Here is a 50712-nt window from a genome sequence, read left to right as displayed (position 1 = left end):
GCTTCCCCATAGGGCAGTGCATTTGTATCACTGCTTAATTTCAGTGTCTGAAGAATGGTTCTGGTTGACCAATATGCCCCGGTTGTATGAATGGCATCTACCCTAACCGATTCCCCAATTACCAGATGGTATCCCTCATCTCCCATCATCGTGTCTTCACTGCCCAGCCGGAAATAGAAATCCCCTGCTTCCGGCTGTCCGCCTGTGACAATCTCCAGTTTTTTACCGGTGATATCTTCCAGATCTTTCTGGAACTCCATGGCTGTGGATGCCAGATCTTCGGTCCCAATGACAATTCTTGCATGATCAGAGAGAACAAAATTTTCTGTACTGTCGCTGTACCATTCGGATATCTCCGGAATGACCTGCGGCTTATTGTTTCCGGTACTGTTGTCATGAATTCCCGGGATACTGATGGTATATTCTTCGGTCAGTGTTTCGCTTCCGGTCAGATTATTTTTCATCTTCAGGGCAAGTTTTACATCTTTTGTGGTCAGCGGCTTATGTACAGTCAGGTCATCTGCCACAATCTGTTCCAAATCTGCTCCGTTACTGGTAATAGTAAATCCTTCTTTGTCCGGAATTTCAACAAGGTTTGTATCGGGATTATACACAGGAACAACCGGTGTTTCATCCGGAAGAGGCTCAGCATATGCTTCAAATTCCATTACGGATACATTATTCCAGGTAATAACCTGGCCATCTCTGTTAGCTCCTTCTGCATTATACTGCTCAATTAAAAGACGCAGGTGTCTTGTCTGCACTTTTGTATCCAGATTAATGACATCCCGGAATTTGCCGGGCAGTTTTGTGAACTCTTTAATATTCGTCCAGTCTGTTCCGTTGTCTGATTTCTGGATGCTGTATCTGGTTGCATTTAACCGCTCCCATTCCACTACAACAGAACCAATTGTTTTAACCTCCCCCAGGTCAAAACTTAACCATTTCTGCCCATTTGTGGTGGTACTTGACCAACGTGTACTGAGGCTGCCGTCATTTGCTTTATTTGCCGGAAAATCTGCCGTTTCGTTTCCGCTGGAAGCGGCTTTTGCATTCAGTGCCAGATTCTGAAGTCCGGCTTTTTTATTGGCTGCCTGGCCGGTCGTTTCTCCTTCTGAAAGTGTTTTATCTTCTGTTTTTGTTTTATCTTCTGTTTTTGTTTCACCTTCTGTTTTTGTTTCACCTTCTGTTTTTGTTTCACCTTCTGTTGTTATTTCACCTTCTGTTTTTGTTTCTCCTTCTGTTTGGAATTCCCCTTCTGTTAATGCTTCACTCTCTGTCCGGGGTATTAATTCTGTCTCCGGCAGATTTACATTTGCTTCCGTCTCCAGAAGGTTTTCCCGGGTACTCTCCCCGTTTTCTCCTGCACCCTCTTTTGCCAGCCCGGATGTATCTGAATTCCGTGCTGTATTGTGGGATTCTACTGCAGCATCTTCGGAAACCGGACCATCCTGATTAGCCGCTAAGGCATTCACCGGCGGGGCTGCCATTAACATTCCCGCTAAAAACATTGACATTCCTCTGTGTACTAATTTCTTTTTCCACATCTTTATACCTCCTGCATATCGCAGGTCCCACCTGCGATACTACTTTAATAAGTAGTTTGAAAGTTCCTTTCGAACTTTCTCCCTTTCTACATTGATACATGCTCTCACCCTTATATTTAAGTGTTACAAATTGGCCATAGAACAAAAAAACCAAACCTTAAGCATAAAATATATATTTTACATACTTAAGATTTGGTTTTGCCTGCATTACCAGTAACAATCCACTGTTTATGCAATTGTAAAATCCGTATTGATAAAGCGCATTAACGAATCAGTTATTTACACATTTTCTTAAATTCATCTGCCACAAACTGTACCTTAGGTCCTATAATAACCTGAACACTTGTTTTCCCTGGCCGGATGACCCCTGCAACCCCTGCAGATTTAATTTTCTTTTCATTTACTAAAGTATAATCTTTGATTTCCAGCCTTAACCTTGTAATACAGTTATCGATACCGGTAATATTGTCTTTTCCCCCAAGACCTTCCAGAACAATTGCCGCTACCTGGGTAAAATCATTATTGGAAAGTGTCACTTCTGCTTCTTCCACGTCATCATCCTCACGACCCGGAGTTTTTAAGTTAAATTTCTTAATTACGAAACGGAAGATTACGTAATAGATCACACCTACCACTAAACCAATCGGAATGATCAGCCATGGGTTTTCAGCCATCGGCGCTTTGATACTTAATAACCAGTCTACAAATCCTCCGCTGAACCAGAATCCGGAACGTACGGGAAGCATAGCTACAACCAGCATACAAATACCTGCTAAAATAGCATGAACAAGATATAACCCTGGTGCCAGGAACATAAATGCAAATTCCAGAGGTTCTGTTACACCGGTAAAGAATGCACAAAGTGCTGCTGCAAACAGCAAACCGTATGCAGTTTTCTTTTTGCTTGGTTTCGCTGTATGATACATCGCCAATGCTGCTGCCGGAAGACCAAACATCATGAATGGGAAGAAACCTGACATATACATACCGGTCTGCCCATATACAGCTCCGTCAACGGTTCCCCAAAACTTAAACAAATCATTGATTCCAGCAACGTCAAACCAGAATACGGAATTCAACGCATGGTGAAGTCCAAACGGAATTAAAAGCCTGTTAAAGAATCCATAAATACCTGCGCCTATCGGTCCCAGTCCCAGGATTGATTCGCCAAATGCTACTAATCCGGAGTATACGATCGGCCATATAAAGAACAGGACTAAACATGCAACCAGTGAGATTACTGCCGTGACAATGGATACACACCGTTTTCCACTGAAGAAAGCCAATGCATCCGGTAACTTTGTATTCTTAAATCTATTGTAGCAGGAAGCTCCAATTAAACCGCACAGAATACCAATTGCCTGGTTATTGATCTTGCCAAACGCCGGATTTACGGCTGCAACGTCTATGCTGCTTAATACTGCAACAACTCCCGGCGACAGAATCATCTGAACCATCAGCCAAGATACGATGCCGGCAAGCGCTGCCGTACCATCATTATCATCAGCCATACCAAGCGCAACACCAATGGCAAATAAGATTGCCATATTGTCAATCAGTGCACCTCCTGCTTTAACCAGAAAGAATGCAATTACATTTGGATCCCCCTGTCCTGACATAACAGCCGGACTGATCCAATAACCGATACCCATCAGGATACCAGCTGCCGGTAAACAGGCTACCGGCAGCATTAATGATTTGCCTAACCTTTGCAAATACTTCATCATAACTATGAATCTCCTTTCTCTCGCCTTTTCAGACATTTTTTATCTGATCTTGCTCTCCCGCAAGTTCAAATCCACACTATAACAATAATTTCTGAAGACCCGCAAATGCGGCTTCTTCATCCGCCCCGTCAAAACGAAACAGAATCTGACTTCCATATTTTGCTCCCAGTCCCATCAGTTCCAGGAGACTTTTGCAGTCTGCCTTTTTATTCCCACACAATGCCTCAATCTTACATTCATATTTTCTCGCTTCCATATAAACCCGGGATGCAGGTCTCGCATGTAATCCCAGTAAATCATTTATTTCATATCCAAACTCCCTCATAGGCATTTTCCTATAACTCAATAATCGGATCCAGCTCATTGACATGCATATCCGTGTGGCATTCCATATTGGGATATTCAGATGCATTGCAGATAATTACAGGAGTAATCACTTCATAACCATCTTCAATAATAGCCTCCATGTCAAATTCCAAAAGCAGATCCCCGGCCTTTACCCGATCGCCCTGTTTTGCATATGCTTTGTAATGTACCCCTTTTAAATTTACTGTATCCAGTCCTACATGTACAATAAGCTCCACCCCTGAGTCAGTTGTGATGCTGACTGCATGAAGCGTCTGGAACAGCACGGTAAGTTCTCCGCTTGCCGGCGCCACAACCCGTCCTCTCTCCGGGATAATGGCAACCCCTTTTCCCAGAATTTCCTGGCTGAAGGTTGGGTCATTTACTTCACTTAACGGTACAACCTTCCCTTCTACAGGTGCCAGGATCTTCTCTTTGGAACCAAACATTTTTTTTATTGATCCAAACATATGTATTCTCCTCTCTTCTCACATTCTCATTCTCTTAATATGTACAGCCAGATAAGCGGTTTCTTCATCCGTTACATCGTGGCGGTATATCTCTTTGATGTAATCCTTAATCTTCAAACTGCATGCATATTCTTCCGGATACAGCTGCAGAATCAAACGGTTAAATTCACTGTTTTCGCTGTTTAACAATTCTTTTGCTATAATTCTTTGTGCCAGAAATCTCAGATGGGTAACAAAACGCTGATAATTCAGGGACATTTCATCCAGATTCATTCCAAAAAATTCTTTTACGATTTTTACAACATTTTGTATCAGATTCGTAATATCGATGGTATCACGCATACCAGTGTTGAATTCCGCATTTACAATGTGCAGGGCAATAAATCCCGCTTCATCCACCGGAAGGGTTACACCGATCCATCGCTCAATTAATGCAATGGCATATTCCCCGATAAGGTATTCCTCTTTATAAAAAGCCTTTACCTCGTGCAATAACGGATTTGTAAATGTCATATTCTCATTCAGACGCTCTATAGCGAAATTAATATGGTCGGTAAGGGTAATGTAGATATTCTGGTTCAGCCTTCTGTTCAGGACACTTTTTGCATAAGTGATAATCTCCATAGATGCCTGAATGTGTTTAAGCGGCATGTTTTCCAGGAGCTGTTTGAACTTATCCACTGTATTCTGACTGTCCATCCTGAATATTTTTTCAATTTTCTTCTCCTGAATCTCCTTGCCGGGCTTTGTATTGAATCCAATCCCCCGTCCCATCACAATAATCTCTTTCCCATCGTCTTCCAGAGCGCTGACAATATTATTGTTAATAATTTTATCTATCTTCATAATTCACTTCACCCCAGAAATAAAAAAAACCAATTTTGTAGTAAGAAAACATAAATTTTTCTTACGTTCAAAATTGGTTTTGCCTGCCTGCCAGTAACAATCCATATGTATTTAATTCGTTTTAAATATAACAAATCTACCAAAAATTGTCAACAATAATTTTAGACATTTTTTATAAGTTTAGAATTACGTAATATTTACTATATCTTTTTACCATAAATTTGTTTTATTCGACGGAATGAAACAGGCAAATTGCATGTGTGTTTGCAATTTGCCTAATTTCAAATTCAGCACTATTTTATTTCCCCTGTTTTCTGATGACCAATACATCCCTTCCCCCGATATTACAGGTTCCGGATAATACTTCATCATTCAGCAGATTTTTATATTTCTGTGTTCCCAGATTAATCCATCCGGTATCCACACCATGGTTAATTACAAACGTAACATCTCCGTCTTTTCCTGCTCTTGTTGATAGTTCTACTTCCCCGCCGGTCTCAAACAGCGGCGCCAATCCCTGGTCTTCACAAATCCTGCCTATAAAGTCTGACAGAAATGCATCCTCCGGTTCACAGCCCAGATAATATGCTTTTCCATTTCCCAGTTCATTCACCGTAATGCAAGGAACTCCTTTGTAGAAATCTTTTCCATATACCGCCAGGGTTTTTGCGGTAGTTGGACGGATGACATCACATAAAAATCCGGATTTGTATTTCTCCTTTAGCGGAAGACTTTTTACGTTTACCAGAATGGAATTCTGCTCATCCGGGAACATGGCATCAGTTTCTTCCACCCAAAGCCCCAATGTCCCGGACAGCTCTCCCGGTGCGGCACCAAAGATACACCGGTCATTTTCATCTGCCACACCGGTCATATAAGTAGCCAGGAAAGTACCTCCGTCTGCCGTAAACTTTTCAATTTTTTCAGCCACACCAGGCTTCATCATATACAGCAAAGGTGCCACTACAATCTTGTATTTACTAAGATCCGCAGTTACCTTAATGATATCCACCGGTATATTTTTCTCATAAAATGCTTTGTAATATTTATGCACCTGAGCCAGATAATCCATGTCCTGTGTAGGACCGCTAGTCAGTTCCAGTGCCCACCAGCTGTCCCAGTCAAACAGGAATGCTGCTTTCGCCTCTATTTTTCCTTCCAGAAATGAATCGCCCAGCTTCTGTAATTCCTGTCCCAGTCCGGCTATTTCCCGGTAAATTCTGGTGTCATCGGTCCCTGCATGGGAAATAACCGCTCCATGGAACTTTTCCTGTCCGCCCACAGACTGGCGCATCTGGAAGAATAGGCAGGCATCCGCCCCTCTGGCAAGACCCTGATATGCGATAGTACGCACTTCTCCCGGTCTTTTCAGTTTGTTATATGGCTGCCAGTTCTGCTGATTGGGAGACTGCTCCGCTATAATATAGGACTCTCCGTCCTTTAAAGCTCGCATAATATCGTGTTTTAGCGCCGGCAGGCTTCTTTCGTCCCTGGGTCCCGGATAATTATCCCATCCAGCCGCATCCATATTCTCTACCATCTTAAACTGATTTAACTTTTTAATGAAGCCTGAAATATTACTGAATACAGGGAGATCCGGGGTATATTTTTTCAATATGTCTGCTTCGTTCAGATAGCATTCTACCGTAGAATCCGTAACAAATCTCATATAGTCCAGCTGGATCGCCGGGTTAAAGCGATAATCGTCGTTTAACTCCGTAGGCAGCATAATTTCATCAAAATCATAGACAATACGCCCCCAGAAAGCCGTATTCCATTTATCGTTTAAATTTTCAATGGTTCCGTATCGTTTTTCTAACCAGATCCGAAACTTCCGCTGACAATTTTCGCAATAACAATATGTACCATATTCATTTGCCACATGCCATGCCACAAGTCCCGGATAAGCAGAATAGCGCTTTGCCATCTCGTCTGCAATTGCCGCTGCCCTCTCACGGTACTTTTCGCTGTTCACGCAAAAGAATACACGCATTCCATGAGTTCTTTTCCGCCCTGCGATATCCACAGGCAGCACTTCCGGATAATTTTTAGACAGCCACGCCGGCTGTGCCGTAGTTGGCGTCGCCATAATGACATATATTTTGTTTTCCCACAGCTTCTGTAAAATCTTATCTAACCATTCGAAATGGTATTCACCTTCCCTGGGCTCTATTTTTGCCCATGCAAACACCGGTAATGTCACAAGATTAATTCCAGCTTTTTTAAACAATTGCATATCTTGTTCTATGGTGGCATCATCCCACTGCTCCGGATTATAATCACCGCCATACAATACAAATGGTGTTTTTTTACTATGCATAATTAATACTTCTCCTTTATTCTCTTTGAACATTTCCATCAACTGCCTGCTAGAGTGTGTTTTAAAAATGCTCTAACCGCCGAACAAATAGTAGTTCTTGCTGTAACTGGAATTCAAAATAGAAAAGGATTACTCGCTGATACGTTTTACGCTGCTGCGGGCCACCAGTCTGGTACCCACTTCCATTTTCACAACGCCTTCCGTATTTTCACTGATCTTCTCCACAATCAGATTTACTGCCGATACCCCGATTTTATGTTTGCGTATCTGAATCGTCGTAAGCGGAGGATCTAACATTTCCGAAAGTGTCATATTATCAAACCCTACAATCGAAATGTCTTCTGGAATCTTATAGCCTAATTCACGGAATACACGCATGGCGCATATGGCAACGATATCATTGTCTGCAAAAAATGCCCCGGGCAGATCTTTCTGTTCCTCCAGCTTATGCTTTAACTCACCGTAAACGGCTTCTCCGCCGTCTGTGGCAATCCAGATGATATCCCGGTCATTTAGCGGCAGGCCGCATTTTTCCACAGCTCTTTTGAATCCATAATAGCGTTCCGTGAAATTATTGGCATTTTGGCTTACATGCAAGTAACCTATCCTTTTATGACCCATTTTTGCAAGATGCTCTACTACCTGATAAACACCCTGCTCATTATTTATAGTTACACAATCAAATTTGCGGTGCTCCATATAGTTATCAACCATAACTACCGGTACCTTCAAATCTGTAAAAATCTTAATCTGTTCTTCTGCCATCTCCGTTGCCAGAACAAGCACACCTTCTACATCCTGTTTCTTGATTTTCTCAGCTTCTTCCAGTATGGTTTCTTTATCCGTATAGGATATCATCAGATTGTAGCCTTTGATTTTAATCTGGCTTTCCACTCCTTCAATGATTTCCGAAAAGAGCTGGGAAAAATAAGGGGTGCTGGCCGGAGCTACACCATGTTTGCGGTAAACCAGGAAAAGAATATTCTTTTTCTCCTGAGATTCCGACACAAGCAGCTCCTCATATCCCATATCTTTTACTGCCTTACGTACTTTATTTCTTGTCGCCTCGCTGATTCCAGGTCTGTTGTTTAACACCAGTGATACCGTAGAGGGCGACAAATTCAACAAACTTGCCAAGTCCTTCACTTTAATCCCCATCATATACCATCCTTTTTTTTGGATTATAAATTTTTCTAAATATTTATTAAATCTTTATTTAGTTTTATATTATCACTGGTGTTTACTACTTGTCAATGTAAATAACACAAGGTTATTTTACAGAGCCGACCATACCTTCCACAAATGCATTCTGCAGCAGGAAAAATACTAAAATCGTAGGAACCGTTGAAATAATAATTCCCACCATGACCATACCGTAATCCGGTGTAAATCCTGCTGCCAGGTTAGAAACCGTAAGGGGCAGGGTGAACTTGGAGTTGCTCTGCAGCGCAATCAGCGGCCACATGTAATTATTCCAGCTTGCCATGAATGAAAAGATTCCTGCTGCCGCATAGGTTGACTTCATCATGGGCATAAAAATTCTTATAAATATTTGTAATTCATTTAATCCGTCTACTCTGGCAGCCTGTATTGTTTCCTGGGGAAAAGCATGGGTATTCTGCTTAAAAAAGAAAATTAAAAACGGTGCTCCTATGGCAGGCAGAATAATCGCCCAGTAACTGTTTAACAGCTTCATTTCCGAAAACATACGAAACATAGGAATGATTTTTGCTGCAAAAGGTACCATCATGGAAGCTATCAGTACCATAAATAAAATATCTTTTCCTTTGCTTGGATAGATTACAAATGCATATCCGGCAAGAGAACAGATCACCAGGGATATGACTACAATAATTACCGCCAGTATCGTCGAATTTAAAAACGCCCCCCACAGATCTGCTGTCTCAAATGCATTTTTTACATTTTTCATCAGGGAAGATCCAAAGGTAAGTTTTCCCATCGTAATATCCTTGGAATCATTTGTGGCACTGACAAGCATCCAGTAAAAAGGAAAAATGGAAACCAGTGACACAATGATTAAAAACAGATGTTTGAAAATCCCGCTTACTTTATTCATCCTTACTACCCGTTATTCCTTTCTGCACAATCGTCAATATGATCACTAACACTAAAACTACATAAGAGATTGCCGCTGAATATCCATAACTCGGAACATAATTAAACGAAAGGTCGTAAATATACTGTGAAATCGTTCTGGTTGCATTACCCGGACCGCCTCCGGTCAGGTTTACTACCTCATCAAAGAGCTGCAGGGTAGTATTTAACGCCATAATACTGGTCAGAAATACGATAGGCTTCAGCAAAGGCACTGTAATTTTGAAAAAGGACTGAAAAAAGTTGCATCCATCCATTTTCGCCGCTTCATATACGGATTTATCAATATTTTGAAGGGCTGATAAGTAAAAAATCATATAGTATCCTGTATATCTCCAGATAAGCGCTATGACAATTACTGCTTTCGCCCATCCGGCATCCAGGACAAAGGGGATTGCTTTGTCCACAATATTCAGTTTAAGCAGGACCTGATTTACAATCCCGTCTACTGCAAATAAATTCTTAAATAAAATTGAATAAGATACCAGAGATGTTACACATGGAAGAAAAATACAGGTCCTGTAAACGCCTCTCATTTTCATCTTCGGGTCATTCAGCAACACGGCGATCACCAGCGCTGCCAGCAGCATAACAGGAAGCTGTACTACTGCATAGAGCAGCGTATTTCCCATAGTCGTCCAAAAAGTAGCATCCTTAAACATTCTGATATAATTTGCAAATCCTGCAAAATGCAGTGCAGCCCCCTTTCCCGTTTTCAGGGAAAGGATAAACGCCTGGATCATCGGTACATAACTGAAAATCAAAACCAGAGCGGCTGCTATCGCTACCATGGACCACCCTGTCAGGCGGTATTTTTTCTTTCCTTTAGTTTCCATTTTTATATCCTCCCGCATATCGCAGGCCCTGTCTGCGATATGCATTAATATGTAGTTTGAAAGGAACTTTCAAACTTTCTCCTCTTAGCAACTCTCCAGAGCATGTTTTAATTGCTTTATCCAGTGCTCTATCCAGTTATTTTACTGTTAATTGCACAATGATTTACCAGATGCAGCACTTACTGTATCGACTGATTAAACTGCTCTGCCGCATTTTTCAAACAGTCATCCAGAGTTCCTCCCGCAAGGTATTCCGGTGTTACGGCTAAGAGTGCCGCCTGTGCTTCTGCTGAAAATGCTCCTGTATCAACAGCCGGAATATCTTTTAACCATGCTGCCAGATCTGCATTTAATTTCTGTCCGCCATAAAACTCAGATGGTTCCGAGTAAGCTTCTACGCTTTCTGCCGGAAGATAAGTTCCCATAATGTTGTTGGATTTTAACAGTGTATTATATAAGTCTGTGCTTCCCGCAAATGTCTTAGCCAGGAAATCTGCTGCTTTTTGTGCATTCTTTGCATTATTCAGTACATACCAGCTGGAACCGCCCTGATTGGATTTATTTGTTGCACCTTCTACACTTAATTTTGGAACCGGTGCTACTGCCCATTTTCCGCTCTGATCTTCTGCTGCCATGATCGTGGAAGAAATCCAGGATCCACGAAGTACACAAGCTACATCTCCACCATTAATTGCTCCGGCGAATTCTGTCCAGTCGCTGACTACCTTACAGTAATCAGATTCATTTAAAGTCTTAAAAATCTCAAAGCTTTCTTTTAATGCCGCATTGTCTGTAAAATCAGCATTTCCATCTGCATCTGTAAACCATTTCCCTGCAGACTGCATCATGATTTGGAATTCAGCAATATCATTTGGATTGTAGGTCTGCAGCATATGGCCTTTCTCTTTTAACTTTTCGCCCATAGCCAGATATTCATCCCAGGTCAGGTCCTGCATGTCTTCCTGGGTATATCCTGCTTCTTCTATATAATCGGTACGATAAAAGAGTCCTGCCACGCCTGTGTCAAATGGAACTCCGTATCCTACACCGTCATAAGATACTGCTGCTTTTTTATAACTGGCAAAATCATCATAATTGATGACATCATCCATCGGCATAAATGCATCCGGGTAAGACATCAGATATCCCTGTGCTGCAAGGTCACTGATGATCACAATATCAGGAAGATCATCTGTCACACCGGAAGCTAACACGGTATGAATCTTCTGGAGGCAATCAGCCTTTGACATTTCTACGAAATTAATTTTCGCCCCGTCATAAAGCTTATCCGCTTCTTCCAGTGCCTTGCCGTTAAATGCCTTGTCCCATGCCCAGACCGTAAGTTCCGCTTCCGAATCGGAGCCTGCATCCTCTGCTTTTCCACCTGTTTCTTTTGCATCCGCTGCTGTCTGGGCTGACTCTGCCCCCTTATCTGCGGAAGTTTCTGCCGGCTTATCTGAACTGCCACAACCAGCGATCATCGATGCCGTTAAAGTAACTGCTAATAATGTTGCTGCTAAACGCTTTTTCATTTTAAAATCCTCCTTTAATAAATGTCTCTAATGTTCTATTAAAGATTTTATATTTATTTATAAATTCTTTAATAGAATAGTAGTACTATTTTTATAAAAAGTCAATATTAATTTTCATTTTTTTATGTTCATTTATCCACTTTGGTTTATTTGCACTATTATACAGCTCCAATTTTGGATACTTTTCACATCATACATCCATTATTTCTTTCTGTGAAGCTTATAAATTTTATATAAATATTTACATTAACTTTACAAATACTCATAAATAAATTTAGTTTTTTTATATTCTCATGATTTTTTATTTTTTCTATTAAGTTCGATGGATTCACAGAGTAAGAAGATACTCACAATACACAAAAAATACAGATATGCCTATATATCTAATAGGCTTATCTGTATTCTTCCCTGATTTGGATTTTTTGAAACAAATTTTATATCTCTGAAAGATCATAGACATCATTCCTTCTATTTTCCAGAGTGAATACCTGATTGCGCACAGACCGAAGATACTCCAGATCAATCTCTGCTGTAATCACGGTGGTTTTGTCTGATGCCATTGCGATTACATTTCCCCAGGGATCAATAATCATCGTTTTCCCATATGCCTGATACTTCGGCTTCACTCCAATCTGTCCAGGGGCAATTACATAACAGCCATTTTCAATTGCCCTGGCTCTTAAAAGTACTTCCCAATGATCCTTTCCGGTATTTACCGTAAAGTTTGCAGGAGTGATAAAAATCTGCGCTCCCTTAAGTGCCATTATCCGAAACAGTTCACAGAATCTCATATCATAGCAGACAGACAGCCCAAGATGACCAACTTCCCGGGTGTCTACCGTCAGTATATTATTCCCGGGACAATTCACGTCGGATTCCCGAACGTCTGGTCCATCCTCTATCGATACATCAAATGGATGGAGCTTACGGTATTTGGCCGCTAACTCTCCCTTAGGATTTAAAATCATCGTTGTATTATAGGGGCGTCTGTCATTTGTATCTTCATTTTTTTCATAGATACTTCCGCAGTGCAGCCACACCCGGTACTTTTTCGCCTGTTCTGCAAATACTTTGAATGTATGCCCTTCCGGTATGGACTCTGCAAATTTCTCACATTCCGATCCGATATAATTAACCGTCTCCGGCATAGCAATTAACCGGGCACCCCGCTCTGCTGCTTCTCTTATCAATTCAACTGCGTTGTTAAGATTTTCCTCAACGTTGCTCTTGGAATCTAATTGGATTGCTGCTGCTGTGAATTTGTTCATATTATCGCTGTACCTCCTTTTTATTATCTAATTTATTGCCAGTTCAAAAATCTGCTTACAAAATCCCCATTTCCTTCCCCCTGTTCACAGCTGCCAGCCTGCTGTTCACCTGCATCTTGGAATAAATATTAATTACATGGGTCTTCACGGTTGCCAGGGAAATGCAAAGCGCATCTGCAATCTGTTTATTGCTTTTTCCTGTACTGAGTTCTCTCAGAACTTCCAATTCCCTTTCAGAAAGAATATGCTCTTTATTGCTGCTGCTCTCCTCCGAAATCATTTCATGAAGGAATTCCCGTTCCTTTTCTTCCAGCTTTTCCTCTAATTCCAGGCGATACCTGGCTGTCATCTCCTGCATCAGCCCCCGTTCGAAGAAAAAGGGCTGCCGCAGTCCGCTGTCTGCGGCGTAAGTAATTACTTCGATCAGCAAATTTTTTAATTCGCGCCGGCTTTCTTTGCTCTGCTCTTCTTCCTTCTCTTTACTCAATATTCTCATCTTCAGCAAATCTGCCTCAATAATTCTATTCTTATTACGATTCTTCCTTGCAGATTTCAATATCTCATTTATTGTCTTTATCCCAGTATCCACATGGCCTCTGTCCGCAGACAGCTTTGCATAAACCAGCAAAGTATCCATTTCATTCCCCCGTTCTGCACCACGGTGAAAATCATGTAAAAAACGTTCCTCACATTCCGGATCACTATGGTTCCAGACTACGTATTTAATCAGTGCAGACCCAATCAGGCAATTATCCGGAAGACAGCTTCTTAGAAATGCTTTCACTTTTGCGCTGCTTTTCGTGTAATCTTCCGTCAGGCATTCATATTCGACCACATTGTATTGAAAGCTCAGATCCATCATCAGTGCCTCCCGGGATGTCACCTGTTTTGCCTGTTCGATTGCTTCTTTTGCCTCTTTTAGCTGCATTTTCTTCAAATAAACGCCGATCAGCCCTACATAGTAGGGCAGCTTTAACATTTTGTAATCATTCAGTAACGGGCTGCAGCTCTCATAAAGTTCCATGCACAGATCCAGTTCCCCAAGTTCTTCATAGATCTGGGTGCGTACAAAGGTTACAAAAAACCCCAGATAATGGTTCCCTGTCTTTTTCCATATACTGTCTGCCTTTTCCAGATAATCAAAGGCAGTCTGAATATTCCATTTGTAATATTGTAAAAATGTTTCCTTTACCAGCAGGAACGCCTTTGTTGTATCATTAATTGGAAAACTATCTATTTCTTCCATGGTAAGGAGGCGGATATCGGAATAGGAAAAAGATTCATTAACAAATAAATCAGCACATTGGATTGCTTTTCCCAGATTTCCCAGATCTCCCAGATCTCCGGAACTGCTTTCCCGGCTTAATTTTTCATAAACTTTTTTACAGATTTCAAATTCAAAATTAGCATAGTGATAAAAGAAATACTGTATGGCAAAATCTGAATTACTATATATTTCTTCAATCGGAACTTTACAAAAGTAGGAAAAGAAGATGGAATTTTGTGGTATTTGCACCAGGATATCCATTGCTTCTTCATAAGCTTCTATAAGAAACAGCTGATTCAGGCTCTCTTCATAATCCCCTGATTCGTATAGAATTTCAGATGCATGCTTATGTACTTTCCTCTGAAGATCAATATCTTCTTTTGCAAAGTGCTTCCTTAAATATTCCAGCAGGATCCCATGATAACGATACATGCCTTCCATTTCATCCACACATATCACGAATAAGTTCCGGTCAATGATACTGTCAAATGCCTCTTTTGCATCTTCTCCTGTCAGCTCCACACACATTTCTTTATTAAAATATTGAAAGACAGAAGAAAACAGCAAAAAATGCTGTTCCTGTTCCGGCAATACCTGAAAAATCTCTCTGGAAATGTATTCGTCAGAAAACCTGTTTTGAAAATTCAGTGTAAGTATCTCTTCTTCCGTCTTTCCTTTCAGGGAAAGAGAAAGAAGCTGAAGCCCTCCAATCCACCCCTCTGCGATCCGGCACATATATTCCAGCACTTGATCCGAATAAGAAAGCCCCAGTGTATTTGTAAGAAAATCCATACTGTCCCGGTATCCGCATTTCAACTGCCCCTCATCAATTACCAGAAGTTCTCCTTCCATGCCAAGCGCTCCCAGATAGACCTTTGGCTGCTCTCTGGTTACCAGCAGGATATGCAGCTGCTCGGGCATATTTTTAAATATCAGGTCGATTGTGTTTATCAGTTCCGAATCCTGGATCACCTGAAAATCATCCAGGATCAGCCAGCAGTCACCGGCAAAAGTTATTTCACCAAATAAAACCGGTAAAAACCGCTCCATATTATCCATCTGCATATTTTCGTCAAACAGATGAATCAGTTCCTCACCCTTTTCTCCCAGCTGGTCTCTGACCGCTTCCAGAAAATAACGCCAGAAGACAAATATATGGTTACTGTTTTCATCCAAGGAAATCCAGCGAACAAGTTCTAATTTTCTGTCGGAAATATAAGAACTCAGCAGCGTTGTCTTCCCGCTTCCCGCCTCTCCCTGAATCAGTATTACTTTATAATCCGGCACTTGATCCAGGATCTGATATAACTCACGCCGCACCACATAATTTTTCCGTGGTTTCGGTATTTTAAATTTTGATTGTAATATGGATGTATTAAACATAATTGAACCTTTCCGGACTGAAGCCTCTCCAGCGTGTGATTAAAAATTCATTTCCGCCATCTGCACGCCCCAGGCAATTCTTTATTTTACAGCAGGCCGGTACTTTCTGCAGTTTCGTACAATTGAGATTCCCGTCAATACCAATATGATTACCAGACAGTAACCCAGCTGCTGATAATGATGTATATTCAGACTTCCCTTTTCTACCCCATTCACAAATGAGATAAAATTCTTCTGAGGCAGCACATTTATCAGCCCATTCATGATTTGGCTGCTGTGCGCATAAGAATAAAAGGTTCCCCCTAAGACAGATGTCAGTACAATCAGTGGGGATGCAGTCATATTGGCACTGTCCATGCTCTTACAAAAAGTATGCATAAAGATCCCAAATGAAACAGAAAGCATACACAAAATTCCAAGCAGCGCTGCATATTCCCACAGGGATAAACCAATGTTCAGCCCGATTATCCGGGCAGCAGCCACCACACCCATACTGGGTAGAAAAAGCATCAGGAAAGCATATAAAAAGTGTGCTGCCAGATATTTGACAAAACTGATTGGCGAAACAGCGATCCGTTCCACTAAATGTTTCTCCTTATCTTCACCATAATATTCCATGTGCAGAACCCCCTGCATCAGCAGAATCATCACCAGGTATCCGATAATATTTGTTCCAACTCCCCGAATCCGGTCTGTTTCGGGAACAAATCCTGCCGGGTCTTTTAACGCCTGCATCACCATATTTTTAAAAGTATCGCCTTTGAGCGTCTGTATCCCATATCCCTCTGCTGTTGGTTTTATCACGGCATCATACCGCCCGCTTACTAACTCACTCTCTTTTGGTTCCTGCAAAACATAACTGATATTAAAATAATGCTCCAGCCCAATCTCTTCCCGGACATTTCCAACTACTGCAAGATTTCCAATCACCTGTATCTTATTCGTAAAGTAAATAGCAAACCCTACCATACAAATGGTAAGCACTAACGTCATTATAGCATTTTTTTTATTGCACAGCACCCTATCCAGATCATTTTTTAATATTTGTATCATACATAATCCTCCTTGTGGAAAAACACTCCGCACAGCACCACTATGATCACCGTCCCTGCTGCCAGCATAAATATAGTGGGTAATACCTGACCCAGATCCCTGTCATATATAATTGCAAACAGCGTATTCATAATCCATTTCACCGGAGACAGCAGGCATATCTTCCGAACAGTCTCTCCGAATCCATCCAGTGAAAAAAACACTCCGCCCAGCAGACATAATATGGTAAGCAGCGTACTTAGAATCTGATTCGTAATATTCTCACTTTTTAAAATACAGCAGCACATAACTCCCAGTGCTGACGAAAAAAGAATTGCCATAGTAAGTACCGCCAGCACATATCCCGTATACATTCCACCAATATTGACACCAAACAAATAATGCAGTATACCAAAATCAATGAAATACGCAATCTCCGTAAATAGAAATGCTGCGATAATCTTAGAAAAATACAGATAGGAATCCGGCTGTGGTGAGAAAATAATTCTCATATTTCCTGCCTTAATACGCTCCTCCATAAAGGAATTTGCACCGATAGTAGCTGCATTTAATGCACCGTAGATCATCAGGCTGATGCCATAGTAATCATAAGAAGTGATCTCTGTGCCATAACTACCCTCCATAAAAAATCCCATCACTCCCACCAGCAAAATTGGAAATGCTAAAACATAAAAAAGCCACATTGGATTTTTAGCCAGATTCATAAAATCCTGTTTACATATATTATAAAATCCCCGCATATAAAGCTCCTTTCTTAATCCGTTTATTCATCCCGAAGGCTTTTTCCCGTGAGGCTTAAAAAAACTGTTTCCAAGTTGGCAGTCCGGCACATTACATTGTTGATTTTGATATTCTGGGATAGCGCCAGTGATATAATTTTATCCAGGTTTTCCACATTTTTTAAAGTTGTGATTTCAATAATTCCTTCTTCTGACCTGATTTCCATAACACCTTCAATGCGGTAAAATTCATCAATACTCAATTCTTCTTCGGATTCTACTGTCAGAATAAATTTTCTTTTATCGGAAATACTTTCCTTTAGTTCTTCCTTCGTTCCCTCGGCTATAAGCAATCCATCATCCATTATGATAATACGTGTAGAAATCTCTTCCACTTCTTCCATATAATGTGTGGTGTATAATACGGTCATACCATGGCTGCGCAGTTCCCGTATGGATTCTAAAATGTGATTGCGTGACTGGGGATCAATTCCCACTGTTGGTTCATCCATAATAACCAATTCCGGCTCATGGGCAATGGCACACGCTATATTTAACCTGCGCTTCATACCACCGGAAAATGTTTTCACTTTCTGATTTTTACGATCCTTTAATCCGACAAAGGAAAGTGCTCGTTCTGCCTTTTCACTTAAATCTCTCCCTCTCAGCCCATAAAGAGATGCAAAGAAACGCACATTCTGGATAGCGGTTAGATCTTCATACAAAGCCAGATCCTGCGGTACAACTCCAAGATGATACCGGTACTCCTTTTTTGTATCCCGGATACACTTTCCCTTATATTGAATTTCTCCCCCGTCTGCCCCCAGCACTCCTGCAAGGATATTGATTGTCGTACTTTTCCCCGCACCGTTTGGTCCAAGGAAGCAGAGAATTTCACCCCGCTTAATCTCAAACGATATTTTCTTTACCACTTCTTTATCTCCATAACATTTTTCCAGGTTCATTACCTTTATTAATTGATCCATAGGGATACCTCTCATTCTCTCTGTGATTTGTTCCTGCCATTACTTTAACATCCGGGACAAAAAAAGAAATCAACCGAAAGGTTGATTTCTAAGGTTGAACTCTCTATTTTTACGTTATTCAAACATATGCTATCTAAGCAGCCCCATACTCCCCGTAAGTTTATTTACCAGCTTCTTATTGCCGCATATCGCAATACCAAAGTACTGCAGTTTTTGTTCATCTATGCTGCTTAACTTTTTTGTAAAATCTTCATAATCATTACAGCTCTGCGCCACATCTGAAAAATCTGCAACCGTAAGCTGCTTGAATTCTTCTGTATAAAGTCTGCTCCGCAAATCCTTTATGATTTGAACATTTCCCTTCAGGATGGGAACCGGAAATGCTGTAATTCCCAGATGTTCATTCTTAGTTCCATCCGATACATCCGCCCCTACTATCTCCGGATGTTGTCTTCCCAGTGTGATTCCCAGGACTGCTGCCGTATTAGCAATAATTCCCAGCGGAAGATTCTCATCAATTACCATGACACATTTATCATTTTGACTGTCCATTTTTGTTCTCCTTTGCATCTGATCTATCTTTGCAAAGTATAACACACACTAAAATAGTTCTCTTGTATGATATTGACAATCTCTTCTGCTTTTCAAATATTATGGTTCCAAACTTTACTCAGAACTATCGCTCATCCTTCACCATTTGAAGAAAATATTCATGGACTCGGGTATCCGCTGTAACTTCAGGATGAAAGGCAGCTCCAAGCTGATTTTTATATCTTACTGCTACTATTTTGTCATCAACCCTTGCCAGTATCTTCACCGCCGGATCAGCGATTTCAATGTATGGTGCTCTGATAAATGTCATTGGAATCATGCCGACTCCATCCATATGTCCCTCTGTATGAAAGCTGCCTAGCTGTCTGCCATATCCATTTCTTTTTACAGTAACCGGCAGTGTTCCGAAGTGGACCTGTTTATCGTTGGATAACTTTTCCGCCAGTAGGATCAGTCCTGCACAGGTTCCAAGCACCGGCATCCCGTTTTTGATCTTTGTTTTTAAGATATGGAATAAATCCAGCTCTTTTAAAAGCTTCCCCATTACTGTGCTTTCCCCGCCCGGCAGGATAAGACCGTCAAACGCTTCCTCTGCATCCTTTTTCTGCCGTATTTCGATGCAGTCTGCGCCCAGTTTTTCAAGCATCTTCTCATGTTCTATAAAAGCCCCCTGAACTGCCAACACTGCAATTTTCACTTTATTTTCCCCTTTCTGCCATTAAAAGTCCGATTTCCTGCTCATTGATTCCCACCATTGCTTCCCCCAGGTCTTCCGACAATTCAGCCAGCATTTTAGCATCCTGATAATTGGTTACGGCTTTCACAATTGCCTGTGCCCTCTTTGCCGGGTCGCCTGATTTAAAAATGCCCGATCCTACAAAGACTCCTTCCGCTCCAAGCTGCATCATTAATGCTGCATCTGCCGGAGTTGCAACTCCGCCTGCTGCGAAATTAACAACCGGAAGTTTACTGTTCTGATGCACATATTCTACCAGTTCATAGGGTACCTGAAGCTCTTTCGCTGCCTGAAATAGTTCATCCTCCCGCATGGAAACCAATCTTGCTATTTCCTGATTCATCATTCTCATGTGACGGACTGCCTGCACAATGTCACCGGTTCCCGGCTCCCCTTTCGTACGTATCATGGAAGCTCCTTCCGTAATTCTCCGAAGCGCTTCTCCCAGATCTTTCGCACCACATACGAAGGGAACCTTAAATTTAGTTTTATCAATATGGTACACATCATCCGCCGGAGACAGCACTTCACTTTCATCGATATAATCTATCTCAACTGCTTCCAGAATCTGCGCTTCCGCAAAATGTCCAATCCTGCATTTTGCCATAACCGGAATCGTCACTGCCTCCTGAATTCCACGAATCATCTTTGGATCGCTCATTCTGGATACCCCGCCGGCCGCTCTGATATCTGCCGGAATCCGCTCAAGTGCCATAACCGCACACGCTCCGGCATCCTGTGCTATCTTTGCCTGCTCCGGTGTAGTTACGTCCATGATAACCCCGCCCTTTAACATCTGTGCCAGTTCCTTATTTAACTCATATCTGTACTGTTTCATTTAAACACTCTCCTTGTTATCTATCTTGTTGTAATGGTTGTCAACGGCAAGTAAATATTTGTATGGCTCATACATTTTCCAAATTAAGATCATAAGAATTCTTATCATTCATTGCAAATGAGCAATTTTTATGGTCTTACTATATCCGAAATGTGTCCTTGTTTCAAATGCCAGTTTTAATTTTTTAAACCATGCCAGTTCACCAATAACGAACAAACTTAATAACCGGAACCCAAAATTGAATTTCACTTTTTCCATCCTCATCTATTACTTCACCATAACTATTTTGCATTCCCCATCATTAAAATAACGGCAATGGATTCCTGCTTTATAGTCTTCGTATCCTCCGTCTCAACAAAATTAACTGCCTTTTATCTTTAAACACGGGTGTTTACGCGTAGTTTAAAAAGTGATAAAAACATATAAGGTTTACCCTGTATATGTTTTTACCACTTTTGACTCTCATACTATTTATATTAATCATAAAGATTTGCAAACAGCTTAGCTGCTAATCTCTGTCTAACACAATCAGCCTGGATATAATTTCCTCACAAATCTCTACAACATTCTTACCATCTGTCTCCACGACAACGTCAGCAGTGGCAAGATATTTTTCACGCCGTTTTTCCATTAGCTCTTCTATGAATGCTACATTCATATTATTGTTCAGGATCGGACGTTCCCGGCTGTCCTTCACGCGCTCGAAAATTGTCTTTGGTGAAGCGGTCAGCAATACCACTCTTCCATGCTTCTTCATATGTTCCGCATTGTCCGGACGCATTACAACGCCGCCTCCGCAGGATACAATTGCCTGGCTTTTTTTCTGAAGTTCAATCAGCATATTACTTTCCAGATTACGGAAATATACTTCTCCATACTCCTCGAAGATTTCCGGTATTGACATTCCCTGCTTCTTAGCAATCATTGCATCCATCTCAATACGCTCCATCTCAAGCATTTTCTCAAGACCGTCTGCAACCGTACTCTTTCCAGCCCCCATGAATCCGATTAAAAAGATATTATAGTCGAACAAACTCTTTGCCTGTATCTTCCGGCTGTTTTTTACAATATATTTAAAAATATGTAAAATCTCTTCTTCGAATTCATTATTCCCAACTTTCTTCTTCAGGGCATCTTCCTGTTTCTTCTCCTGTTCGGGCTGGATAATCGGCGTACCTGTTTCTTTTTTGTATTCGATAATATCCTTTATATAATTCATGCGTATTACAAGTTCCTCAATGATGCGGTCGTCACATTGGCTTATCTTCTCTCTGATTTCTTCTAATCTATCCATCTGGGCTGTTCCTTTCTTATATTTCTATGCTGTATTATAACAGTAGGATGAAAATTTTTCAACATTTTAATACTTTAAAGCGAAAAAACTTCTTATTTCTTTTACTATATGTAGTATTCGCCTATTTCATATGATATAATTTAATATAATTGCAATTAATAGAAAGGTGAGGATGCTCCATGAACTTAAACCAGCTATACTATTTTCAGACGGTCGCAAGGCTGCAGCATTTTTCCAAGGCTGCTGATGAACTTCATATCTCCCAGCCCAGTTTAAGCTACGCCATGTCCAGCCTGGAAAAAGAACTTGAAACCTGCCTGTTTGAGAAACAGGGCCGGAATGTTGCACTTACGAAATATGGAAAATTTTTTCTGGAGCATGTTGACCGCTCCCTGGAAGAACTGGAAGCAGGTATCCGACAATTAAAAAAATACACCAGCAATACAAAAGGGCAGATTGATATCGGATATGTATATCCTCTCGCCCCCAGGTATATACCAAAAATGGCACGCAGCTTTCTGGATCTCCCTGAAAATAAAGATGTAAACTTTACTTTTTATCAGGGTATTACATCTGCTTTAGTTTCCGGTCTGAAAAGCGAAAAGTATGATCTTATCTTTGCATCCCAGGTTCCCGCCGAAACAGATCTTGAATTTGTTTCCCTGATCGAACACGCACTTTCTGTCATCGTACCACTTAATCATCCGCTGGCGAATTTTGACCGGATTCATTTTCATGAAATATCCAACTATCCACTTGTTGTCTACAATAAAGAAACCGGACTTGGGCAGCTAACACTAAAGCTTTTTAATATATCCAACATAGAACCGCAAATCATATGTGAGGCAGAAAATGAACAGGCTTTATATGGACTTGTGTCCGAAGGGTTCGGTATCTCTCTTGCAGCCGTAATCCCTGAAATAAACCTGTATCAGGTAAAGGCAATTCCTGTCATTGAAGGCTACTGTAAACGTCATATCCATATGGCATATCTGAGAAATCATTATCAGACTCCAGCCATGAAACGCTTTATTGAATATGTCAAGTCACATGAATTTGAAATATAATTCAGAAAGGATCAAAATCATGCAAAAAAGGAAATTGGGTAATACCGGTTATCAGATCAGCCCCGTTGTCTATGGGGGAATTGTATCTATGGATGATGGTCAGGATGCTTCTGACCGCTATGTGGAATATGCTATTCAAAAAGGAATCAACTATTTTGATGTGGCCCCCTCCTATGGCGATGCCCAGGAAAAGCTGGGTAATTCCCTGAAACCTTATCGTAATCATATTTATCTTGCATGTAAAACCAACTGCAGGCTGGCTGAAGATGCAAAAAAGGAATTGGATGAATCCTTTGATCTGCTGCATACAGACTATTTTGATGTTTATCAGATGCACGGACTTGCAACTATGGAAGAACTGAACACCGCTTTTTCCAAAGGCGGGGTTATGGAAACCATGTGCAAAGCGCAAGAAGAAGGAATCTTAAAAAAGCTGGGCATCACCTGCCACAGTGAAGAGGTGGCTTTAGAGGCACTTAAACGCTATAACTTTGACACTGTGCTCTTTCCTTTAAACTGGGGAGTAAATCTTGGAAAAGACTTCGGTACCCGCATTGCAAAAGCAGCCAAAGAAAAAGACATCGGTTTGCTTGGCATGAAAACCCTGATTCACCGCGCATGGATAAATGAAGAAGAACGTACGGAATCTTCTTTTCCAAAATCCTGGTGTAAGCCCATTTCCGGCAATGAAGCCCTGGGGATTGCTGCCATTAAATATACACTTTCCATGGGTGCAGATGCTGTTGTACCGCCTGGAAATTTCGAAAGTTTTTCTTTCGTTGTGGATCATATCGACGAATGCCTGAACCATCCTTTGTCTGATAAAGAAAAAGCCCTTCTGGATGATGAACTAAGAAAGATAGATGGGCTGTATTTCTTCTAATTAAAGGTCTTTCCACCCAAAATGGATGCCGGTATCATAGCTGCCGGCATCCATTTAATACGTTATTCTTCTATATATAAATCTACTAATTGATCACCTGCCTGCTCTCTGATATCATCATAGACATTCTGTGCCAGCTTTTGCATTTCATCGTGTACTTCATTCGAAAGTTCGATTCTTTCCACGCCTGCTGCTTCCATTATTTCAATCCTGTCTTCCACCCGGATATTAGCCTGTTCTCTGGCATACTCTGTTGCCGATTTTGCTGCTTCCTGAATAATCTTCTGTTGCTCCCGGCTTAATTTATCCATAAAATCTTCACTGGCAATCAAGGTAATCAAATGAGGCACATGATTCGTCTCTACCATATATTTTTGCTGTTCATACAGTTTTCCGGATACAATGACTTCATATGGATTTTCTTCTGCATCAATCGTGTGCTGCTGCAAACCAATATATACTTCACTGAATGCCATCGGGGAAGGGTTTGCTCCCAGATCCTGCCAGAATTTTAAATGATTTGCATTTTCCATGGTCCTTATTTTCTGTCCCTTAAATCCGCTTATATCCTGGATATTCTTATTTGTTGTCATAACCCGGAAGCCCTGATCTGCAATCCCCAGCAATTGATAACTGCTTTTTTCATATACTTCCTGAATTGCCGCATAAAATTCCGGATTATCGATCTTCTCCCGTACTTCCTCAATGGTAGTACTTGCACATGGAAGATCAAAAACAGCCGTTTCCGGCATAAAGCTTACCTGTGGAGCCGTATTTTGCACTACAAAGGGGATATCCCCATCCGCACAGCTTTCTAAAAGTTCTCTGTCACCGCCAATTACCCCATTTGGATACACGGCTATTTCCATAGATCCGTTACTGCGCTCCATTACTTCCTGGGCAAACTTTTCACTATACACCTGCGTCACAGTATCTTCCGGACTGCTGGTACCCAGTGCCCATGCATAATGGTTTTCTGTTTTGCTGCAGCCACATAATACACTAATCATACTGATCACTAAAACGGTAATGCCTGCTTTCGATAACTTTTTCATTATGATGCCCTCCTTATAATGACAGGCTGATAGCCGGAATGAATGTAATCAGCAGCAATGCGATCAGGAAGATTAGAATCATCGGCAATGCTTTTTTAGCAATCTGCATTACCGGCACTTCTGTCATGGAACTTGCCACAAATAAATTCACGCCGATTGGCGGAGTAACAAAACCAATCGCCAGGTTAATTACCATAATAATACCGAACTGAATCGGGTCTACACCAATTCCCGTAATGATGGGAAGCATGATCGGCGTTACAATCAAAATCGCAGGGCTGGTATCCATAATCATTCCCACAATCAGTAAGAACACATTGATAACCAGTAAAACTGCCACCTTTCCCGAGAAGGAATCTAAAATCCATCCGCTCACAAGCTGCGGAATCTGCATAAGAGTCAGTACTCTTGAAAAAGCGCTGGACGCTACCAATATAAATAATAAGGGTCCATAGGTTCTGCAGGATTCCACACAAATTGCATAGATATCTCTCACATGAATTGATTTATAAATTACAATACTGACAAACAAGGCATAGAAAACAGAGATTACCGCCGCTTCTGTCGGAGATGCAATTCCACCATATATACATCCTAATATAATGACCGGAGTCAGAAGTGCCCAGACTCCATCTTTTAAAAGGTGTAATAATCCTTTCTGACGTAATTCTCCAACAACAAATTCAATCTTTTCCCGATCCTCTCCATATCTTCTGCAATAGTAATATGCATACCCCATAAGCAAAAGGGCAATTAAGATACCGGGAATAATTCCAGCCTTGAACATAGCTCCTACCGATTCCCCTGAAGCCATTCCAAATAAAATATAAGGTATACTCGGAGGAATAATAACTCCCAGTCCCCCTGCTACTGCTACGATTGCAGTTGCAAAGACTTTATCATATCCAAGATTTATCAAAATAGGAATTGTCATGCTTCCCACAGCTGCAACAGTCGCAGGGGCAGAACCTGATATCGCCCCGTAAAAGAGGCAGGTTATAATTACTGCACAGGGAATTCCAGCCTTTCTTTTTCCAATAAAGAAAGCAAATACATCAAATAATTTGCGGGATACACCACCTCTTGCCATAATAATACCGGATAATACAAACATGGGGATAGCCAGGAGCGGGAAACTGTCAATTCCTCCCAGCATGGAACGAATCACATAAGTCGCACTGGCGGTGAAGCTGGAATCTGCCATTCCCGGCAAAACCGAAACAATTCCTAAAGATGTTGCAATTGGTATGGATAAAAATAAACATGCAATAAATATAATAAATACAACTACACTGCTCATGCTTCCTTCCCCCTTATCATTTGAATTTCTCCCCATATCTGCTGTACGGCCCGTAAACATACAAGCACGAAACATACAAACGGTGCCGCCTGAACAATATACATTGGCATCTCACAAGCTGTACTGAGCTGTCCGCTCTCTACCGCTTTCATCATATACGACCAGGAAAAAGGAATCAGGTAAGCAAAAAAGATCAATTCTGACATATGTACAATAATATTAGCAGCCGCATGCATTTTAGGTTTTAATTTACTGGTAACCTGTTCCAGGCGGATTGCAATTCCTTTTGTCATACAAAAACTAATGCTTAAAAATCCTGACCACACAAACAAATATCTGGTAATTTCTTCTGTCCATGCCATCGAATTATTGAATAAATATCTGGCGCAGATCTGAATCCCCATAATCAAAGTCATTATCATCAAAAATGACACCATGATAAACTCTTCAAAATTCTTATTTAACCATTTTAAAGCTTTCATACCTTCTCCTTTCGGTTCCATGATCTTTTAAATTCGAAAAAGCAAAGCCCCCACTATAACCTTTTCGGTTCCAAACACGATTAAACTATGCAGCACTGGAAATCATTTTTTTATACCTTACATTTACAAAAAGTGCCAGGGCAACCCCTATAACCGTTACAACAATATTTAAAACCATTACCGCTTCCGGTCCGCTGTTTGTGCTCAACTGCCCTGCAAATGAAAGAATTGTATAATTAGACAAGCTGGATGCAATCATAATGATACTTGTAATCGTTCCCTTGATGGAAGGAAAAAGATCATTTACTGTTGCAGTTGCCAGCTGCAATACCCCTCCTGCTGCAGAATACCCGATAACAAATGCACCAACCAGACATATCAACGGTGTTTTTATAACAAGTACGATGATCAGCATCAACGTTGCAATTGCAGGATAAATTACCAGAAAACGAACCTGTTTAAACTTGTTCACCAGAACCGCTGTTACAAACAGCGCTGCAATAGTTCCAGCCGAATACCAGGTCTGCATCATGCCCGCATCTTCCATACCTGCTATCTGAGTTCCGAACTTTTGCGAACAATTCATCCACAACTGAAAGGTTGCCGTACAGGTAAATCCAATTGCAATTAACGCAGCACTTTCCGCTGTAAATTTTGCCTTTTTCAGATTTGCAAAAAAGGAATCCGGCTTACCATCGGCTTTCTTCTGATTTTCAATCATTGGCACCTTTATAACTAAGATACCGATTACAGCAATTACTGCTGCAGCCGCAATCATAATGACATTATACGACATATTGCTTGCAGCTACAAATCCCAGCATAAATGGCAGTAACAACTGTGAAGCAGAAATAAATAATTTTGTCAGCATTGCTGCCAGTCCGGAACGCGGTTCCAATATTTCTACACATGCCGGTATAACTCCTGTATCTAAAAATGAATTTGCCGCTCCACCAAGGATTGCTGCAATATACGCAACTGCCAGATTCGGTGAAAATGCCATACCAAGGAAGAATATTGCATATGAAGCCACACCGATCAGCGTTGATATTCTTCTCCCAAGCTTATCCGAAATTGGTCCGGAAAAAGGCAGCGTAATCAATCTCCCAAGTCCCAATGCCGCAGCTACCATCGTTACCTTGTCATCTCCTGTTCCCCACTGGGCCGCAAGTGCCTCTTTCATAACCTGCTGTCCTAATATAGAGGCCCCGATTCCGTGGATAAAATAATTCAGATACAAAATAAATGCACTAGGATAATACTTTGATTTTCTCACCGCTTCACTCATTACTTCCTCTCCTTTTACCTGAATTCCATCACTTTTTGGATATTTCTCCCTGATGTTTGTAACATTTATTGAGATTATTATATCAATTAGATTCAATAAATACCAATCGTTTATTTACTGTTATTCATAGATATTATCTATAATTATACGCTCTGTTTTCTCATTTTCCATTCACTTGAATACATTAATGCACTAAAGAAATAATTGACTTTTTCTGTCAAATAGTTTACTATTAAAAAATCATATATCACAGAATTTTACTGATAAACAATGAGCTAATGAAAGGGGATTATAAAAATGGCAAGAAAAATAACCGGACATACACGTCTTGCATGTCTTTTAGGAAGTCCAGTAGAACATAGTATTTCACCCGCAATGCATAACGAAGCATTTAAGCAGCTGGGTCTTGACTGTGCATATCTGGCATTTGATGCCGGTGTGGATAAAATGCCTCAGGTAGCAGAGGGGCTTCGTGCAATGAATGTTTTAGGTTTTAATATTACAATGCCTGATAAAAACATCATGTGTGAACTTTGCGATGAACTTTCACCCGCTGCAAGGATTGGCGGCGCTGTGAATACCGTTTTAAATGATAATGGAAAATTTGTTGGTTATACAACAGATGGCACCGGATTTATGATGGCATGTAAAGATTCCGGATTTGACATTATAGGCAAAAAGATGACCCTGTTAGGGGCTGGCGGCGCTGCCAGCGCTATTCTAATTCAGGCAGCTTTGGACGGTGTAAAAGAAATTTCTGTATTCAGCATTCACGACGCATTCTGGGATCGTGCTGAAAAAATCGTCGATACGTTAAATGCAGAAACAAAATGCAAGGTAACTCTATTTGATTTTGATGATCCTTCCGTCCTGAAATCTGAAATTGCCGGAAGTGATATTCTGACCAATGGAACAAGCGTTGGTATGGCTCCAAATACAGATGGCTGTCTGATTACCGATACCAGTGTTTTCCATGAAAATCTGATGGTTTTTGATGTAATTTATAATCCAAAAGAAACAAAGCTACTAAAGCTTGCAAAAGAATGCGGATGCCGTACCGCCAACGGTATGTATATGCTTCTATACCAGGGTGCAGCATCTTTTAAGATCTGGACCGGGCAGGATATGCCGGTTGATATTATTAAAGATAAATATTTCAAATAATAAATTTCCATGTGTAAAAGGACAGGAGGCATATCATTTCAGATTGAGCTCTCCTGTCCTTTTCTTGTATATTACTTTAATCGTTTTTCTTTTTTTCTGTATTTTATTCCTGTGTTTCTTTATTCCCTAATTCCACAGCCTTTTTTTCCTGATCTGTTTTTAACTTTTGAACTATCTCAACAGACAGACCTGTCTTTCTGGCAATGGTTTCTACATCCAGGATATCGATCAGATTCTTTGCAATATCTATCGCTTTCTTTTGTTCACCCTGCTCTATTCCTTCCTCCCTAATCATGATTTTTTCTTCCCATTGCTGCAAATACCTTACCCCCACTTCTTCATTGCGCTTTATGCTTGAGACGCGCTTATGTATCTTGTGAATACGCGAACTTTCGCATTTGCGGCAGACTTCATCCGTAGAGCTTTCAACGTAATGCAAAAAATCAATTAATTCCTGGCTTACCCCTTGCCGGTCTATCCCCTTTGTATTTAAAAAGATCCTAACTGCACCATCTTCTAAAACAGTGCCAGGCAATTCCTCACACTCCATCCTGCAAGTATAACGATACTTTCCAAATCCAAAAAGATCAAAACAAGCGATCATAATCATATAGGAATCATTTAGCTCATTAAAATCTATGACACCCGGTTCCAACAGGGATACATCCAGATGCGCCTGATAAAACCTGCCTCTCCTTGCCAAATTTCCTGCATTTTTCTGCTGCATTTCCATATTGTAGATTTTATCATCTGCATCAGCTGCAAAAACGTCCAATTTTATAGATCTTTGTGAGGTTGTAGTTCGAAATTCCTTTTCAGTTTCATTTTTCTTCAAAATTGTAATTTCTTTATCCAGTATGATTTCCAACATCGCTTGACAGCATTCCGGATCTTCTGCTACTTCATCAAATAAAAATCTGTCTTTCAGATCCAGTTTCTCTAACGGTTTCATCTTCTTTAATATTTTTTCCATGTTTGTCTCCTTTATTATAACATCAAAAATAAATTACAGCAACATCGGACTTTGCACTGTATCTACTATTTATCTTACATCTGTAAGCAAATGTATAAAATTATAAACTGCAATATTATAACACGCTTTAAGTCCCGATATTAGTTTATAGTTACCTGTTACTTTTCCATATTAAAATTAATCATTCATCCATTTACGTTAATTGGAGTTCCCAGCGAGCTGCCAGTAAAAAGAAATATTATAGATATGTTATATACAATAAGACTACTATATTTTATGTAATTAGTCAATAATATATTTATTAAAATGTATATTTATTTGCAATAAATTTTATATATATTTAGTGATATAAGCGTAAAATTGCTAATTAATTCACCACTATTGCATTTCCTGAGATCACGGCATAATTTATAGTCTTTCTCTATTGATTATGGACAAATTAACAATTTGTTTTACTAATTATCCTGTATTATAATAGAATCAACAAAGTTGTTAAAGTATTAACACTTACACAAAACGGAGGAATCAAAATGAATAATTATCCTAATATTTTTAATCCCCTCAATATCAAAACAATGACACTTAAAAATCGTATTGTTATGACCCCTATGGGTACTAATTTCGGGGAACAAAATGGTGAAATGAGCTTTCTGCATATTCAATACTACGAACAACGCGCTAAAGGCGGCACAGGACTAATTATCCTGGAAAATGCCAGCGTAGATTCGCCGCAGGGCTCCAATGGCACAACGCAGCTTCGTATTGACCAGGACAACTATATTCCTCGCCTGTTCAAGCTCTGTGAGTCAGTACATAAACATGGTTCCTGTATCGCAATTCAGATTAACCATGCCGGAGCTTCTGCTGTTTCTTCACGAACTGGTATGCAGCCTGTATCTGCGTCCGACATACCATCCAAGGAGGGCGGAGAAATTCCCCGGCCTCTTGAGATAAGTGAAATCGAAGCAATTGCAAGAAAATATGGAGAAGCCGCCAAACGTGCACAGATAGCCGGTTTTGATGCTGTAGAAGTACATTGCGGACACTCTTATCTGATTAGCCAGTTTCTGTCTCCTACTACAAATAAGAGAACCGATGAATTCGGAGGATCTCCTGTAAACCGCGCCAGATTTGCTTCTATGGTTATGTCCGAAGTACGAAAAGCAGTTGGACCCATGTTTCCTATTCTCATGAGAATCAGTGCAGACGAAATGATCGAAGGCGGCAATACACTGGATGATATGCTGAACCTGATGGAATATTTCCAGGAAGAAGCCGATATCATAGATGTCTCAGCCGGACTGAACGGATCTATTCAGTTTCAGATTGATTCCAACTTCCTTCCGGATGGCTGGCGCTCCTACATGGCAAAAGCCGTAAAAGAAAAATTTAATAAACCAGCTATAACCGTTGGTAATATTCGTGATCCTAAAATTGCTGAAGATATTTTAAATCGTGGAGATGCCGATCTGATCGGTATGGGCAGAGGATTAATTGCGGATCCCGATTGGGTCAATAAAGTAGAGTTCGGGAATGAATGCGATATCCGCAAATGTATCTCCTGTAACGTAGGCTGTGCCGGCAACCGCATAGGCGTCAACCGTCCGATCCGCTGTACCGTCAATCCTGCTGTAAATGATGGCCAGGATTACCTGAAAAAACAGGTGAACAAACCTTGTAATGTTGTGGTTATCGGAGGCGGAACTGCCGGGCTGGAAGCCGCCTGTACTGCTTCTGAAGTAGGATGTACTACATTTCTGCTTGAAAAAAGTGATCATCTGGGCGGTCTGGCACATGAAATTTCTAAGATCCCGGACAAAAAAAGACTTGCTGACTTTCCTCACTATCTGATACACAGGGCAAAAAAACAAAAAAACCTATTTATCTTCCAGAATACATGCGCTAATGTCAGCAAAGTAAAAGAACTAAATCCTGATATTATCGTAAACGCCACCGGTTCTAATCCACTGCTGCCTCCAATTAAAGGGCTGCATGAGACAATGAGCAAAGAAGATACCAAGGTCTTCTCCATTTTGGATATGATACAAAATATCCCTCAGTATCCAGCCGATATGTCCGGCAAAAAAATTGTGGTTATCGGAGGCGGGGCAGTTGGATTAGATGTCGTTGAATTTTTTGCTCCCAGAAATGCAAGCGTCAGCATCGTTGAAATGATGCCTCAAATAGGCAAAGACCTGGATCCGGTATCAAAGGTTTCAACAAAAGCGCTTATGAAAAAATACAAAGTAAACCAGATGCCAAATACTGCACTGCAGGAAGTACACGATGACTACTTTCTAGTTAAAAGAGACGGGATAGAAGAAAAACTGGACTTTGATTATGGATTTGTCTGTCTTGGAATGCGAGCAAATTCCCCTCTGATGAACGATCTGAGAGACCATTTCTCTTCTAAAGAAGTTGAGATCTATAATATCGGAGACAGCGTAAGAGCACGGCGCATTATTGATGGTACACAGGAGGGACGCAATATCATAAATATATTAGAGCGAAGAAATTTCATATCATAATCCTTGCATAAGGCATGGAAAGAGGGGTGTTTATATTCTTTAACATCTCTCTTTTTTTATGCTTGTCATAACTGCTCTCAGGATAAACTATAGGACGTTACAATAATAAACTTTAAATTCTGATTATACTAAGAATCGGATTAGCTGTTTTATGAACAGAAATTATGCTGAGAATCGGATTAGCTGCTTTATGAACAGAAATTATGCTGAGAATCGGATTAGCTGCTTTATGAACAGAAATTATGCTGAGAATCGGATTAGCTGCTTTATGAACAGAAATTATGCTGAGAATCGGATTAGCTGCTTTATGAACAGAAATTATGCTGAGAATCGGATTAGCTGCTTTATGAACAGAAAATAACCGGAGCAGGAGGATGTTTATCCTTCCTGTTCCGGTATATAATAACTTAAATATTAGAACCATGTAAAATCTTCAAAACGGTTCTCAGCTCATCCACTGCAAGCTGCCCCGGCGCCGACGCCCGCCTGGCCGAACCAAACGTCAATGCTGAACCAAAGAACTCTCCTGCAATTCTGCTGACTGATCCCATCCACTTCATAGACATTGTAATAACCGGACAGTCTGCATATTTCTGTATATAATCATCTGTTGCAGCGAGCAGAGTAATAACATCCGCAGATGTATTTGGCATAACGGCTATTTTAGGGACATCCGCACCAATTGCTCTCATTTTTTTTAGGCGTTCCAGGATCGTATCCTGATCCGGAGTACTTTGGAACTCATGACTGGAAACAATTACTTTTGTATTACTTTGATGAGCAGATTCAATCACATTTTTACAGATCTCCTCACCCCTGAATAGTTCCACATCCACAAAATCTATCTCGTTGGCGGCTGCTGCTTCTTTGTTCAATTTCTCATAATTCTCCGGTGAAATTGCTTTTTCCCCGCCCTCTTCTGCCGTGCGGAATGTAAACAGCAGTGGAATGTCTCCAAGGGAAAGACGTATTTCCCGCAATGCCTCTTTTACTTTCTCCAGATCTTCGGAAGCATCAAAATAATCTACTCTCCACTCGACCATATCCGCACTTGCGGCCTTTGCCAAATAAATTTCTTCCAGCAGCGTCTTCACATCTCTACCTGTTAACGGGACACATATTTTAGGAATTCCTGCCCCCAGCTTCATACCTCTAACGTCCAATACTCTACTCATACTTATACCTCCTGCATATCGCAGGCCTGCCTGCGATACTGCCTTAATAAGTAGTTTGAAAGTGCTTTCCTTTCAAACTTCCTCCTGCTATTCTTTTTATCTGCCGTAAGTGTAAATCCCAAAGCTTTCTAACAATTCTAATCCTTTTTTCAAATCCTTTTCATAATTGTCAAATGTGTTAGCCTCATAGGAAATCAAACCCTTGTAGCATATCTTTTTTAATGTCTCGAATAAGAGACTATAATCAAATCCATCTTCCATCATTGGAACTCTTCTCTCCGGAAATGCATGAATGGGATTATCCACATGCACGTGCTTTATGAAGTCCGCATATTCTTCTATAATGGAATATGGATGTCCGCCGGCTGCAAACCAGCGAAAATCCAGTAATGTTTTTAAATTCGGGCACCCCAGCTCCTTTGCATATGCAAATGCTTCCGGTATGCTTACCACTGAATTACAAATAGAACTATGCAACGGCTCTAACATAATCGTAATGTTCTCTTTTGCTGCAGTATCACACAGATTTCTCAGTAATTCCCGGTTTTTTTTCACTGCTTCTTTTCTTTTTTCACCTTCCGGAAGACTTCTGGTACGGCCGTTTCCATATACAAAGTAACGAGCCCCCATTTGAGACGTCCTAAATACAGCTTTCTTTAGATACTCATTATAATATTGAAAGTCAAAGGTATCCTCTGCAATTACCACATCCAGTGGAAGCGGATTATCAAAAACTTCACTAGCCAGTCCGCTGTCCTTTATTCTTTTCTTTGCCGTTTCAAATTCAGCATCATCAAAGGACATAATTTCTTTGATATGTAATTCGATTGCATCATAACCGGCTTTTGCTATTTTATCTGCTTCTTCTGTAAATCCAAAATGGCTGATTCTCATTTTCATGGTTTCACCTCAAGGCTCTCAATCATTTTTCAAAATAACTTTTACATCTTTTGATTTACCGCTTGTAAGTTCCATCATTTTATTTTGCACTTCACTCATGGGAACTTCTGATGTAATTAACGCTTTCAGATTAATCTTATTTTCCATCAGCAAATCTACGATTTCATAGAGTTCGTCTACATAGCAATAGCTGCCATATAATTTCATTTCATGGGCAACTGCGTACTTATACTCAAATCCATCCATTCTTTCAACACCCATTCCAACCATGGATACTTCTCCGCCATTTCTTACCATCTTCATACTGGTATTTAGACTGACAGCTATACCCACCGCATCCATGCCTGCATACGCTCCATTGCCCCCGGTGAGCTCCATCACTTTTGCTACCGGATCTTCTTCCATGGAATTAATGGTATGGGAAGCGCCGCATTCTCTGGCTACTTCCAGTCTTTCGCTGTTAATATCTATGGAAATAATCTCACTGGCTCCCAGATATTTAAGGCACTCTACACACAACAGTCCGATGGGACCGGCTCCAAAAACAGTTACCGTCTTCCCTTTAACATCTTTCAGCATTTTCGCACCGCGGAGTGCAACAGAAGTTGGTTCAAACATGGAACCCTCCTCGAAACTAATCTTATCCGGAAGTTCGATTAATTTATCTGCCGGAACCACTACATACTCTGCCATGGCTCCGTCATAACTGCCAGCAGGCATTGTAGTTCCTGGAATAAAACGATTTTCACACAGATTTGGCAGCCCAGCCTTACAATCCGGACATTCTCCACATGGAATATTTGGATAAACCACTACCCTGCCGCCTAACGCTATGGCAGGATGCTCCACGCCTTCCCCATAAGCATCCACAACTCCTGAGAATTCATGCCCCATTACTAACGGCGCCTGCCTCATCGCAGACGTCCCTTTAAAACCCCCTGTATCTGATCCGCAGATAGACACTGCTTTGACTTTTATTCGAACCTGGTTTTTATCCGGCACCGGAATCGGTCTTTCCTGTTCTTCTATGGTAAATGGTGCAGTATATACATATGCTTTCATAATGAACCCTCTCCTTTTTGCTATTCCCCATATGCAGTATCTGTCAGTACTTTTAAACAGACACCGCATACCTACTATTTTAAGAAATTGAAATCTGAACCTTAATCTCCGTATTGTGCGGATCATTTAAAACATCAAATGCTTTTTTCCCATCTGCCAGATCATAGCAGGATGTAATCAGATCTTCTACCTCCAGCTTCTTATCTGCCAGCATCTGAGCTGCTTCTGCCATTTCTGTTGTAAACATATAGCTGCCAAGGAATTTTAATCCTCTGCCTACAATTTCCATGGGATCAATTTCTACATGCTCATGCATCAGCGCCACCAGCACAATTGTTCCCCCATTTCGTACCAGTTGGAATGACTGATTAATAGATGCACCGACACCTGCTGCAATAATAACTCTGTCCGCACCATATCCATCGGTATATTTCTTCACCATTTCTTCCACATTTTGATTACCAGCATTAATAATCTGGTTTGCACCACATTCTTTTGCTTTCTCCAAACGTGTATCTAAAATGTCAGAGACAATTACATTTGGAACACCCAATGCTTTTAGAAATTTTACTATAAGTAAACCAATGGGGCCTGCCCCTATTACTACTGTATTTTTTTCATCCTCTGTAAATCCTTTTTTCGCACAGGCAAGTGTTACGCCGCATGGTTCCAGCATTGCTGCTGCTTCATAGGATACATTATCTGCAATAGGAACAACCATCCACTCCGGTACTGCTACATACTCTTCCATTGCTCCATGTGTCTGGATCCCGCCAATTGCAGTCCCCATACTCTTTCGATTACCACAGAGATTTCCTTCTCCTCTTTCACAAAAGAAGCAGTCATTGCACAACACCATTGGATTTACCGTTACTCTCTGCGCTTTGGTTAGATTTGTTACACCTTCTCCAAGTTCTTCTATATCTCCGGAAAATTCATGGCCCAATACAAGAGGTGCCCGAAACCGGTCTGAAGCAACACGGTATGCCCCCAGATCAGAACCGCATATAGAAACCTTTTTGATTTTTATTAAAACTTCTCCTTTGCCGGGAACAGGAACAGGACGTTCTTCCAGTTCCAATATCCCCGGTCCTTTATATACTAATGCTTTCATCGTTTTTACGTGGCTTCCTTTCTATTCATTATTTTCTTTGTCCCGTAAACCGGCTTACCAGACGTGTTTGATGATTCTTCAAACAGGTTCTGGCACATCCCTGAGAAATGCTTATGTTAAGAAGTGCGGTCCAGTTTGCAGGGTGGATATGCCGGCATCCTCTTACGTTGGCCAGGCCAGTGTATAGATATGCTTTCCTCCATGTGTAGGCCCCTTTAATAATTTCTCGATTTCTTCCGGATCTCTCTGGCTCATATAAGAAGCAGGCGGCAAAACACCCGGAGGGCACGCTGTTAAAATATCATCATGTAATTTTACCAGATAATCACAGACTTTATTGATAGATGCTTTTGCTTTTTCGGGATCTGCTTCCGTTGCATGGCCTAATACCCCCTGGGGAGCTGTTACACACTCAATACCTGCATTACCAACCACACAGTGTCCGGGGATTGGATTTCCATAAATATCTCCGCCCCGGTCTACGTGTCCTGCCGGTAAAATACCATGTACATCGGTATCTTCTGCATCCTCCATATTACAAAGTTCCGGGAAGAGTGCAAGTGAAATACTCTGCTCTGCTTCACATGCATGCTGGAACGGACGGTTATAGGGTCCTCCGTGTTCCTTATCCATCAATGTCTGCCCCATAACACGCGGCAGATCCACAAAATACAGCATTGCCGGAACCTGATATTTTTTGCCCCATTCCTGTAATGCTACCGGAAGAGAATATTCCTGCCCGTGCATACTAATGAAAATCTGTTTCCGAAATCCGGTATTCCAAAATCCGGTGATAATCGCCCTTAACTGTGCAATAAAAATATCATCCGGAAGCGGGATAGTGCACGGCTGTCCAATATGGTGAAATGGATGGGAACCATACCATACCGGTTCAGCAACTGTACATCCAGTCTTTTTTGCTACCATTTCTGCAATACGGCTTACGATAAATGTATCTTCGCCGATGGGTCCGGAATTACCATGATTCTCTGTAGAGCCAACCGGGATAATTACAATATCATCCTTCTCCAATCTTTCCTCTACATCCCTTTTGTTCATTGTCTGATAATACATCTTGTCTGCCGACTCCATATAACCTTTGTTTGGAAAACTCCAATCTGACATAATATTTCCTCCTTTAATTGTGTGTTCTTATATATAATGGCTTATCCACTATTTTCATATTTAAGATACGGACTCTGCCAATGCCCGCAAACGCTGCTGGTAGCTGTCTGTTCCTCTGTTTTCCACCAGGTCGGTTACATATTTCCCTGCATCCATAATTTTATGGAAGTCAATCCCGGTTTCCACCCCCATGCCGTTTAGCATAAACAGGGCATCTTCCGTTGAAATATTTCCGGTAGCTCCTTTTATGTACGGACATCCGCCCAAACCAGCCAGCGAAGTGTCAATTTTGTCAATCCCTGCCGCCATAGCTGCCACCATATTCGCAAGTCCCATCCCTCTGGTATTATGCATGTGAAGCATCCAGTCCATTTTCGGAAATGCCTCTCTCAGCTCCATCACTCTGCGGTAAACCAGTTCCGGATTCCCTAGTCCTGCTGAATCGGAGAGTGATACCTGAGCAGCTCCGGCATCTTCGAATGCCTTTACAATCTCTATAATAAAATCAAGTGGTATTTCTCCTTCCCACTGGGATGCAAATGGCAGCGAAATAGATCCTGCAAATCCCATCTGATGGTCTCTTGCAATATCTCCTGATTTTGCAAAGCTCCTCATGGATTCAAGAGGTGAACGTCCTGCTCCATCCTGGTTATGCTTTGTACTTGCAGAGACATTCAGTTTAATCTTTCTGCATCCACAGTCTGCCGCCCTTTTTACATCATCCGGCAGATAAACCAACGCTCTGTATTCTACACCTTGTTTTTTATGAAGCTGTTGAAATACCTTATCTGTATCTTTCATTTTGTACATCGTCTCATACGTTGAAAATGCACCTACTTCCACGCATTTCACACCTGCATCCACTACAGCTTCAATAATTTTCACCTTTTCCTCCACCGAATATATCTTAGGAGCTGTTTGAAATCCGTCTCTGGTGACAACTTCGCACAGTGTTACTTTTTCTGGAAATCCCATCCGTCTCTTCCTCTCTTACTGTCATTTGGAAATTTACCTATTTATTTCCTGCTGACTCTCAATTCCACTTCTTTATTCCCTATCTGATGATGTCATTATACTGCCAGTCAATCCATAAGTCCAATTGAAAAATATCTGCAAATTCATAGTTTTTATCTATGTATCATTTGCAAGTTACCCTAATTCCTTTTCCCCCTTTACATTTCATTATTTTCTATGATACGATAATAAAAACCAGAAACAACAACCCTGCTCCATATGGAAACAGGGCGCAATCTTGAAAGGAGCCTTTATGCGCTTATTAATAAAAAATGGACGAGTGATTGATCCCTCCAGTAAAAAAGATGAGATAGCTGATATTTTAGTTGAAGATGATAAAATCCTTAAGGTAGCTGAGAATATTTGCGAGGACTCAGATGAAATCTTAGATGCAAGCGGGTGTTTTGTCATGCCTGGACTGATTGACCTGCATGTCCATTTACGGGATCCCGGACTGGAATATAAAGAGAATATTGAAACGGGTTCTATGGCTGCTGCCAAAGGAGGTTTTACAACAATTGTTGCAATGGCAAATACACTTCCCGTCATTGACAGCGGCGAAAAGATCTCTTCCATATATGAAAAAGCCGCAAGACTTTCTCCTATTCATGTCCTCCAGGCTGGTGCCGTTACAAAGGGAATGCAGGGTGAAGAATTAGCAGACATTGCTTCAATGGCTGCATGCGGTGCGGCAGCACTGAGTGAAGATGGAAAAACCGTCATGGATGCAGCACTGTATCAGGAGGGCTTACGAACTGCTGCCAAGTTCAATCTTCCTGTTCTGGATCATTGTGAAGATGCTGACCTGAAAGGTAAAGGGGTTATGAATGAATGTGAGACATCCAGAAAATACGGCCTTCCGGGAATCCCCAATGAAGTGGAAGACCGCATTATAGAACGCGATATTCAGCTTGCTGCTGAAACCGGAGCCCGACTTCATATCTGCCACTGTTCTACAAAAGGTTCCGTTGACCTTGTTCGCCAGGGAAAAGATAGAGGCATCAACGTAACAGCTGAAGTTTGCCCCCATCATTTTACATTGACCAGCGGGGACATTCCCCCTGATGATACCAACTATAAAATGGCTCCTCCCCTTCGTTCCAAAGAAGATGTGAACGCATTAATTAAAGGACTGGCTGATGGAACGATTGATACCATTTCCACAGACCATGCTCCCCACGCTGCACATGAAAAGGACAAGGACTGGCGTAAAGCTGCTTTTGGTATCGTGGGTCTGGAGACAGCCGTTGCCCTGACAATCACCCGACTGGTTGAACCGGGTTATCTTACTCCCATGATGATGGCCGAACGCATGAGTACCGCCCCTGCACGTATCCTTGGAATCGATAAAGGCAGCCTGCAGAAAGGGAAGACTGCGGATATCGTCATCATTGATCCTTCCCACGCTTATAAGATTGATAAAAATACTTTTGTCTCAAAAGGACGAAATACACCATTCCATGGATGGGATGTAAAAGGAAAGGTAAGACACACCATTTGTGACGGAAGGATTGTCTATAGCGATTTGTAGTATCATAGTTTTTATCTATGGATTTACCTATATTTTTCAATTAGACTTATATATTAAATTCGGATATAATAAGTTCATCGGTAGAGGATACCGATAAATACTCAAGCGAAAGCTTTGGGTATTTAATACATAAACCTCTGTTCTTTTAATAACTGCTATTCTCTCTATTTACCTCCGCAAGTAAACAGAGAAGAAAACAGTCAGAGGGTTGTCCTGCCCTCAAAAAAGAGGCATAAGCCAGTCTAAAGCATGTTTGAAACTTGCTTTTAACTAGCTTATGCCACTTTTTTATCGTATCAGAACCGCCATTTTACCCATCTGATTGTACAGACTTTCAAAATCCTCCGCATTTCTGACTACAATTCCATCTAAAGGATCATTAATTAAAACTGTTCCTTTTTCTTTATCATATCCACATAATACAACACAATGTTCCCTGCCATACCATCGGTAAGTCCTGCCATTTTCATAATATGTCAAATCAGTATATACCGGCTGCATCATATACATGGTGTTCCACACAATTACGGGATTACCTGCTTCTACATATTTGTACAGCTTTGTAAATGAAGTTCCCGTCAGGTCTGTAGCAGTCAGTCCCGAACGCTTCTCTCTTAGAAATTTATTTGCTGCATTGGTAATGGCGGGCGCATAACACCCTGCCCCATCCCAGGATCTTGGATTTCCAATATACGCTGAGACAAAATTATAGGAACTGTATTCCAGATAATTGTCCGCAATGGTCGTCTTTTTCAGTGGAAATTTATAATAGTTTAATACGTTTGTCAGCGCAACGGATTCACATCCGGTAGGAAGCTCCGGATTTTGCAGGATTGCATCCATACTTAGCTCATAAGAGGAAGCCCTGGTCTTTGTCACAATTCCCTTTGCATTAACATAGCTGTCTCCAACCCACTTCTTCGCTGCCATAATGCCGGTTTTGGTATTAAAATAATATTTCTTTCCGCTAATAGTATGCCATCCTGTATAGCGAACACCGGTTTTCTTATTTGCATAATACGTATTTCCTTTTACCGTAAACCAGCCTTTTTTGGTAACACCTGATTTTTTATAATAATACCACTTCCCTTTAATCTGCTGCCATCCACCCTTAAAGTTTGGAATCCACTTTCCATCCCGTCCAACAAAGTACAGTTTGCTTCCTTTGCCAATCCACTGGTCCGTGACACGATTTCCTTTTTTATCCACATAATAATTCCCAATCCAGCGGTTTTTCAACAATTTACCGTTTGCATCATAGTAGCGGTACGTTCCCTGAGATGTCTTCTTCCATCTCGCATCTGCCGTGACCGGCAGGCATAATAACAGGAACAGTATCAGCAGCGTAATCATTGCCGGTTTCTTTTTCATTTGTATCTTCCCCTATTCTATTTATCTTTCTCTCATTGTATCTTCCTTTTGACTCAATTATAAGTGCAATTACAGTATTGTTATTGTATCAAAACCGCCATCTGACCGGTCAGATCATATATCGCTTCGAAGTCCTCGGCATTACGTTCTATGATACCTTCTAACGGATCATTTACGGTAACGGTTCCCTTCTCTTTATCATAACCGCACAGAACCACACAATGCTCTTTCCTGTACCATCGGTAGGTCTTTCCATTTTCCGTATACGTGGCACCAGTGAATTCAGGCTGCTGCATATACATGGTATTCCATACCAGTACCGGCTGGCCTGACTCAATATACGGATAGAGTTCTTCCAATGGGGTTCCCGATATATCTTCCGCCCGCAGCTCAGATTCCTTTTCCTCCAGGTACTTATTCGCCGCCTTTGTAATTGCCGGCGCATAGCATCCCGCACCGTTTCCTGATCTTGGATTACCGACAAAAGAAGAAACAAAATTGTCAGAACTATAATCCAGGTACTGGTCCGCAATCGTTGTTTTCTTCACCGGAAAATCGTAAAATTTTAAAACCATTGCCAATGCCACGGATTCACATCCCGTAGGAAGCTCCGGTTTTTGAAGAATATTCTTCATCGTTATCGAAGCACTTGACGGCAATTTTTTAGTAACCGTCCCTTCCGGACCCACATATTTTTCACCAACCCACTGATTCATTGCCATTACCCCCGTTTCAGGATCAAAATAATATGTCTTATCATCTATAACATACCAGCCGCTAAGCCTCTGCTGTGTAGTTTTATTCACATAGTATTTTTTTCCGTCCACCGTAAACCAGCCGGTCTTCAAAATGCCCTCATCCGTGTAATAATACCACTTTTTATCTATCTCGTACCAGCCTTCGGACAACTCTTTTATCGCGTTTCCGTCTGCTCCCAGAAAGACTTCTTCATCTCCCTGCAGTACCCACATATTTTTTGCACGTCTCCCTTTGATATCTACATAATAATCTTCTGTCACTTCATTTTTTATTAAATGTCTGTTCAGATCCAATGGAGGTATATCACTGGCTTTTATCTTTTGTACTTCGTTTTCTTCACTAGGTTTCTCGTCTGTCTGTTTTTTTGTCTGTATCTGATTTTCTGTCTGTATCTGTGTCTTTGTCTGTGTCTCTGTCTGTGCCTCTGTCTGTGTCTCTGTCTGTGTCTCTGTCAGAGATTCTGTCTGCAGTTCATTATCTTCTGAGTTTTGTTTCATCCACTGGTTTAGGTCCAGCCAGTCCAGATTGTCTTTTGCCTTGTCTTTAAGGCCATTTAGAATCTGGTCCGTACTATCCTGCTTATTCTCTCCCAGAGATTTGGCACTGATGGGAAAACTTACAGCCATCACTACCAGGATCACTGCGCAGGCAGCCCATTTCTTCTTCATCGGCAGATTCTCCTATTCTCATTTACATCTCTCTATTTTATAATGCCTTCCGTGTTTTTGCAAGCCACTATTCCCGAAATATTCTTTTTCTATCATACCTTTTCCTTTATTTATGCCCCTGCATGCAGAATTTAGTCGTATTTAACCGAATTTGCAAAACAAGTGTCTGGGTGACGGGTAAGTGGGGATGATTGCCCGCACACTGCTTCCCTTTCTCACCGAAACCCAACACACACGGTAAACTTAGAAATAATAATCCAAAAAGTAAAATACACTTGACATTTAATGTAAAGCGCACTATACTTTAATTGTAAAGTTAACTATACATTTAAGCATAGAATTGGATCTGCTATCTACAAATACAAATCTAAATACAGCGGAGTATAATTATAAATTGCTCGGAAAGGAAGTGGATGGTTGCAAAATCGGATTCAGATACTTAGAAAAGAAAGACGAATCACACAAAGCGAACTGGCTGATGCGGTGGATGTCACACGTCAGACCATAATTTCCCTGGAAAATGGGAAATACAAATCATCTTTGGTTCTGGCTCACAAGATTGCCCAGTACTTTCAATTAACTATTGAAGATATTTTTATTTTTGATCTGGAGGAGGAAAATATATGTTAATGAAAACCTTAGCACCTACTGCTGCAAATGATCAGGAATTTATCAACATCCTGAAAAAACGTACTGCCTACTTTTTTATTATGATCGCCCTTGGCATAATAACGATTCTATGCTCACTCTATTTCTCATCGGGAAATCATGCTTATCTTTCTGACTATTCTAAAGGACTGTACTGCGGTATGGGCACCGGGTTGATTTTGGGCGGAATCCTGTTAATCGTCAAAATCCGGTTTACCTTAACGGATAAGAAAAAAGTTCATACTGCAAGGCTGAAAGAACAGGATGAACGCAACCAGGCAATTGCCCAGAAAGCAGTCCACTCAGCGTTGCTTATACTTCTTATACTGATATATCTGGCGATGTTAATTTCCAGTTTCTTTAACCTGGTTATCTTTAAAACACTGCTCTGTACAGCCATGGCATTCATGCTTCTGCTTGCAATAACGAAGTTTTATTACCAGCATAAATATTAACAGTCATTTTTAACTGTAAAAGTATAATAGGCAGGTGATTGAAATGATGAATGAAAACCCAAAAATAAAATTACTCAATATCGGATCTATGTTTATTCTCACCTCTAATCTGATACGTATGGTAAATTTCACATTTTTTCCGGAAGAACTTTCCCACTTTATCTCAGGCTTAGGTACGGGACTTATTCTCACAGCAGCCTTTTTTCTGATTATTTCCCCACGTACCGTCTGCAGGATTAAGTCTTGGAAAAAATCATTGTCAAAGGTACTGCTGCGCAGGTCTCTTTGAATTGGGTAAAGGCAGCTGTATATGCGGAAGCATTCTATCCAAAAAGGTATACGAAGGATTATTGCCGTTCGTATACCTTGATTATACTCCATTTACTATATTATCTTTTTCGACTGCTTAAAAATTTTCATTTCAATTGTGTCAATATCTATCAATATATGGAGCCCTTCTGGAATTCCATTTTATTCAGCCTCCATAAATTGAATTTTCCATTGTCTGCTTTTATCATCATTTCATGCACTCTTTCATTGGGATAAAATCTCGTAGTCATTACTTTTTCACCTTCATTTATAAAGATCTCCAGTATTGAGTTATCCACAAGTAAGTGTATCTTTTCCATTTTATCCACAAGCACTGCTCTTAAGGTTCTCCCGGCAGCCAGTCTGCCATGTAAACTTAGAACTACCTTCCTGCTGACCGGATCATAGCTGATGGACAGATCTTCTGCAATCCGTATTTCAAAACCCCCAGTTACAAAAAGCTCCAATTCATACATTGATAGATCTTTTTTCACATAACTGCCTGCTATTTCTCCCGTTATTTTTTCCTGACGGAGCATTTGCAGTTCCTCTGCAGGCCGTTGGTAAATCTGTCCGTTTTTCCATTCCAGTACCCGTGGTACACTCAGACAGTGCTGCCAGTTTTCTTTCTGTGCCGTAGGATTTTCATAATCTGCATCCGGCATACCTGCCCAGCCGATCATAACCCGCCGCCCTTTTTCATCCTGAAATGTCTGGGGCGCGTAAAAATCAAAGCCAAAGTCCAGCTCCGTAAAACCTCCCAGCCTGCACCGTGACGTGATCTTTTTATCTGCCGCAAAATAACCGCATTGATAAAGATTCTGGTACCTGATTCCCTCCGACTCTACACCCTGAGGGCAGACAGCAAGAATATTCATCCCATCCAATGGAAAATAATCGGGGCATTCCCACATATATCCAAATGGTAACTCACTGGTTATCCGATCCCGTATCTGCCAGTTTACTTTATCTACTGATTCAAAGACCAGTACTTCCCCAAAATCGTTTCCCGGCGCAGATCCCTGCCTTCTGGCTCCCTGTACCATATAATAACGATCATGCTCACGCCAGACTTTCGGATCCCTTACATGGCAGGTACAATCGGGTGGATAGTTCTTATTTGTCATAATACAGTTCTTATTTTCAAAGTGCAATCCATCTTTACTGACTGCCAGCACAGTATTGGATTCTCTTCCATTATTTACATAGTCATAATCGCCTAAATGTTTCACGTTGCCGGTATAGTACAAATACATCGTATCATCTTCTATATATGCCGATCCTGAATAGACTCCATGACAGTCATAAGGCTGATCTGCATAGAGGGCGGCTCCCAGATACTTCCACTCCGTCAGATTCTTACTTTTATAATGTCCCCAGAACTTTACTCCGCCATTTTCATCAAAGGGAGAATATTGAAAAAAAACGTGATAGTCTCCTTTATAAAAACAAAGGCCATTGGGATCATTCAGCCATCCGGTTACCGGCATCAGATGAAATCCAGGGCGCCAATGATCCTCATCCCATTTCTTCCAGGCATTCTGCTCCTTCTCCGCCACAAGCTTCATCAAATCTCTGTTCATCGCATTCATAATACCGCTCCTCTGATATCTTAAATTAGCAAATCTCAATAATTACATCCTGTTCTTCTGCCGGCTGCCCGGTTTTACAATTTACACTTTCATAGTCATCGGTATTTGTAACAATCACCATTGTAGTTGTATCGTATCCGGCTTCCTCGATACATTTTTTGTCGAACTCCAGAAGCAGGTCACCCCTCTTCACCGCTGCATCTTCTTTCGTATATGCTTTAAAGTGTTCCCCTTTCAGATTCACCGTATCTATTCCAACATGGATTAAAATTTCCAGACCGTCCTGATTGGTAAGCCCTATGGCATGTTTCGTTTCAAAAAATGTGGTGACTGTTCCATCAAAAGGTGCAACCACCCGATCTGCATAAGGCAAAATTCCAACTCCTTTGCCCAACATTTCCGAAGCAAATGTTTCATCCTTTACTTCGGATATGGGAATGACGTTACCTTTCAACGGACTGAAAACAGTTTTATTGTCAGTTGCTTCCGGTAGGATTTTCTCACCCTCTTCTATTTTTTCACTGTTAACTTCTTTTTGATTTTCTCTGTTAACTTTTATTTGATTTACACTTTCCACTTCTTTAACCTGATTCTTATAACCAAATAGCCACGTAAGTACAAATGCCGTACCCGCTGAGATCAGCATCATGATCAGGTAATGTGCCGGCTGGTTCAGACAAAGCAGAATACCAAAGATCCCGGTTACTCCTGTCCCTGTTGCTCCAAGTCCAACCACAGATGCATAGAGGGCACCGCATGCACCCCCTATGGATGCCATGATAAAGGGCTTAACAAAGCGAAGGTTTACACCAAAGATCGCCGGCTCTGTAATGCCCATAAATGCACTTAATGCAGACGGAACGGCCATTGCTTTTATTTTCAGGTCCTTTGTCTTAATTGCCACAGCCAGTGTTGCTCCACCCTGTGCCATATTTGCTGCCGAGGCAAGAGGCAGCCAGAAGGTCATTCCAAATTTTGCAATCTGTCCCAGATCTATGATGGTATACATGTGATGTACCCCGGCAACTACGGTTGTAGCATAGGCGCCGCCCATGATAAAACTGCCAATACCAAGTGGCAGGGCAATCAGCCACTGGACACCATCTAAAAGTCCATTTTCAACAGTTACAAAAACCGGACCTATGATAGAAAGCGTTAAATATCCGGTGACAAATACGCTGACTAACGGTGTAACAAACAGATCAAACATTGCAGGCACAATTTTATGAAGCCTTTTTTCAATCTGTGCAAGAACCCATACGGATATAATTACAGGAATGACATGTCCCTGGTATCCTACCATATCTACACTGTATAGTCCAAACCAGACACTCTGTGTAGCCTGCACTCCTTCGGTTGCCACTGACCAGGCATTCTGCAGATCCGGATGGATCATGATCATACCGATTACTGCGGACAAAAACGGATTGGCACCAAATACTTTACCTGCACTGTATGCAATGAGAATCGGTAAAAATGTATATGCCGTATTACTGAAGATTTTTGCAAAGACATAGATGGAACCGGAAGTATTAATATCCAGGAATCCATTGGCAACCATAAAGTTTAAAGCTTCCATGATTCCCATTAAAAAACCGCTGGCTACAATAGCCGGGATAATTGGAACAAAGATATCACCCAGAGTTTTAATCAGTCTCTGCAATGGATTCGCCTTTGATGCTGCCGCCTGCTTTAATTCTTCTTTACTGCTTTCTGAGATATCTGCAATCTGAATAAATTCATCATAGACTTTATTCACCACACCCGTACCCAGGATAATCTGCATCTGCCCCTGGGCGAAAAAGACTCCTTTCACCCCGTCTATATTTTCTACCTTTTCCTTATCCGCTTTTCCATTATCGGATATAACAAGACGAAGTCTTGTTGCACAATGGGCTGCTGAGATTAAATTCTCTTTGCCGCCGATCTGCTCATAAATCTCCCGTGCCACTTTTCTGTAATCCATTTTTCTCCTCCTCCATATGTTATCGATCTCACATAATGTTGAATTATTACCATATAATATTCCTTATAATTATGAGAAATATAATATGGTATCGATCCCATTTCTTTAATTGTATTTTACACGCTTTTCTCCGAATTGTAAATTATGAAACTACGCTAAATTTCAGGGATTGTTTTTGTATAAATTTACTAATAGCCTGCAGACCAGACATCCAAAAAAGATACCGCAACTGGCAGATCCCAATATGCGGCATTTTTTATCTTTATTAAGGTTTATTTCTTGCTATATTTATTATTTCCTTTATTACTGATCTTCTTTTTTTCTTACAGAATTCCTTTGAATAATTTCATAGCCCAGTTTAAGCTTTTTTACATGGGTTTCTTTTGCATCAATAAGATTTACCAGCATTTCGGCTGCTTCCTGTCCGCTCTGCTCATAAAAATATCTGGCTGTGGTCAGTTTTGGCGTAATAACTTTTGAAAACTGGCTGTCACCCATGCCCACGACGGATATATCTTCCGGTATGCGCAGCCCTTTTTCCCTAATACATTCAATAGCGCCAAGTGCAATACTATCGGTAACGCACACCACTCCATCCAGATCCGGCTTCTCTTCCAGGAGCTGTCTCATCTGCCGGTAGCCGGATTCTGCATTAAACTCACATACACGCATGGCTTTCCTATCCACGTCTCCGCCTGACGCCTTAAGCGCATTCAAAAAGCCTTCTTTACGATCCACACCTACCGCACGATCCTTTTCGGTAACTCCCAGATAACCGATATTACGGCAGCCTGCCTGTATCATACTCTCTGTCAAATCCCTTGCTGCGTGATAGTCATCATGAAAGACACTGCAATACCCTTCCAGTTCCTGTCCCAATATCACAACCGGTGCATCCAGAGATTTTAATTCTTCAATATGCTTCCTCGTAAATACTGTAGCAATGAACACAATACCATCCACATGGTTGTTACGAAAGACATTGATATATTCCAGTTCCTTCTGTAAATTGTTTTCTGTATTGCCAAGCAATATATGATAACCGTTTTTTGTAAGTATCTGGCTGATTCCATTTACCATATTGCTGATTGACTCAGAACTGATCTTTGGCACGATAACACCGATCAGCCTGGACTTCTTGGTACGAAGAGCCTGAGCGGACATCGATGGTACATAACCAGTCCTCTCTATTACATCACGGATCTTTTCCCTTTTCTCGTCACTTATGTAGCCATTATTAAAATACCTGGAAACCGTAGCTCTGGAAACCCCTGCTAATTCCGCTATTTCGCTGATATTCATAATGTTTTCTACCTTCCTTATAACAATTATTTATTTTGAGGTATCGATTTCATAACAACTGTAAAAAAGCTCCCGCTAAAAATCTAGCGGGAGTCTACTGCTCTTATACAAGCTCTAACAGAACTTCCATAGCTGCATCACCTTTACGAAGGCCAATCTTTACGATTCTTGTATAACCACCGTTACGGTCTGCATATTTAGGAGCGATTTCGGTAAATAATTTATCTACTAAATCAACCTGTTTTGCATTTGCTTTCTTACCAGCTGCTTCCTTCGGTACTTCCTTTACAGGATAAAGTACTTTTAACATCTGTCTTCTGGCATGAAGTCTGGAAGCATTGTCTTTTTTAATTTCTTTTTGAACTTCATCATAAACAGTAACTTTCTTACCATCTACAACTTCTTTCACTCTTTTGCCATCTTTGTCTTTACGAGCTACTTTAGCAGTAACTGTAACAGTTTCAAAGTTGTCTCTTTCTCTAACAGCCATAGCAATTAAGCCTTCTGCAACTTTGCGGATTTCTTTTGCTTTGGTTTCTGTTGTAACGATCTTACCATTGTGGAGTAAAGCGGTAACCTGATTTCTGATCAATGCTTTTCTCTGACTGGAAGTTCTTCCAAGTTTTCTATAACCTGCCATTTTATATTTCCTCCATATGTGGAACATTTAAGAATGCTCTTCGGGCTTACTTCATAAATGCTTTCTTGTCCATAATGTTTTATTATTATCGCCTGGCACAGGTACCTTCCCGAAGCTAGTTCGGGAAGTATTCACCAGCAACTATTCGTCGCTTGGGTTCAACTGTAATCCAAGTTCTTTCAATTTTCCTAATACTTCTTCTAAAGACTTACGTCCTAAGTTACGAACCTTCATCATATCTTCCGAAGTCCTGTTACACAATTCTTCTACGGTATTGATACCGGCTCTCTTTAAGCAGTTGTAAGAACGAACAGACAGCTCTAATTCGTCAATGTTCATTTCTAACACTTTCTCTTTTTCATTGTCTTCTTTTTCAATCATTACTTCTGCGGATTTCGCATTTTCTGATAAGTCAATGAATAAGCTTAAATGCTCACTTAAGACTTTCGCTGCAAGGCTGACTGCTTCATCAGGAGCTAATGTTCCGTTCGTATATACGTCTAATGT

Annotated in this window: 45 protein-coding genes; 8 read left to right on the top strand and 37 right to left on the bottom strand. The window is 40.9% G+C overall.

Going from position 1 to position 50712, the window contains the following annotated elements; all coding sequences use genetic code 11:
• From RHS_RS17275 to RHS_RS17185, 19 genes are all read right to left on the bottom strand, one after another.
• Positions 1 to 1547, bottom strand: a 1547-nt coding sequence (locus tag RHS_RS17275) for a discoidin domain-containing protein (protein WP_047833872.1), incomplete at its 3' end; no start/stop codon positions are given.
• A gap of 275 nt (positions 1548 to 1822) precedes the next feature.
• Positions 1823 to 3274: an N-acetylglucosamine-specific PTS transporter subunit IIBC gene (gene nagE / locus RHS_RS17270; RefSeq protein WP_176731027.1), complete on the bottom strand. Its 1452-nt coding sequence runs from the start codon at positions 3272 to 3274 to the stop codon at positions 1823 to 1825.
• A 76-nt stretch (positions 3275 to 3350) separates the two neighbouring features.
• Entirely contained in the window at positions 3351 to 3599 is a 249-nt protein-coding gene (locus RHS_RS17265; RefSeq protein ID WP_044289696.1) for an HPr family phosphocarrier protein, read from the bottom strand.
• A 10-nt stretch (positions 3600 to 3609) separates the two neighbouring features.
• Complete coding sequence (locus RHS_RS17260) at positions 3610 to 4089, bottom strand: PTS glucose transporter subunit IIA (protein ID WP_027296244.1); 480 nt, start codon at positions 4087 to 4089, stop codon at positions 3610 to 3612.
• 18 nt (positions 4090 to 4107) lie between these two features.
• Positions 4108 to 4935, bottom strand: coding sequence for a BglG family transcription antiterminator LicT (gene licT / locus RHS_RS17255; RefSeq protein WP_027296243.1), 828 nt, complete (start codon positions 4933 to 4935; stop codon positions 4108 to 4110).
• 298 nt (positions 4936 to 5233) lie between these two features.
• Positions 5234 to 7255: a beta-galactosidase gene (locus tag RHS_RS17250; RefSeq protein WP_047833875.1), complete on the bottom strand. Its 2022-nt coding sequence runs from the start codon at positions 7253 to 7255 to the stop codon at positions 5234 to 5236.
• Positions 7256 to 7384: 129 nt separating this feature from the next.
• The gene (locus RHS_RS17245; RefSeq protein WP_081820383.1) at positions 7385 to 8416 is read right to left on the bottom strand and encodes a LacI family DNA-binding transcriptional regulator; all 1032 of its coding nucleotides are present in this window, start codon (positions 8414 to 8416) and stop codon (positions 7385 to 7387) included.
• A gap of 109 nt (positions 8417 to 8525) precedes the next feature.
• Positions 8526 to 9332, bottom strand: a complete 807-nt coding sequence (locus tag RHS_RS17240; protein WP_027296240.1) for a carbohydrate ABC transporter permease — start codon at positions 9330 to 9332, stop codon at positions 8526 to 8528.
• The gene (locus tag RHS_RS17235; RefSeq protein WP_081998809.1) at positions 9325 to 10206 is read right to left on the bottom strand and encodes a carbohydrate ABC transporter permease; all 882 of its coding nucleotides are present in this window, start codon (positions 10204 to 10206) and stop codon (positions 9325 to 9327) included. Before RHS_RS17235 ends, RHS_RS17240 begins: the two co-directional genes overlap by 8 nt.
• Positions 10207 to 10385: 179 nt before the next feature.
• The gene (locus tag RHS_RS17230) at positions 10386 to 11738 is read right to left on the bottom strand and encodes an ABC transporter substrate-binding protein (RefSeq protein ID WP_027296238.1); all 1353 of its coding nucleotides are present in this window, start codon (positions 11736 to 11738) and stop codon (positions 10386 to 10388) included.
• Positions 11739 to 12172: 434 nt separating this feature from the next.
• Positions 12173 to 13006 (bottom strand): carbon-nitrogen hydrolase family protein, encoded by an 834-nt coding sequence (locus tag RHS_RS17225; RefSeq protein ID WP_027296237.1) that lies wholly within the window; start codon positions 13004 to 13006, stop codon positions 12173 to 12175.
• Between the two features lie 55 nt (positions 13007 to 13061).
• The gene (locus RHS_RS17220; RefSeq protein ID WP_027296236.1) at positions 13062 to 15656 is read right to left on the bottom strand and encodes a LuxR C-terminal-related transcriptional regulator; all 2595 of its coding nucleotides are present in this window, start codon (positions 15654 to 15656) and stop codon (positions 13062 to 13064) included.
• Positions 15657 to 15737: 81 nt separating this feature from the next.
• On the bottom strand, positions 15738 to 16709 hold the full coding sequence (locus RHS_RS17215) for an ABC transporter permease (protein WP_027296235.1): 972 nt from the start codon (positions 16707 to 16709) through the stop codon (positions 15738 to 15740).
• Complete coding sequence (locus RHS_RS17210; RefSeq protein ID WP_044293878.1) at positions 16706 to 17449, bottom strand: ABC transporter permease; 744 nt, start codon at positions 17447 to 17449, stop codon at positions 16706 to 16708. The genes RHS_RS17215 and RHS_RS17210 overlap by 4 nt, the downstream gene beginning before the upstream one ends.
• A 23-nt stretch (positions 17450 to 17472) precedes the next feature.
• On the bottom strand, positions 17473 to 18414 hold the full coding sequence (locus RHS_RS17205; protein ID WP_047833871.1) for an ABC transporter ATP-binding protein: 942 nt from the start codon (positions 18412 to 18414) through the stop codon (positions 17473 to 17475).
• A 129-nt stretch (positions 18415 to 18543) separates the two neighbouring features.
• Positions 18544 to 18966 (bottom strand): DUF2000 domain-containing protein, encoded by a 423-nt coding sequence (locus RHS_RS17200; protein WP_047833870.1) that lies wholly within the window; start codon positions 18964 to 18966, stop codon positions 18544 to 18546.
• Between the two features lie 124 nt (positions 18967 to 19090).
• Positions 19091 to 19663, bottom strand: a complete 573-nt coding sequence (gene pdxT, locus RHS_RS17195; protein WP_047833869.1) for a pyridoxal 5'-phosphate synthase glutaminase subunit PdxT — start codon at positions 19661 to 19663, stop codon at positions 19091 to 19093.
• Position 19664: 1 nt separating this feature from the next.
• Positions 19665 to 20540, bottom strand: a complete 876-nt coding sequence (gene pdxS, locus RHS_RS17190; protein ID WP_047833868.1) for a pyridoxal 5'-phosphate synthase lyase subunit PdxS — start codon at positions 20538 to 20540, stop codon at positions 19665 to 19667.
• A gap of 508 nt (positions 20541 to 21048) precedes the next feature.
• A complete protein-coding gene (locus RHS_RS17185; RefSeq protein WP_044293873.1) occupies positions 21049 to 21834 on the bottom strand; it encodes a shikimate kinase in 786 nt (261 codons plus the stop codon).
• A 179-nt stretch (positions 21835 to 22013) separates the two neighbouring features.
• Between RHS_RS17185 and RHS_RS17180 the strand changes: the two genes are divergently transcribed.
• Together RHS_RS17180 and RHS_RS17175 are read left to right on the top strand one after the other, a co-directional pair.
• The gene (locus RHS_RS17180) at positions 22014 to 22901 is read left to right on the top strand and encodes a LysR family transcriptional regulator (RefSeq protein WP_047833867.1); all 888 of its coding nucleotides are present in this window, start codon (positions 22014 to 22016) and stop codon (positions 22899 to 22901) included.
• Between the two features lie 19 nt (positions 22902 to 22920).
• Entirely contained in the window at positions 22921 to 23784 is an 864-nt protein-coding gene (locus tag RHS_RS17175; protein ID WP_047833874.1) for an aldo/keto reductase, read from the top strand.
• A gap of 62 nt (positions 23785 to 23846) precedes the next feature.
• Here RHS_RS17175 and RHS_RS17170 read toward each other — a convergent pair whose 3' ends face one another.
• From RHS_RS17170 to RHS_RS17155, 4 genes are all read right to left on the bottom strand, one after another.
• Positions 23847 to 24839: a TRAP transporter substrate-binding protein gene (locus tag RHS_RS17170; RefSeq protein WP_027296226.1), complete on the bottom strand. Its 993-nt coding sequence runs from the start codon at positions 24837 to 24839 to the stop codon at positions 23847 to 23849.
• Positions 24840 to 24852: 13 nt separating this feature from the next.
• Complete coding sequence (locus RHS_RS17165; RefSeq protein WP_027296225.1) at positions 24853 to 26139, bottom strand: TRAP transporter large permease; 1287 nt, start codon at positions 26137 to 26139, stop codon at positions 24853 to 24855.
• Positions 26136 to 26621, bottom strand: a complete 486-nt coding sequence (locus RHS_RS17160) for a TRAP transporter small permease (protein WP_027296224.1) — start codon at positions 26619 to 26621, stop codon at positions 26136 to 26138. Before RHS_RS17160 ends, RHS_RS17165 begins: the two co-directional genes overlap by 4 nt.
• Positions 26622 to 26706: 85 nt before the next feature.
• Positions 26707 to 27909, bottom strand: coding sequence for an MFS transporter (locus RHS_RS17155; RefSeq protein WP_047833866.1), 1203 nt, complete (start codon positions 27907 to 27909; stop codon positions 26707 to 26709).
• A gap of 297 nt (positions 27910 to 28206) precedes the next feature.
• Between RHS_RS17155 and aroE the strand changes: the two genes are divergently transcribed.
• The gene (gene aroE / locus RHS_RS17150; protein ID WP_047833865.1) at positions 28207 to 29073 is read left to right on the top strand and encodes a shikimate dehydrogenase; all 867 of its coding nucleotides are present in this window, start codon (positions 28207 to 28209) and stop codon (positions 29071 to 29073) included.
• 103 nt (positions 29074 to 29176) lie between these two features.
• Here the strand turns inward: aroE and RHS_RS17145 are convergent, their stop codons facing one another.
• Positions 29177 to 30046, bottom strand: a complete 870-nt coding sequence (locus tag RHS_RS17145; protein WP_044289695.1) for an Rpn family recombination-promoting nuclease/putative transposase — start codon at positions 30044 to 30046, stop codon at positions 29177 to 29179.
• Between the two features lie 530 nt (positions 30047 to 30576).
• Between RHS_RS17145 and RHS_RS17140 the strand changes: the two genes are divergently transcribed.
• The gene (locus RHS_RS17140; protein ID WP_047833864.1) at positions 30577 to 32574 is read left to right on the top strand and encodes an FAD-dependent oxidoreductase; all 1998 of its coding nucleotides are present in this window, start codon (positions 30577 to 30579) and stop codon (positions 32572 to 32574) included.
• A 407-nt stretch (positions 32575 to 32981) separates the two neighbouring features.
• On the opposite strand, the gene aroD is transcribed toward RHS_RS17140, so the two are convergent.
• From aroD to RHS_RS17105, 6 genes are all read right to left on the bottom strand, one after another.
• The gene (aroD, locus tag RHS_RS17130) at positions 32982 to 33749 is read right to left on the bottom strand and encodes a type I 3-dehydroquinate dehydratase (protein ID WP_047833862.1); all 768 of its coding nucleotides are present in this window, start codon (positions 33747 to 33749) and stop codon (positions 32982 to 32984) included.
• Between the two features lie 96 nt (positions 33750 to 33845).
• Positions 33846 to 34649, bottom strand: coding sequence for a sugar phosphate isomerase/epimerase (locus RHS_RS17125; RefSeq protein WP_047833861.1), 804 nt, complete (start codon positions 34647 to 34649; stop codon positions 33846 to 33848).
• Positions 34650 to 34667: 18 nt separating this feature from the next.
• The gene (locus RHS_RS17120; protein WP_027296217.1) at positions 34668 to 35711 is read right to left on the bottom strand and encodes a zinc-binding dehydrogenase; all 1044 of its coding nucleotides are present in this window, start codon (positions 35709 to 35711) and stop codon (positions 34668 to 34670) included.
• Between the two features lie 79 nt (positions 35712 to 35790).
• The gene (locus RHS_RS17115) at positions 35791 to 36825 is read right to left on the bottom strand and encodes a zinc-binding dehydrogenase (RefSeq protein ID WP_027296216.1); all 1035 of its coding nucleotides are present in this window, start codon (positions 36823 to 36825) and stop codon (positions 35791 to 35793) included.
• Between the two features lie 162 nt (positions 36826 to 36987).
• A complete protein-coding gene (iolN, locus tag RHS_RS17110) occupies positions 36988 to 37950 on the bottom strand; it encodes a 3-dehydro-scyllo-inosose hydrolase (protein WP_027296215.1) in 963 nt (320 codons plus the stop codon).
• A gap of 60 nt (positions 37951 to 38010) precedes the next feature.
• Positions 38011 to 38925, bottom strand: coding sequence for a hypothetical protein (locus RHS_RS17105; protein ID WP_047833860.1), 915 nt, complete (start codon positions 38923 to 38925; stop codon positions 38011 to 38013).
• Positions 38926 to 39217: 292 nt separating this feature from the next.
• Here RHS_RS17105 and RHS_RS17100 point away from each other — a divergent pair, with 292 nt between their 5' ends.
• Positions 39218 to 40495, top strand: coding sequence for a dihydroorotase (locus RHS_RS17100; RefSeq protein ID WP_044293851.1), 1278 nt, complete (start codon positions 39218 to 39220; stop codon positions 40493 to 40495).
• Between the two features lie 288 nt (positions 40496 to 40783).
• Here the strand turns inward: RHS_RS17100 and RHS_RS31265 are convergent, their stop codons facing one another.
• Positions 40784 to 41866, bottom strand: coding sequence for a C39 family peptidase (locus tag RHS_RS31265; protein ID WP_138002392.1), 1083 nt, complete (start codon positions 41864 to 41866; stop codon positions 40784 to 40786).
• An 80-nt stretch (positions 41867 to 41946) separates the two neighbouring features.
• Complete coding sequence (locus RHS_RS31260; protein ID WP_395022768.1) at positions 41947 to 43293, bottom strand: C39 family peptidase; 1347 nt, start codon at positions 43291 to 43293, stop codon at positions 41947 to 41949.
• A 417-nt stretch (positions 43294 to 43710) separates the two neighbouring features.
• Here RHS_RS31260 and RHS_RS17085 point away from each other — a divergent pair, with 417 nt between their 5' ends.
• From RHS_RS17085 to RHS_RS17075, 3 genes are read left to right on the top strand one after another with little or no spacing between them, the layout of a single operon-like run.
• A complete protein-coding gene (locus RHS_RS17085; protein ID WP_027296212.1) occupies positions 43711 to 43923 on the top strand; it encodes a helix-turn-helix transcriptional regulator in 213 nt (70 codons plus the stop codon).
• Positions 43917 to 44396, top strand: a complete 480-nt coding sequence (locus tag RHS_RS17080) for a hypothetical protein (protein ID WP_047833859.1) — start codon at positions 43917 to 43919, stop codon at positions 44394 to 44396. The genes RHS_RS17085 and RHS_RS17080 overlap by 7 nt, the downstream gene beginning before the upstream one ends.
• 43 nt (positions 44397 to 44439) lie before the next feature.
• Positions 44440 to 44685: a hypothetical protein gene (locus RHS_RS17075; RefSeq protein WP_047833858.1), complete on the top strand. Its 246-nt coding sequence runs from the start codon at positions 44440 to 44442 to the stop codon at positions 44683 to 44685.
• 151 nt (positions 44686 to 44836) lie between these two features.
• Here the strand turns inward: RHS_RS17075 and RHS_RS17070 are convergent, their stop codons facing one another.
• The 5 genes from RHS_RS17070 to RHS_RS17050 all read right to left on the bottom strand — a co-directional run.
• Positions 44837 to 46297 carry a glycoside hydrolase family 32 protein gene (locus RHS_RS17070; RefSeq protein WP_047833857.1) on the bottom strand — a complete coding sequence of 487 codons (1461 nt, stop codon included), beginning with the start codon at positions 46295 to 46297 and terminating at the stop codon, positions 44837 to 44839.
• A gap of 25 nt (positions 46298 to 46322) precedes the next feature.
• The gene (locus RHS_RS17065; protein WP_047833856.1) at positions 46323 to 48263 is read right to left on the bottom strand and encodes a PTS beta-glucoside transporter subunit IIBCA; all 1941 of its coding nucleotides are present in this window, start codon (positions 48261 to 48263) and stop codon (positions 46323 to 46325) included.
• A gap of 303 nt (positions 48264 to 48566) precedes the next feature.
• Complete coding sequence (locus RHS_RS17060) at positions 48567 to 49586, bottom strand: LacI family DNA-binding transcriptional regulator (RefSeq protein ID WP_395022781.1); 1020 nt, start codon at positions 49584 to 49586, stop codon at positions 48567 to 48569.
• A gap of 82 nt (positions 49587 to 49668) precedes the next feature.
• On the bottom strand, positions 49669 to 50205 hold the full coding sequence (locus tag RHS_RS17055) for a bL17 family ribosomal protein (RefSeq protein WP_027296206.1): 537 nt from the start codon (positions 50203 to 50205) through the stop codon (positions 49669 to 49671).
• 141 nt (positions 50206 to 50346) lie between these two features.
• The coding region (locus RHS_RS17050) for a DNA-directed RNA polymerase subunit alpha C-terminal domain-containing protein (protein ID WP_047833854.1) at positions 50347 to 50712 on the bottom strand (366 nt) is incomplete at its 5' end.

It is taken from the genome of Robinsoniella sp. RHS (genome assembly GCF_001029355.1).
Taxonomy (GTDB): domain Bacteria; phylum Bacillota; class Clostridia; order Lachnospirales; family Lachnospiraceae; genus Robinsoniella; species Robinsoniella peoriensis.
The sequence above is the reverse complement of the archived record's forward strand: the minus strand, read 5'-3'. Positions and strand labels throughout refer to the sequence as shown.

Coding starts and splice junctions, on each gene's coding strand:
- nagE (WP_176731027.1), bottom strand. CDS start 3,274: ATGATGAAGTATTTGCAAAGGTTAGGCAAATCATTAATGCTGCCGGTA.
- RHS_RS17265 (WP_044289696.1), bottom strand. CDS start 3,599: ATGAGGGAGTTTGGATATGAAATAAATGATTTACTGGGATTACATGCG.
- RHS_RS17260 (WP_027296244.1), bottom strand. CDS start 4,089: ATGTTTGGATCAATAAAAAAAATGTTTGGTTCCAAAGAGAAGATCCTG.
- licT (WP_027296243.1), bottom strand. CDS start 4,935: ATGAAGATAGATAAAATTATTAACAATAATATTGTCAGCGCTCTGGAA.
- RHS_RS17250 (WP_047833875.1), bottom strand. CDS start 7,255: ATGCATAGTAAAAAAACACCATTTGTATTGTATGGCGGTGATTATAAT.
- RHS_RS17245 (WP_081820383.1), bottom strand. CDS start 8,416: ATGATGGGGATTAAAGTGAAGGACTTGGCAAGTTTGTTGAATTTGTCG.
- RHS_RS17240 (WP_027296240.1), bottom strand. CDS start 9,332: ATGAATAAAGTAAGCGGGATTTTCAAACATCTGTTTTTAATCATTGTG.
- RHS_RS17235 (WP_081998809.1), bottom strand. CDS start 10,206: ATGGAAACTAAAGGAAAGAAAAAATACCGCCTGACAGGGTGGTCCATG.
- RHS_RS17230 (WP_027296238.1), bottom strand. CDS start 11,738: ATGAAAAAGCGTTTAGCAGCAACATTATTAGCAGTTACTTTAACGGCA.
- RHS_RS17225 (WP_027296237.1), bottom strand. CDS start 13,006: ATGAACAAATTCACAGCAGCAGCAATCCAATTAGATTCCAAGAGCAAC.
- RHS_RS17220 (WP_027296236.1), bottom strand. CDS start 15,656: ATGTTTAATACATCCATATTACAATCAAAATTTAAAATACCGAAACCA.
- RHS_RS17215 (WP_027296235.1), bottom strand. CDS start 16,709: ATGATACAAATATTAAAAAATGATCTGGATAGGGTGCTGTGCAATAAA.
- RHS_RS17210 (WP_044293878.1), bottom strand. CDS start 17,449: ATGCGGGGATTTTATAATATATGTAAACAGGATTTTATGAATCTGGCT.
- RHS_RS17205 (WP_047833871.1), bottom strand. CDS start 18,414: ATGGATCAATTAATAAAGGTAATGAACCTGGAAAAATGTTATGGAGAT.
- RHS_RS17200 (WP_047833870.1), bottom strand. CDS start 18,966: ATGGACAGTCAAAATGATAAATGTGTCATGGTAATTGATGAGAATCTT.
- pdxS (WP_047833868.1), bottom strand. CDS start 20,540: ATGAAACAGTACAGATATGAGTTAAATAAGGAACTGGCACAGATGTTA.
- RHS_RS17185 (WP_044293873.1), bottom strand. CDS start 21,834: ATGGATAGATTAGAAGAAATCAGAGAGAAGATAAGCCAATGTGACGAC.
- RHS_RS17180 (WP_047833867.1), top strand. CDS start 22,014: ATGAACTTAAACCAGCTATACTATTTTCAGACGGTCGCAAGGCTGCAG.
- RHS_RS17175 (WP_047833874.1), top strand. CDS start 22,921: ATGCAAAAAAGGAAATTGGGTAATACCGGTTATCAGATCAGCCCCGTT.
- RHS_RS17170 (WP_027296226.1), bottom strand. CDS start 24,839: ATGAAAAAGTTATCGAAAGCAGGCATTACCGTTTTAGTGATCAGTATG.
- RHS_RS17165 (WP_027296225.1), bottom strand. CDS start 26,139: ATGAGCAGTGTAGTTGTATTTATTATATTTATTGCATGTTTATTTTTA.
- RHS_RS17160 (WP_027296224.1), bottom strand. CDS start 26,621: ATGAAAGCTTTAAAATGGTTAAATAAGAATTTTGAAGAGTTTATCATG.
- RHS_RS17155 (WP_047833866.1), bottom strand. CDS start 27,909: ATGAGTGAAGCGGTGAGAAAATCAAAGTATTATCCTAGTGCATTTATT.
- aroE (WP_047833865.1), top strand. CDS start 28,207: ATGGCAAGAAAAATAACCGGACATACACGTCTTGCATGTCTTTTAGGA.
- RHS_RS17145 (WP_044289695.1), bottom strand. CDS start 30,046: ATGGAAAAAATATTAAAGAAGATGAAACCGTTAGAGAAACTGGATCTG.
- RHS_RS17140 (WP_047833864.1), top strand. CDS start 30,577: ATGAATAATTATCCTAATATTTTTAATCCCCTCAATATCAAAACAATG.
- aroD (WP_047833862.1), bottom strand. CDS start 33,749: ATGAGTAGAGTATTGGACGTTAGAGGTATGAAGCTGGGGGCAGGAATT.
- RHS_RS17125 (WP_047833861.1), bottom strand. CDS start 34,649: ATGAAAATGAGAATCAGCCATTTTGGATTTACAGAAGAAGCAGATAAA.
- RHS_RS17120 (WP_027296217.1), bottom strand. CDS start 35,711: ATGAAAGCATATGTATATACTGCACCATTTACCATAGAAGAACAGGAA.
- RHS_RS17115 (WP_027296216.1), bottom strand. CDS start 36,825: ATGAAAGCATTAGTATATAAAGGACCGGGGATATTGGAACTGGAAGAA.
- iolN (WP_027296215.1), bottom strand. CDS start 37,950: ATGTCAGATTGGAGTTTTCCAAACAAAGGTTATATGGAGTCGGCAGAC.
- RHS_RS17105 (WP_047833860.1), bottom strand. CDS start 38,925: ATGGGATTTCCAGAAAAAGTAACACTGTGCGAAGTTGTCACCAGAGAC.
- RHS_RS17100 (WP_044293851.1), top strand. CDS start 39,218: ATGCGCTTATTAATAAAAAATGGACGAGTGATTGATCCCTCCAGTAAA.
- RHS_RS31265 (WP_138002392.1), bottom strand. CDS start 41,866: ATGAAAAAGAAACCGGCAATGATTACGCTGCTGATACTGTTCCTGTTA.
- RHS_RS31260 (WP_395022768.1), bottom strand. CDS start 43,293: ATGAAGAAGAAATGGGCTGCCTGCGCAGTGATCCTGGTAGTGATGGCT.
- RHS_RS17080 (WP_047833859.1), top strand. CDS start 43,917: ATGTTAATGAAAACCTTAGCACCTACTGCTGCAAATGATCAGGAATTT.
- RHS_RS17075 (WP_047833858.1), top strand. CDS start 44,440: ATGATGAATGAAAACCCAAAAATAAAATTACTCAATATCGGATCTATG.
- RHS_RS17070 (WP_047833857.1), bottom strand. CDS start 46,297: ATGAATGCGATGAACAGAGATTTGATGAAGCTTGTGGCGGAGAAGGAG.
- RHS_RS17065 (WP_047833856.1), bottom strand. CDS start 48,263: ATGGATTACAGAAAAGTGGCACGGGAGATTTATGAGCAGATCGGCGGC.
- RHS_RS17055 (WP_027296206.1), bottom strand. CDS start 50,205: ATGGCAGGTTATAGAAAACTTGGAAGAACTTCCAGTCAGAGAAAAGCA.